This is a genomic window from Thermostilla marina (assembly GCF_054657455.1).
The window spans coordinates 1,266,522-1,324,192 of the sequence record NZ_BAAHYR010000001.1; the positions used below are offsets into that span (position 1 = coordinate 1,266,522).

The 57,671-nt window shown below is 60.7% G+C and carries 39 protein-coding genes (2 of these 39 cut by a window edge); 16 read left to right on the forward strand and 23 right to left on the reverse strand.

Features of this window, described 5'->3' with window-relative positions:
* From ACYQ2I_RS04565 to ACYQ2I_RS04585, 5 genes are all read right to left on the reverse strand, one after another.
* On the reverse strand, positions 1-1,783 hold the 5' portion of the coding sequence (locus ACYQ2I_RS04565; RefSeq protein WP_460165813.1) for an Ig-like domain-containing protein. 8,942 nt of this gene lie to the left of the window's left edge; 1,783 of the gene's 10,725 nt are visible here — the first part of the coding sequence; its start codon is at positions 1,781-1,783; the stop codon falls past the left edge of the window.
* Positions 1,784-2,235: 452 nt separating this feature from the next.
* The gene (locus tag ACYQ2I_RS04570) at positions 2,236-3,690 is read right to left on the reverse strand and encodes an arylsulfatase (protein ID WP_460165814.1); all 1,455 of its coding nucleotides are present in this window, start codon (positions 3,688-3,690) and stop codon (positions 2,236-2,238) included.
* 143 nt (positions 3,691-3,833) lie between these two features.
* Complete coding sequence (locus tag ACYQ2I_RS04575) at positions 3,834-7,160, reverse strand: discoidin domain-containing protein (protein WP_460165815.1); 3,327 nt, start codon at positions 7,158-7,160, stop codon at positions 3,834-3,836.
* A gap of 191 nt (positions 7,161-7,351) precedes the next feature.
* Positions 7,352-8,758 carry a sugar porter family MFS transporter gene (locus ACYQ2I_RS04580; protein WP_460165816.1) on the reverse strand — a complete coding sequence of 469 codons (1,407 nt, stop codon included), beginning with the start codon at positions 8,756-8,758 and terminating at the stop codon, positions 7,352-7,354.
* A gap of 35 nt (positions 8,759-8,793) precedes the next feature.
* A complete protein-coding gene (locus ACYQ2I_RS04585) occupies positions 8,794-12,087 on the reverse strand; it encodes a tetratricopeptide repeat protein (protein WP_460165817.1) in 3,294 nt (1,097 codons plus the stop codon).
* Between the two features lie 581 nt (positions 12,088-12,668).
* Here ACYQ2I_RS04585 and ACYQ2I_RS04590 point away from each other — a divergent pair.
* The 3 genes from ACYQ2I_RS04590 to ACYQ2I_RS04600 all read left to right on the forward strand — a co-directional run bounded on the left by ACYQ2I_RS04590 (position 12,669) and on the right by ACYQ2I_RS04600 (position 17,778).
* The gene (locus ACYQ2I_RS04590) at positions 12,669-13,901 is read left to right on the forward strand and encodes a XylR family transcriptional regulator (protein ID WP_460165818.1); all 1,233 of its coding nucleotides are present in this window, start codon (positions 12,669-12,671) and stop codon (positions 13,899-13,901) included.
* A gap of 45 nt (positions 13,902-13,946) precedes the next feature.
* Positions 13,947-14,960 (forward strand): magnesium transporter, encoded by a 1,014-nt coding sequence (locus ACYQ2I_RS04595; protein ID WP_460165819.1) that lies wholly within the window; start codon positions 13,947-13,949, stop codon positions 14,958-14,960.
* 262 nt (positions 14,961-15,222) lie between these two features.
* Positions 15,223-17,778, forward strand: a complete 2,556-nt coding sequence (locus tag ACYQ2I_RS04600; RefSeq protein ID WP_460165820.1) for a beta-mannosidase — start codon at positions 15,223-15,225, stop codon at positions 17,776-17,778.
* 24 nt (positions 17,779-17,802) lie between these two features.
* Here ACYQ2I_RS04600 and ACYQ2I_RS04605 read toward each other — a convergent pair whose 3' ends face one another.
* The 4 genes from ACYQ2I_RS04605 to ACYQ2I_RS04620 form a co-directional block, all read right to left on the reverse strand.
* Positions 17,803-18,633: an ABC transporter substrate-binding protein gene (locus tag ACYQ2I_RS04605; RefSeq protein WP_460165821.1), complete on the reverse strand. Its 831-nt coding sequence runs from the start codon at positions 18,631-18,633 to the stop codon at positions 17,803-17,805.
* 33 nt (positions 18,634-18,666) lie between these two features.
* The gene (locus ACYQ2I_RS04610; protein WP_460165822.1) at positions 18,667-19,395 is read right to left on the reverse strand and encodes a phosphate ABC transporter ATP-binding protein; all 729 of its coding nucleotides are present in this window, start codon (positions 19,393-19,395) and stop codon (positions 18,667-18,669) included.
* Positions 19,392-20,048 (reverse strand): ABC transporter permease, encoded by a 657-nt coding sequence (locus tag ACYQ2I_RS04615; protein WP_460165823.1) that lies wholly within the window; start codon positions 20,046-20,048, stop codon positions 19,392-19,394. The genes ACYQ2I_RS04610 and ACYQ2I_RS04615 overlap by 4 nt, the downstream gene beginning before the upstream one ends.
* Before the next feature lie 130 nt (positions 20,049-20,178).
* A complete protein-coding gene (locus tag ACYQ2I_RS04620) occupies positions 20,179-21,639 on the reverse strand; it encodes a sulfatase family protein (RefSeq protein WP_460165824.1) in 1,461 nt (486 codons plus the stop codon).
* 330 nt (positions 21,640-21,969) lie between these two features.
* On the opposite strand from ACYQ2I_RS04620, the gene ACYQ2I_RS04625 reads away from it, so the two are divergent.
* Positions 21,970-22,461: a GAF domain-containing protein gene (locus ACYQ2I_RS04625; protein ID WP_460165825.1), complete on the forward strand. Its 492-nt coding sequence runs from the start codon at positions 21,970-21,972 to the stop codon at positions 22,459-22,461.
* Positions 22,462-22,485: 24 nt separating this feature from the next.
* Here ACYQ2I_RS04625 and ACYQ2I_RS04630 read toward each other — a convergent pair whose 3' ends face one another.
* Complete coding sequence (locus ACYQ2I_RS04630; RefSeq protein WP_460165826.1) at positions 22,486-24,012, reverse strand: DUF4832 domain-containing protein; 1,527 nt, start codon at positions 24,010-24,012, stop codon at positions 22,486-22,488.
* 268 nt (positions 24,013-24,280) lie between these two features.
* Here ACYQ2I_RS04630 and ACYQ2I_RS04635 point away from each other — a divergent pair, with 268 nt between their 5' ends.
* The gene (locus ACYQ2I_RS04635; RefSeq protein WP_460165827.1) at positions 24,281-25,450 is read left to right on the forward strand and encodes a uroporphyrinogen decarboxylase family protein; all 1,170 of its coding nucleotides are present in this window, start codon (positions 24,281-24,283) and stop codon (positions 25,448-25,450) included.
* 503 nt (positions 25,451-25,953) lie between these two features.
* On the opposite strand, the gene ACYQ2I_RS04640 is transcribed toward ACYQ2I_RS04635, so the two are convergent.
* Positions 25,954-26,373, reverse strand: a complete 420-nt coding sequence (locus tag ACYQ2I_RS04640) for a type 1 glutamine amidotransferase (RefSeq protein ID WP_460165828.1) — start codon at positions 26,371-26,373, stop codon at positions 25,954-25,956.
* Positions 26,374-26,542: 169 nt separating this feature from the next.
* Here ACYQ2I_RS04640 and ACYQ2I_RS04645 point away from each other — a divergent pair, with 169 nt between their 5' ends.
* From ACYQ2I_RS04645 to ACYQ2I_RS04660, 4 genes are all read left to right on the forward strand, one after another.
* The gene (locus ACYQ2I_RS04645) at positions 26,543-27,070 is read left to right on the forward strand and encodes an FmdB family zinc ribbon protein (protein WP_460165829.1); all 528 of its coding nucleotides are present in this window, start codon (positions 26,543-26,545) and stop codon (positions 27,068-27,070) included.
* 182 nt (positions 27,071-27,252) lie between these two features.
* Positions 27,253-28,350 (forward strand): hypothetical protein, encoded by a 1,098-nt coding sequence (locus ACYQ2I_RS04650; RefSeq protein ID WP_460165830.1) that lies wholly within the window; start codon positions 27,253-27,255, stop codon positions 28,348-28,350.
* Between the two features lie 7 nt (positions 28,351-28,357).
* On the forward strand, positions 28,358-29,155 hold the full coding sequence (locus tag ACYQ2I_RS04655) for a sirohydrochlorin chelatase (protein ID WP_460165831.1): 798 nt from the start codon (positions 28,358-28,360) through the stop codon (positions 29,153-29,155).
* A gap of 280 nt (positions 29,156-29,435) precedes the next feature.
* Positions 29,436-31,496, forward strand: a complete 2,061-nt coding sequence (locus ACYQ2I_RS04660) for a carboxy terminal-processing peptidase (RefSeq protein ID WP_460165832.1) — start codon at positions 29,436-29,438, stop codon at positions 31,494-31,496.
* Positions 31,497-31,829: 333 nt separating this feature from the next.
* On the opposite strand, the gene ACYQ2I_RS04665 is transcribed toward ACYQ2I_RS04660, so the two are convergent.
* Positions 31,830-34,664, reverse strand: a complete 2,835-nt coding sequence (locus ACYQ2I_RS04665; RefSeq protein ID WP_460165833.1) for a hypothetical protein — start codon at positions 34,662-34,664, stop codon at positions 31,830-31,832.
* A 281-nt stretch (positions 34,665-34,945) separates the two neighbouring features.
* Here ACYQ2I_RS04665 and modB point away from each other — a divergent pair, with 281 nt between their 5' ends.
* The 5 genes from modB (at position 34,946) to ACYQ2I_RS04690 (ending at position 39,593) form a co-directional block, all read left to right on the forward strand.
* A complete protein-coding gene (modB, locus tag ACYQ2I_RS04670) occupies positions 34,946-35,629 on the forward strand; it encodes a molybdate ABC transporter permease subunit (protein ID WP_460165834.1) in 684 nt (227 codons plus the stop codon).
* A gap of 1 nt (position 35,630) precedes the next feature.
* Entirely contained in the window at positions 35,631-36,701 is a 1,071-nt protein-coding gene (modC, locus tag ACYQ2I_RS04675) for a molybdenum ABC transporter ATP-binding protein (RefSeq protein WP_460165835.1), read from the forward strand.
* Between the two features lie 236 nt (positions 36,702-36,937).
* On the forward strand, positions 36,938-37,174 hold the full coding sequence (locus ACYQ2I_RS04680) for a hypothetical protein (protein ID WP_460165836.1): 237 nt from the start codon (positions 36,938-36,940) through the stop codon (positions 37,172-37,174).
* Positions 37,175-37,362: 188 nt separating this feature from the next.
* A complete protein-coding gene (locus ACYQ2I_RS04685; RefSeq protein ID WP_460165837.1) occupies positions 37,363-38,175 on the forward strand; it encodes a sugar phosphate isomerase/epimerase family protein in 813 nt (270 codons plus the stop codon).
* Between the two features lie 281 nt (positions 38,176-38,456).
* Positions 38,457-39,593: an Lpg1974 family pore-forming outer membrane protein gene (locus tag ACYQ2I_RS04690; RefSeq protein WP_460165838.1), complete on the forward strand. Its 1,137-nt coding sequence runs from the start codon at positions 38,457-38,459 to the stop codon at positions 39,591-39,593.
* 139 nt (positions 39,594-39,732) lie between these two features.
* Here the strand turns inward: ACYQ2I_RS04690 and ACYQ2I_RS04695 are convergent, their stop codons facing one another.
* Positions 39,733-40,881, reverse strand: coding sequence for an HD domain-containing phosphohydrolase (locus ACYQ2I_RS04695; protein ID WP_460165839.1), 1,149 nt, complete (start codon positions 40,879-40,881; stop codon positions 39,733-39,735).
* A 412-nt stretch (positions 40,882-41,293) separates the two neighbouring features.
* Here ACYQ2I_RS04695 and ACYQ2I_RS04700 point away from each other — a divergent pair, with 412 nt between their 5' ends.
* Positions 41,294-42,025, forward strand: a complete 732-nt coding sequence (locus ACYQ2I_RS04700) for an RraA family protein (RefSeq protein ID WP_460165840.1) — start codon at positions 41,294-41,296, stop codon at positions 42,023-42,025.
* A 52-nt stretch (positions 42,026-42,077) separates the two neighbouring features.
* Here ACYQ2I_RS04700 and ACYQ2I_RS04705 read toward each other — a convergent pair whose 3' ends face one another.
* The 7 genes from ACYQ2I_RS04705 to ACYQ2I_RS04735 form a co-directional block, all read right to left on the reverse strand.
* Entirely contained in the window at positions 42,078-43,523 is a 1,446-nt protein-coding gene (locus ACYQ2I_RS04705; protein ID WP_460165841.1) for an alpha-L-fucosidase, read from the reverse strand.
* Between the two features lie 40 nt (positions 43,524-43,563).
* Positions 43,564-45,297: a hypothetical protein gene (locus ACYQ2I_RS04710; protein WP_460165842.1), complete on the reverse strand. Its 1,734-nt coding sequence runs from the start codon at positions 45,295-45,297 to the stop codon at positions 43,564-43,566.
* Positions 45,298-45,409: 112 nt separating this feature from the next.
* A complete protein-coding gene (locus tag ACYQ2I_RS04715) occupies positions 45,410-46,855 on the reverse strand; it encodes an MBOAT family O-acyltransferase (RefSeq protein WP_460165843.1) in 1,446 nt (481 codons plus the stop codon).
* Positions 46,816-47,898 carry a hypothetical protein gene (locus ACYQ2I_RS04720; RefSeq protein ID WP_460165844.1) on the reverse strand — a complete coding sequence of 361 codons (1,083 nt, stop codon included), beginning with the start codon at positions 47,896-47,898 and terminating at the stop codon, positions 46,816-46,818. Before ACYQ2I_RS04720 ends, ACYQ2I_RS04715 begins: the two co-directional genes overlap by 40 nt.
* A 281-nt stretch (positions 47,899-48,179) precedes the next feature.
* Positions 48,180-49,820 (reverse strand): Rne/Rng family ribonuclease, encoded by a 1,641-nt coding sequence (locus ACYQ2I_RS04725; protein WP_460165845.1) that lies wholly within the window; start codon positions 49,818-49,820, stop codon positions 48,180-48,182.
* A gap of 84 nt (positions 49,821-49,904) precedes the next feature.
* The gene (locus ACYQ2I_RS04730; protein WP_460165846.1) at positions 49,905-50,534 is read right to left on the reverse strand and encodes a TIGR03936 family radical SAM-associated protein; all 630 of its coding nucleotides are present in this window, start codon (positions 50,532-50,534) and stop codon (positions 49,905-49,907) included.
* A 448-nt stretch (positions 50,535-50,982) separates the two neighbouring features.
* Positions 50,983-52,218 (reverse strand): Gfo/Idh/MocA family protein, encoded by a 1,236-nt coding sequence (locus tag ACYQ2I_RS04735; protein WP_460165847.1) that lies wholly within the window; start codon positions 52,216-52,218, stop codon positions 50,983-50,985.
* 272 nt (positions 52,219-52,490) lie between these two features.
* Here ACYQ2I_RS04735 and ACYQ2I_RS04740 point away from each other — a divergent pair, with 272 nt between their 5' ends.
* Entirely contained in the window at positions 52,491-53,621 is a 1,131-nt protein-coding gene (locus ACYQ2I_RS04740; RefSeq protein WP_460165848.1) for an FAD:protein FMN transferase, read from the forward strand.
* A gap of 45 nt (positions 53,622-53,666) precedes the next feature.
* Here the strand turns inward: ACYQ2I_RS04740 and ACYQ2I_RS04745 are convergent, their stop codons facing one another.
* The 3 genes from ACYQ2I_RS04745 to dnaG form a co-directional block, all read right to left on the reverse strand.
* Entirely contained in the window at positions 53,667-54,440 is a 774-nt protein-coding gene (locus ACYQ2I_RS04745) for a zinc ribbon domain-containing protein (RefSeq protein WP_460165849.1), read from the reverse strand.
* A gap of 264 nt (positions 54,441-54,704) precedes the next feature.
* Complete coding sequence (locus ACYQ2I_RS04750; RefSeq protein WP_460165850.1) at positions 54,705-56,342, reverse strand: sigma-70 family RNA polymerase sigma factor; 1,638 nt, start codon at positions 56,340-56,342, stop codon at positions 54,705-54,707.
* A gap of 131 nt (positions 56,343-56,473) precedes the next feature.
* Positions 56,474-57,671, reverse strand: the 3' portion of a protein-coding gene (dnaG, locus tag ACYQ2I_RS04755; RefSeq protein WP_460165851.1) for a DNA primase. The gene runs 710 nt beyond the window's last position; the window shows 1,198 of its 1,908 coding nt (coding positions 711-1,908); its start codon lies off the right edge, out of view — the gene reads right to left on this strand; its stop codon occupies positions 56,474-56,476.

The following is a 57,671-nucleotide window of genomic DNA, read 5'->3' on the forward strand; positions in this document are numbered from 1 at the left end:
TTCGGCTCACGAAGCCGTAGTCGTTGAACTCCAGGACGTCGCGCTGCGAGGTGCCGCCGGGATCACCGCCGTGGACCAGGAAAGCAGTCAGCGGAAAGACGCTGTCGGCCCCAAGGTCATTCGTCACATTGACGACGACCCGGTCGACGCCGTCATCTCCCAACACGACCGTGTTGCCGCTCAAGCCGTCGCCGTTGAGCCACACGGTGTGGGCGTCGTCGCCGTTGCCGGCATGGATGACCGTATTGGCAGCGGTCGTGGCCTGCACGTCGATCGTGTTGCCGCCCGCGGGACCGTAGATCGTGAGTCCTTCGAGTTGGTCGACGCCGACCGTATAAGTGTACTGGATTTGCCCCTCGGCGAATCCCTCGAGTATGGTCGCGTGAGCAAGGCCGAGACTCTCATCTCTGATCCATGCGTCCGGCAAACTGTTGAGGTCGCCGGAGGCGTCCACCGTGAGGGTGTCGACGCCCTCGCCGGGCTCGATTGACAGGTTTCCGTCGATGGCGGCAAGGGATCCCACTCCGGTTCCGGCGGTTCCCGAAGTAGCACCGACGGTGAACGTGTCGTTACCCGCCCCGCCCGAAACGATGTAATCGACGCTGGAGAACGTCGAGAGAATATCGATCGTGTCGTCACCCGAGGTGGCTCGATAGTCAAGTAACTCGACCGTCGCAAAATACAATGCGATGTCACCTTCCGCGGCGCCTGTGATCGTATTGCCGGTGATCGTCACGTTGTCGCCGGTCGGATCCGCGGTGTCGTGAAGGCGCACGATCGACGAGCCGAACTGGCCGTGTAATTCGAGGCGGCTGCGGATCGCGTCAAGGTAGTTGGTCGCAGCGTTCGTGATCAGCTCCGAGCCGTTTTGACCGTACACGCGGGTGGCGATCAAACCCGGGGCCGTCGCCAACGGCTCAATCGTTTCCCCCTGGGCATCGTCGGGGATGATTGCGCCGCCGGTCAGCTCGCTCCCGTAGATATCCAGGTATTGCAACCCCGGATTCTCGGCCGAGAAATTGATGATGACGCGATCGGCCCCGTCCATTCCGTTGACGGTCGTTCGCGTTTTGTTGGCAAAGGCGATGCTTTCGAACAAACCGCCGGTCTCTCGAACCTCGGTCGTTTGGACGCCGAACACCCCAGGCCCGTCGACGATTTCGATCGTATCGGCGGCGGACGTGCCGAAGATATCCAGTTGGTCCGCGGGTACGGTATCGAATACCGGCGAAAGGCCGGAAAACATGATGATCATCTCGTCGCCGTCGGCCACTCCGCCCCCGGGACCCATGTTGTCGTTGGGATCGTAAACAAGCAGCCCGGCCCCGGACCCCATCGGCCCATACGACACGCGCCCGATGGGCGCACCCGGATTGCCGGTCACGTACAACACGTCGCCCGTCGGGCCGCTATTGACGCCCAATGCTTCGCCATCGAAATCGATGTTGCTCACGTCGATCAAACCGCCCGAGACATCGATCATCAACGTGTCGTCGTCGGAAGAACCTTGGACGGTGATCGAGTCGATCGTGCTGTACTCGACTGCCGAATCGAGCACACCGTCGATATAGATTTCGAGATTGGCTCCGTTGCGAACGAGCCGGAAGGTGTCGGCCGTGCCGTCGTTGGGATTGGTTGCGGCGATGGAAACAGCACTCAACAGGTGCCGGTGTTCCAGCGGTTCAACTCGCAGTTGTCGCGATTTGATCCGTTTTTCTTTCCGCCCCAGTTTTGCAAACGCCCCGATGTTGCCTCTTCGATTGAAAATGGATCGAAACCGCATGAGCAGATCTCCGCTTCTCTCGCTCCCGCAGGCGTTACGACCGGCCCAAACGCCGCGACTCGCAGCCGGTGCGGGCAAACGCTGATAGTCCTGCCGACGACGTCCCTGTCGATGAAGCGGATCCGTCCTACCGACGAGCCGAGTGAACTCACGCAAGTTGCGCAGACCTCACCCCTCATAGTTGTGCCAGCAAAACATTCTGGTCGTGCGGGTTTTGGCTGTCAACCATTTTGGAGAAAATTGGCGAGATAGAGGGGGTGTAGTGGATGTGCGGTTTGTATTGCAAAAGAGAAAAGAAAGGAAGTTTTGACGGTCCCAAAAGCGGGGGTGTCGAAGCGAAGCGGCGTGTCGCAGGAGGAGCGGCTTCCAATGAAAAAAGCACCACCCCCAAAAAGAGGTGGTGCCGGATGGTCGTGTCGCAATCTGCGGTTCGAGCCGGTCGGTCGCTCTATTTACTTCTTGGCTTCGGCGGCTCGCTGCTGCGGCGTCTTCCAGTTCGGATGTGGTACGTGGGCTTCTTTGAACAACGCCTCGGCTTTGGCGACCAGTTCAGGATGTTCCGCCGCCAGATCGTGTTCCTCGCCGATGTCTTCGGCTAAGTTGTACAACTCGATCTTACCGATAAACATCGGTTCGCGAATCGCCTTCCAGTCGCCCCAGCGGACGGCTTGTCGAGAGCCTTGTTCGTAGAACTCGAAGTACAGGTATTCGTGTTCCTGCTGATGTTCGTCGTCACCGAACAGGGTGGGAACGAAACTGATCGAATCGCGATTGGCGGGGCAAGGGACGCCTGCCAGTTCGGCCGCCGTGGCCATCAAATCACCGAAGTAACCGACGTGATCCGACGTGGTACCCGGTCGGATGTGATCCGGCCACCAAGCGATGAAGGGAACGCGGATGCCGCCTTCGTACAATGCCCGCTTGTAACCCTTCAGCGGACCGGTTGGTCGGAATCGGGTCGGCGGATTGCCCGCCTCGTTGTGCGGGCCGTTGTCGGATGTGAACATCACCAGCGTGCGTTCGGCAATCCCCAATTCCTGGAGCAGGTCGAGGATCTTGCCGACGTCGGCGTCCATGCGGGTGATCATCGCCGCGTGTCCCTTGTCGACGTCGGGCCAGTCTTTGTCGGCGTAGATTCCGTAGTCGGGAACTTCCGATCCGTTTCCGGTTGCGCGGGTGCCTTCGTTGTTCGCGTGCGGAATCGTCAGGGCCAAATACAGGAAGAACGGGCCTTCACCGTGCTCACGCAACCATTTGATCGACTCGGCAACGAACAGATCGTGCGAGTAATCGACTCGCTTGACGGCATAGCCTCCGGTGAATCCGCCGTATGAGCGGTCTGATCGTTTGACCACGTTGCGTAGCTTTTCTTGTTCGAAGTTGCGCCACAGGAATTCGGGGTAGTAGTTGTGGGCGTGGACCTGATTGAGATAACCGTAGAAGAAGTCGAAACCTTGCTTGAGCGGATGCCCCGGCTGATCGACTTCGCCCAGGCCCCATTTCCCGATCAAGGCGGTGTGGTAGCCGGCACGCTTGACGACCTCGGCCACGGTGATGTCTTCGTCGCGGAGCGACTGGATGATCATCTCGGTGCCGGCGTTTCCGCGGACATGGCAGTGTCCCATGTGCAGGCCGGTCATCAAGACACAACGTGACGGGGCGCACACCGTATTCCCGGCGTAAAACTGCGTGAAGCGCATACCCTCGGCGGCCATGCGGTCGATTCGGGGCGTTTGAATGAGTTCCTGGCCGTAGCATCCGAGCTCACCGTAGCCCAAATCGTCGGCCATGATGAAGATGATGTTCGGCTTGGCGTCTTTCGGATGGCCGGCGGGCAAGTCGGCCGCGCACGCCGCCGTGCCGACGGCCGCGACGAGCACGACCGACGTCAGTACAGTTCGCAACATCGGTTTCTCCCTTTCTGAAAAACAATCGCCAAACGACCTGTGCTGTGAGAAGAGCGGAAAAGCACCTTCTCCCTATCCCTCAGGTTGACCGTAATCCTTGCCGAGTTTGCATGCAAGCGGGGGCGATCCCGCACGCACTCGCATCACTCGGCCAAGATCGGCTCGATTTCGGCGATTGCGGCGAAGGGATTTCCTCGGGCGGCCGAGCGGGCCTCCAGCCGCACCGCTTTGACGGTTTGCAGTTCGGAAAACCGAATCGTCTTCCAGGCGGGGCTCTCGTCCCAACGTCCGGCGGCAGCCGGGGAAGAAAAGTTCTTCCCGTCGGCACTGACGGTGACGGCGTAATCGGCAATCTTGCCGTTCGGATTGCCGTCTTGTCGCGGGAGGACACGAATGCCCGCCAGCCGAACCGGCTCGGCGAAGTTGATGGCGAACCAATGAGGCATCGGCGACGGTGACGGTTCCCACCTCGTGTGCCACATAGTGTCGACATTGCCGTCGATCGCCTTTTCCGGCTCGTAACCGGTTTGCGAAGAATCGGCCGAGACCTTCGCGCCGAGTTTCTCCAACAAGTTCGGTTCGCGGAACAGGCTGCGGACCTGCTCGACGGTCAATGCATGTTGTGGCCGGAAGGTGTCTGCGGCCATGTAATCCAACAACGAACGCCGCATTTGCCGCGCGACGACGCGCTGATCGAGGTCGGTGCTCAAATCCATCGAGCAGATCAAGAGCTTGCCGCCCGCTACGTTCGCTTCGACGACCAGGCCCAGTCGCTTCGGCTCGAACCAATCGGGAACGACCTGCACGATCGGGCGGATCTTCGGCGGCAGGGCGTCCAGTTCCAGTGTCGCAGCGGAGTGAACCAATTCCCACCATTGCCAGTTGGAATGGTATTCAGTGGGAAACTGTGCCAGCGCCGGATGCTTCGGATCGCACAGAATTCCGAGCGTCTGCGGTGCCTGACCGCCGGTCCAGGCCGTGTTCCAGAAGATCGACGAGAAGCCCAACGCGACCTTCGTATCGACCAGTTTGGGATCGGGCAAGAGGAGGACCTTGCCGCCGTCTTGCAACGCGGCGAGTGCGGCGTCGTCGAGTTCGCGGGCCACGTGGATGCCTTCGGGAACCTCGGTGGGAACCTCGGTCGGATACACCCACACGTCCCAGTCGTTTTCGTACTTCGTCCCGTCAACTCCCACGATCAATTGCAACTTCGAGGGGGCGGGGGCTTCGCGCAAAGGCACCTCGATGCGGCCGAGGGGCGTGAGTTTGCCGGTCGAGATTTCTTCCGGTGTGAATCGGCCTTCGGCGATCCGCGTTTCGTCTTCGGCGACGATTTTCCAGGTCACGAGCGGTTGTTCGAGGTCACGTGGTCCGAAATGCGCGACCTCGATCGTCGCGGTCAACGTATCGGCTTGGGTGAAGATGCGTTTCGGCATCCGCGCCAGCGGAACAGTAGTGTTGCAGAACCGCGAGTAGATTTCGGCCGAAACGTAGGGTTTGTCGTCCCAGAAGGCGTCGAGGACGCCCACCAAGGCCGTTCCTTGGCCGGGAAAATCGTGCAAATCGAGGAGTTGGAATCCGCCGAAGCCGGGAGTACGCAGCGCCGATTCGATCTCTTCCTTGTAGCACAGCAATTGCAGTTTGCCCGAGGCCATCAAGAAATCGTGAGCCTGGTCGAGCATGTGGGCGTTTTCGAGCAGGTCGCGGAAGATCTCGAAGTTCTTTGCCTTGAGCGTGCCGGTGTACTTCGGGATTTCGTCGAAGTTCGGGTACACGCACCACTGGCCGATTTCATGGGAGACGACCGGTTGGTCGGGATATTGCGCGATGAAGTCGCGGTAGTCGGTCGTCGTTTCGGGCGGTCGGGCATTGATGCGGCTGTTGAGGCCGGATCCCCACGCCTGAATGCGAGGTCTCGGGGTTACGTGATAGTCGTTTTCGGGGATCGACGGCCAGCCGCTGCCGGAACTCACCAGATGTCGCGGGTCGAGCTTTTGGAAATGGGGTACCCATTTTTCGAGATAGCGTGCCCCGCCGCCGGGACCGGCCGGTTCGTTTCCCGCCACCAACAGCAAGAACGATGGATGGTTGCCGTATTCCCGCACGATTCGTTCGCCTTCGCGGTATAGCCAGGCGTCGGTCGGCGTGCCGTTACCCACCGAGGCGCCGGAGTTCGGCCACGTGCTGCATTCGACTTGAAAATAAAAGCCCAGCTCGTCGGCGGCCTCGAAAGCGGCCTCCGGCGGACACCACGAATGGAAACGAATGTGATTCAGACCGTATGCTTTGGCGCGGCTGATCACGTGCCGCCACGCGTCGACATCGGTGGGTGGATAGCCCGTCTTCGGGAAGATGCAGCATTCCAGCGTGCCCCGCAGGAAAATGGGACGGCCGTTGATCGTGATTTGCGTGCCCCGCGTCGCCGCTTCCCGCATCGCAAACGTGGTATGCGATGTTTCCTCACCGACGGGCGACCGAAAACGAACATCCAAGCGGTACCGGTTCGGAGCGAATTCGTCCCACAACAAGACCGGTTTGGGCAACGCGATCGTTGCGGTATGCGTACCGCCCCCTTGGGGTACGACGATATGCAGCGTCGCCGAAAGCGGTTCGGGCGTCTCGCCGTCGTATGACGAGCAGGGCAGGGGGGTAATCGTCAGGTCGACGGTAGCCGGGACGGAGCGATCGGCATGATTCTCCAACTCGAAAGCCAGTTTTGCAGTGCCCGCAGCGATCTGTGGATAGACCTGCACCTTGGCCGCGCGAACGGTCGGGACCGCACACAATTCGATATCTCCTACGATGCCGTGCCACGCCGATTGCGTGTGGTCGCTGACGCTGTGCGAATTGCGTCCCACATTGATTTCGCGTAGCGAATTGTCGATGCGGAGGGTGAGACGATGGCGCCCCGGTTCGCAGGCATCGGTCAAGGCGAACTCGTGGGGAACGCTCAGCGCGTCGCACTTGCCGATCTGTTGGTCGTCGAGCCACACGGTCGTGATCCAGTGCGGCCGTTCCAGGCGAAGTAGAACGCGCTTGCCCGCCCAGGCTTTGGGGAACTCGATCGTGCGTTGGTACCACGCCGTGCCGACGTAGTGCAAATTCGGTTGAAGCCAGAACGGCATCTTGAAGTTTTCGGGCGACCGGTACGGCGCGTATTGAGGCTTTTCCCATTCCGAATAGCGGATGCTGCCGATCCACGTCGTGTCGAGATTCACCGGCAGGCCGATTCCGCTTTCCCGAAGCGCCCCGGGTAAGCGAACACAGGCCTCTCCCGGCAACTCGCGGGCGAACCACGCTCCGTCGATGCCGACGTCCTCTTGGTCGAGGGCCGTTCGCCACTCACCCGACAAATCGACGCTTTCCGGCACGGCAGCGTCTAGTGAACTGCCGCCGCACAGGGCGGCCGCAGTGAGGACGATCGCCGCCGAACGCAGCAAGGCGCTCGTCCGGGCTTGGGTACGTGACAAAAACGCGAATCGTTTTTGTTGCCGGTGAATCGGTGCATACGGGTTCATCGTTTCGTCCCCCACGTTGCGGAAGAAAAGGTCAGGAATACGGACTTGCGGTTCGGATTTCGGTAGCGGGAAGGCTTTCGAGATGCACCCGCGATTGCCGTAGGGTGATCTCTCGGTGCGGAACAGGCCGACGGTTTTCGGATTCAGTCCACCAGTTCGTGTTCGATTTGTTCCAATGATTTTCCCTTGGTTTCGGGAAGTTTGCGCCACAATACGAAGAAGGTTGTCGCGCAGAAAGCCGCGTACAACCAGAATGTTCCGTGCGCATCGAGCGAGCGGAGCAAGGACGGGAACGTAAGCGTCAGCGTGGTACAGCCGATCCACAAGAAGAAGACGGCGATCGACATCGCCGCCCCGCGGATCCGGTTGGGGAAGATTTCGGACAGGACCACCCACGTCACGGGGGCCAAGGTCGTGGCGTAGGTGCCGATGGCGATCATCACCAACACGAGCATGGGAACGCCCGTCCAGCCCTGGAAGTAGCCGAGGCCCATCAGCACATAGATGCTTGCCAAAGCACCGAAACCCGCCAGCATCAGCGGGCGGCGACCGAGACGGTCCACCAGGAACAACGCGGGAATCGTGAATACCAGGTTCGTCACGCCGGTCAGTACGATACTCAACAACGTCGCGTCGATCGAAAAGCCGGCGTTGGTGAAGACTTCTTGGGCGTAGTTGAAAATGACGTTGATGCCGCACCACTGTTGTGCAACGGCCAAGAACGATCCGAAGACGAGAATGCCTGCGATCTTCGGTTCGAGCAGGTCGCTCCAACGAACGCGGCCGATCTCTTCTTGACTGAGCGTCGTGCGGATCTCGTCCAGGGTGGCCGCTGCGTAGGCCTCTCCGCCGATGCGGTCGAGAATGCCGCGGGCCTTGTCGTCGCGTCCTGCCTTGACGAGCCAACGAGGACTTTCCGGAACGAACAACATGAGTACGAAGAATGCCGCGGCGGGGACCGTTTCGGCGCCGAACATCCATCGCCAACCGTACATCCCGTTCCACGAGGCGCGAATCGCCTCGGCGGTTTCTTCCGTGACCGGCTGGGCGATCCACAGGTTGACCAGTTGGGCCGCCAAGATTCCGATGACGATCGTCAATTGGTTGATCGATACGAACACGCCGCGAATCTTGGCCGGGGAGATTTCGGCGATGTACATGGGCGACATGTTCGAGGCCAACCCGATACCGACGCCGCCGATGATGCGGGCGATGTTGAACGTCACGTAATCGGTCGACAGGGCCGTCCATACCGCCGAAACGGTGAACAGCAATCCGGCGAGGATCAGCAACGGACGCCGCCCGGTCTTGTCGGCCAAGGCCCCGGAGGTCAGCGCCCCCACCAGGCAGCCCACCAAGGCGCTCGATTGGGCGAATCCCCGCAGCCACGGCGTATCGTCGCCGATGTGCAGGAAAGGTTCGTAGAAGGGCTTCGCCCCGCCGATGACCACCCAATCGTAGCCGAACAGCAGGCCGCCCATCGCGGCCACCAGGCAAATCAACCAAAGATACCCGTAGTTGAACGAGTGGTTTTCCGACGTCGTGTTCATTTGGGGAAAGCCTCGATACCGTTTCACGGAAGCGATCAGCCGCGGTTCGAGAGGATGGGTTCCGGTTCGACCGCGCGGTGCACGGCCGCGCCGACGTGAGCCGGATCCTCGCTCAAGACCTGTTCGAACAAATTCCGGGCGATATCCGTCTTGCCGAGTCCTTGGTAGCCCAATGCGGCGACGTAGCGGCAGTGAATGCGATTTCGCTGTGCGAGGTCGACATCGAACACCAAGAAGTCGGGCAACGAGACGGCGAAAAAGTCGATGACCGGCCGATCATGTTCGTGTTGCTTGCCGTAGTCCACCATGTTTTGAAACACGCGCTGTGCTTCGTCTCGGCGTCCGAGGGCGGCCAGGGCCAAGCCTCGATAGTATACGAGTTCGGGGGGCTCGTCATTGTAATACATCGCGTCGGCCGGTTCATCCGATCCGCACGCCGCTTCTTCGAAAAGGGCGACCGCCGCCGACTCGTCGCCGGTGCGACGCTTCGCTTTGCCCAACAGGTAGAGCACGTCGTTTTCGCGATGATTGGGCAACTTGGCTTCCCCCAAGTTCTCGGGACGCAGTCGCGCTTGCTCCAACAGACGACAGGCACGTTCGGCGTCGCCTTCGTGCAGGGCGCGACGGGCCGTTTCCCGCAGGGCGATCACGTATTGACCGGCCACCTTTCCTTCGCCGCCCTCCCATGGATGGAAGTTGCGGGCCTGAATGACCGTCAATGCCGCTTCGTGTTGTCCCAGCACGTTCATTAACGTGGCCTTTTCGAGTACCAAATCGTCCCGCTTGGCGACGACCTCGGAATAAGCCTCGAGACGAGCCAGACGTTCTTCGGCAGGATGTCCCAATCGCTTTGCCAATTGATCCAACTCGAAGAGGATACGGGCATCGTGCGGCGCCAGACGAAAGGCCTCTTCGTAGGCGTTCCAGGCGGCCTCAGCGTCGTGTCGCTTGTTGAAATAGGCCAAGCCCAGATTTCGCCACACGCGGGCGAACTGCGGATCACGATCGCGGGCCTGTTCCCAGCAGAAAACGGCCCTGTCGTGTTGCCGCTTGTCGTACCACAAGCATCCCAGGTAATAGGGCGCACGAGCGTCGTGTGCGTTGTGTGCGGTCGCAAATTCGAGTACCGCGATGTCTTCCAGACGATTGGGAAAGCACAGGTAGGAATCGGCTTCGGCGGCCTTGCGGTAGTACGCTGCCGACGTTTCGGCGTCTCCCCGCCGGCGAAACGTGTCGGCGAGGTAATACCAAACCAACGGCGAGATCGCTTCGTCCCGTGCCGACACTCGCTGCACGTACAGCTCCAACAGCGAAACGGCCCGATCGTACAAACCGGCGGCGCGATAGTCGCGGGCGAGGTCGAGATAATTGACGTCTTTGTCGTCCGCCGCCGACGTGAACGATTCCGCGCGATCGGGATGGGCCTGCATTTGCTCGAACAGCACGCCTAAATGGAAAGGATCGTCGGCCAGCGATTCGGCGACGAAGGCGTCGGCTTCCGACGTGCGACCGGTCCGATACAACACGGCGACCAGCAAGTGAATCGCCTGCCTGTGTGAGCGGTTGCGGGCCAAGCAGCGGCGAAGGTGTTCTTCGGCTTGAACTAGGCGCCCGGCTGCCAGGTCGAGCCTTGCCAGTTGGAAGTAGGCGATGTCGGCCTGCGCGGCGTTCCAGGTCGCTTTGTAGAACACTTCGTAGGCTTCATCGTTTCGTTCTTGGTAGGCCAGCGCCGAGCCCAGGTCGTAGAGCGCCTCGCCGTCCCGCGGATTGGGATTGTGGCGCGTGCTGCGTTCGACGGCGCGTCGCAGGTGGGATTCGGCTTCGGCAAAACAACCACGACGCAGCAACAAAAGCCCCATGGCATGATTGTTTCGCAGGTCGCCGGGATCGCGTCGCAACGCTTCGCGGTAGTAGTCGGCCGGTTCGCGGGTGGCGTGGCGATACTGTTCGAGGTGAACGCCTGCCAGGTAGAGAGATTCCGTCGAATCGAGCTTTTCGGGAACGTCGATCGGTTTGGCCGGTTCGGGCAAAGTCGAATCACGGACGACATCAGCCGGGCTGAACGCAACAAGGGTGTTGCCGTCGGCGTCCTCGACGCGGCAGGTTATCGAGCGTTCGTCGATTTCCGTCGGAAGGTCGAGCGTCGTTTCGAAATACCCCGCCGGGTTGCCGTCGAAGCGGGTTTCAGCGATCAGTCGATCGCCGTGAACGACGACACGGGCGTTCGGATACGAAGCGGTCGTGTGCACGCGGACGTGCGCCTTGCCGTCGACCAGGTCGAATCCCAACGCCGCGTGCTGCGTGGCGTTGTCGATGCGTCCGACGCCGTGATACGGCATGAAATATTGAACGAACCGCTTTTCTTCGCCGGGGAACAGCCACGAGAAGTCGGGCTGGTTGTCGGTGTACACGCCGCACATGAGTTCGACGTAGGGGCCGTCTTCGTCGGTCAGGTGCCGGTCCCAGCGATGGCCGAAGTCGCCGTTGCCCCAGGTCCACTGCTTCTTGCCGGGGGACACATGCCGGTTGCACACGTGCAGTAGGCCGGCCTTGCGGCGGTGGTCGTACGATGCCACGAAATCGAAACGGCTGCGGTAGGCCATGTACGAGGTGGGCACCGGAATGTTCTTGTATCGGCTGATGTCGGTGCCCGGCGAATAATCGATCTTGTAATAGGTGCCGTGGGCGATCGGAAAATCACTCACGTCGCGTTTGCCGTGATCCATGACGGCGGTCACGTCGGGCGGAAAGATCGACTGATGGAATTCGTCGACATGTACCGCCGGATTCGCCCACCACAAGAATGTCTGCGGGAGATCGGTTCGGTTGTACAGGCGGACGTCCAGTTCCAGGTACGCGCGACCGGGACGCAAACGGAAGCCGCAAACCATTTCGGTCCCGTGCATGCGGTCGATTTCGTGGCACCAGGCGACGGCGGAGCCGTCCGGTTCTCGCTCCAAGCGGCATTCGACCGGCAAGAAAGTACTCGGCCGATGGTGTTGCGGCCAGTTGAATTCGATGCCTCCGGAGATCCACGGGCCGGCCAGCCCGACCAACGCCGGTTTGATGACCCGGTTGTAGTAGACGAAGTGGTAGTCGATCGTCTTGTCGCGGGCCATTTGCACGCGACCGCCCAATTGGGGCAGCAGCATGATCTCCAGAAACTCGTTTTCGAGAAAGACCGCCCGATACGTTTGCGGGTGTTTTTCATCTTCGATGCGGTCGATGACGGGAAACGGATACACCGCTCCGCTGGATCCTTGGTAGACGCGCTTTTCCAGGAACATCGGGTTCGGATCGGGGGACCCGATTCCGTACGTCGGAATCACGACCTCCTCGAAGCGCGCGCAGACCGAGCCATCCGACATCAAAAGTGCCCTCCACGGTTAGGTTGCAAGTCGACCGGGCGACCCCGGCGTATTTCATGCAGCGAGGGGGAGCCGGCTCGGGGATGGGAAAGAGTTCCGCGACGGGAAGCCGGAATCGTGGGACGGGTTGTGTACTGTCGACGCGCCGCAGACAAGGCGGCACGGCGGGGGGAGAAAAAGGATGCATCGGGCGGCCGCACCAACCCGCGCGGACCAATTGCCGAGTGTCCCCCCGAACCGTCGACATCTGCCGAGCTTGGGCCGACACGACCGACACCGATGCATTCCTGTGGTCGGTTGTTCTCGCTTTCGCGAGGTCGCCAACCGATCGTGTCATTAATTAAACCGCAATAGTTCGCTGTTGTCATTGTTTGATTTGGTAAAAAAATTGACATTTTTCTTCATTCGCGTACGTTGGAAAGAAAGTTGAATTCCCCGTGTGGGGCTGCCGACAGTCGCCTTTTTCGGGATTGGTGACCTCGGCATCCGGATGGCCGCGCTAGAAATAACCGCAGAAAATCACTCATGGGAGACAGCCCGCGATGTCCGTCCGTCAGGTGTTGTTATGGATCGAGTCCTCGCGCGCCTACGGCCGTGATTGCCTGTTGGGGATCGGCGCCTTTGCCCGCAACAAGGGTGATTGGCGGTTGATTCACATCGAACGAAGCCTCGACGAGCGCATTGTGCGGATACCCGTCGGCCAACAGATCGACGGAATCATCTCCCGGTTGGATAGTCCGCGCGACGCGGCGACGGCCAGCCGGTTTCGGTGTCCGATCGTCGATCTGCGGGGCGTCTATCCGCCCGAGGACGGCGTCGTGCTCGACACCGATTCGCCGGCGGTGGCGCGAATGGCCGCCGATCACCTGCTGGAACGCGGGTTTCGGCATTTTGGTTACTGCGGCTATCGCGGCGTCGATTTCTCCGACATCCGCGAAGAGGTGTTTTGTGAATACCTCCACAAGCGCGGCTATTCGGTAAACGTGTTCGAGCCGGGGAAACGTAAACGACGATTACAGGGAACCGCCGAAGTCGAGGCGCAAGGCGAGTTCGAGTTGGACGACCTGGGCCGCTGGCTGCTCGAGGTTCCCAAGCCGATCGCTGTGTTTGCTTGCAACGATGTGCGCGGTCGCCAGGTGGTCGAGGCTTGCCGCCGAGTGAATTTGGGCGTGCCCGACCGGGTGGCCGTGTTGGGGGTCGACAACGACCGGGTCGTGTGCGACTTGACCAATCCGACGCTCAGCAGTATCGAGCCCGATGCACGGCGAGTCGGATTCGAGGGGGCGGCAGCGCTCGACGTCTTGATGAACGGTGGACACGTGCCGAAAAAACGGGTGTTGATTCCGCCGCGTCGGGTGGTCACGCGGCTTTCCACGGATATCTTGGCCGTCGATTGTCCGATCGTCGGCGAGGCCCTACGATTCATCCACGAAAACGCCGCCAAGGGATTGAGCGTCGGTCAGGTGGCCAAGGCGGTGGACGTCAGTCGCAGCACGCTCGATCGCCGCTTTCACGAAGTGCTCGGCCGCAGCGCCAAGAGTGAGATCGATCGCGTGCGGGTTCGTCGCGCCCGTGAGCTATTGTTGGAGACCGAGTTCAATCTCGACACGATCGCCCGTTTGGTCGGGTATCATTCCGCGGCCCAGTTTGTCAACGCTTTTCGACGGTTGACGGGCATGACGCCGGGGGCCGTCCGCCGGTGGCAATCGACCGGCAGCAAGGAAGACGATCGCATGGACGACCAGGCCGAGGGGTCCGGTGCGTTCGGCGCGTAACGTGTTCACCCCGAACAGGTTCTTGAAGAAAATCGAGACGTATTCATGCGTGAGACCCAACCCAAACGCGGCGATCAAGAGCGATTTGCGCGAAATGTCATGGAGTTCGCCCATCGGGACTATCCCCGGTTGAGGGCGGGGGAGACGATCGACGAATCGCTTCAGCGACTGCGTAAGGCCGCGTTTCGCGGACAAGCGGTCTACTTTTATGTAACCGATGAAGACGACCGCCTGGTCGGCGTGGTTTCGGCCCGCTCGCTGTTGTTGAGTCCGCCGGATCGTCGTCTGGAATCGTTGATGCAGTCGCGGGTCGTGTCGCTGCCCGAAACGGCGACCCTCGAAGACGCTTGCGAGATGTTCATTCTTCATCGCCTGTTGGCCTTGCCCATCGTCGACGAGCAGGGGCGGATGGTCGGTGTTCTCGAAGCGGGTGTGTATACCGACGAAGTCGTCCGTCGGGTCGAGGATTCGGAGCGTGAGCACAGTGCCGACGTTTTCCAGTTGATCGGGCTGCACCTCGAAGAAATTCGCGGCGCGAGTACATGGTATCTGGTGCGGCACAGACTGGCCTGGCTGGGCTGCAATTTTGCCGGGGGATTACTGTGTGCCGGGATGGCCTGGCTGTTCGACGATTTTCTCGCCGAGTGGATCGTCTTCGCGCTCTTCTTGCCGGTGGTGTTGGCGATTTCGGAAAGCGTAAGCGTTCAAACGCTGACGACGTTGCTCGAACGACACCATCACGGGACGACGTCGTTCAAGAGGATCGTGCGACTGTTTCGCCGCGAGTTGCTCATCGGAGGGAATCTGGCTATTTGCTTGGGCACGGCCCTCGGTTTGATTGTATGGGCCTGGAGCGGACGGGCGGCGGTCGGGATGTCGATGGGCCTGAGTTTGGTGCTCGGTGTTTTCGGGGCGACGGTGTTGGGCTTCATGGTGCCCGCGGTACTGCTTTCGATGCGCCGGGATCCGAAGGTCGCCTCGGGGCCGATCGTGCTGGCGGCGACGGACCTCACGGCGCTGTCGGCATACCTGGGGTTGGGTTGCCTGCTGCTGGGATAGGGCGATACCGTTCGAGGCTTGCCGTTCCGATACGCTGTGCGAAGGTGGCTCAGCGGTCTTTCTACTCCTAGAAAGCAAAATACGGGGTTATTTGATGTTGGATTTTATCAAAAATGTGTCGATTGTGGATTATCGTCAACAGCTTGATGGTTCTCGGTTAATCTGGAGCAACCGCCGATGGTCCCCCGGCGGCCGACACAGCAAACCATTGGGAACCATTGTTTGAGACAAGGTGTTGTGCCCCAGCAGGGAGCGAGGAGTCATGAGCCATTTGAAACGCGCTTCACATTCGGCAAAGCGGTTTGTCGTTCCGCTATTGGTCGCGCTGGCGACGGGAATTGCGATTTCACCCTGCGAGGCCCAACCCGGGGCCGATGCGCCCCAGGGGTGGGGCCGCTTGACGCAGGAACTCAGCGGTTACCGGTGGAAGCTGAAGCAGATGCGACCCGGGCAAGGGGTTCGCGAAGGATTGCACCAGCTTCCGCCGGGCGACATCGAGACGCACGTGTGGCTGCCTGCCCGCGTTCCCGGCGACGTGTACACCGACCTGTGGAAGGCCGGCGTGATCGAGGACCCGTACTTCGGCCGGAACAGCGTCAAAGCGCAATGGGTTGCCCTCGACGAATGGTGGTACAGCCTTCAATTCGACGTCTATGAAAACGTCGAGGATCGCGTCGTCCGGTTGGAGTTCGACGGCGTCGACTATGCGTGCGACGTGTGGCTGAACGGGCATTACCTGGGGCGACACGAGGGGGCCTTTTCGCCGTTTTCTTTCGATGTGACGGACATCGTGCGGACCGACAAGGACTGGCGCAAGGCGCGAAATCTCTTGATGGTCAAGTTGGATCCGCCGCCGCAGGTGAACAGCAAGGTCGCGGGCTTGAAGACGCCCTGGTTCGGCGACTACTGGCGAGACCTGATCCCGTTCGGCATTTGGCGATCGGTGCGGTTGGTTTCCAGCGGCAAAGTGCGCGTCGATGACGCGTACTTTCATTCGACGCTCCGTGATGACGGTTCGGCCGACGTGCACGTCGAAGTCACCTTGGAAAACCACGACGGCAAGACGCGATCGGTCGAAGTAGGCATCACGCTTACCGGCGAGAATTTTGCGTGCGAGGCGATCACGCATCGCGTGAAGGTCGACGCGGTTCCGGGAAAGTCGACCGTTGACACCGTAGTTCACGTCGACCGGCCGCGACTGTGGTGGCCGTGGGATTTGGGGGAACCGAACTTGTACCGCGGACGTGTCGATGTGATCGACGACGGCCGCTTGCTCGACCGAAACGAGAGCGTTTTCGGTATCCGCGAGATTCGCATGGGCTGGAATCCCGGTTTCACGCGGGACGAAGTAAGTTTTCCGCGGACGGTTTTCATCAACGGAAAGCGACACTTTATTCGGTCGGCTTGTTGGGGCGGCCCGCCGGATATCTTCGTGGGCCGCACGACGCCTGAAAAATATCGTCGCCTGATTGAAATGGCCAAGGCGGCGAACATGAACAATATCCGCATTTTCGGTTGGCATCCGCCCGAGGTGCCCGAGTTCTACGAGCAGTGCGACCGGCTCGGTTTGACCGTGTGGCAAGACGTGATTCCCTTGGGGACGGCGAACATTCCACAAGACGAGGCCACGATCGAACGCATCTACCAAGAGGCCGAGGCGGTCGTCCGCGAGCGACGAAACCATCCGTGCCTGATCTTGCTGGAGGGCGGCGAAGAGGCGTTCCTGCGGGCGGAAGATCCGCCGTTCACCAAGCGATTCCTCGAAGAATTGGGCGTACGCATTCGGCGACTGCTCGATTTGCCTTACGTGCCCGACTCGCCGTTGACGTGCGTCAATTCGCTGTCGGTCGGCTTCAAGCCGAAGGAAGCCGATCACGCGAATGCCTACTTCTATTCGATGGGGCGATGGCTGATGGAGGATTGGATCAAGACGATCGATTTCCCCATCATCCCCGAGTTGGCGATCACGTCGGTGCCGTCGGTCGAAAGCCTGCGCAAGTTCATCCCTGAAAACGAACTATGGCCGCCGGGACCGAGTTGGGGACACCACTGGGCCGACCTCGATCGGCTGCGGACGCAGAACTTCGACACCTTCGGCGATGAACGCACCGAATCGCTGGAAGCCTTCGTCGAGGCCACGCAAATCGCTCAAGGGACGATCTTCCAACTGGCCGTGGAGCACGTCCGCCGCGCCAAACCGCGCACCTCGGGCATCTCGCTGTGTCACTACATCACGTACTGGCCCGATATGAAATGGGGAATCGTCGATAATTATTGCGAGCCCAAACGATCGTACGAATTCGTGCGTCGGGCCTATCAGCCGTTGTTGGTGAGCCTTGAATTTCCCAAGCGACGTTGGAAGACCGGCGAAACGTTCTCCGGGAAACTGTGGATCGTCAACGACACCTACGACACCTTCGAGGCACGCACGATCACGCTGCGTGTGACCGATGAAGACGGCAACTCGCTGAGCACGCAAGAGGTCGCCGTCGAGGCGGTGCCCCCCGATAGTTCCCGGCCGGTGGGCGATGTCCAATGGCCCGTGAGCGTACCGATGGGCGAGTCGTTCTTTGTCGAGATCGCGTTACGCGACGGCAAAGGGAAAGTATTGTCGGAAAACCGGTACATGTTCCTCGCCGCCGACCAAGAGGCCGCTCGGCAGCACATGCGCGAGTTGGGAAAGCGGTTGGTCGAACGCCAGCGAGCGTATAACTACGGCAATTACTATCGCTTTTTCCCGCAGTTGATCGACGCCGAAGATCCGGCCGATACCGATCCGGTTCCGCGAGCGGACGGTTTCGGCGGCCGGCCGGAGTGAGCCGACGTCCGCCCGTAAACGTGCTCAGCGCTCTCGGGCGTGTAACGGAAAGAACAGCGGTTGACCGAATCGGTCGATCCCGAATTCGGCAATGATCCGTTGTGTTTGCGGAGACGTGAGGAACTCGGCAAACCGGCGAGCCGCTTGCTCGTGCACGCCCGGGTGCTTGCGGGCATCGACGACGATCACCGAGTACGGATTACGCAGTGATTCGTCGCCCTCGACGAGAATTGCCAGTTGCAGACCTTCGCGCTGCGCGAGAAACGTTCCCCGGTCGGACAGCGTGTACGCGCGTTTTTCCGAGGCGACACGCAACGTCTGCGCCATACCGGCGCCTACCTCGATGTACCAGTCGCCTTCGGGAGCGAGTCCGGCTTCCTGCCACAGGGAACGCTCTTTCATGTGCGTGCCCGATTCGTCTCCGCGGGAAACGAATCGGGATTGAGTTTCGGCGATGCGCCGAAGTGCCTCGGTGATCGGTTTCTCATGTTCGACGCCCGCCGGATTCGATGCCGGGCCCACCAAGACAAAATCGTTGTACATCACCGGGTAGCGCAGGCATCCGTGGCCTTCGTCCATGAATTGTTTTTCGGCTTGCGGTGCATGGGTAAGGAGGACGTCGGCATCCCCCCGTCGTCCCATTTCGATCGCCTGGCCGCTTCCGACGGCGATCATTTTAACCGTGATGCCCGTCTCCGATTCGAACCGAGGCAAGAGGATGTCCAGAAGCCCACTGTCGCGGGTGCTGGTGGTGGTCGCCAACGTCAGCGAGCAGTCCTGGGCGGCCCGGTCGCGGCAGCCGGTCAGCAAGGCGACGAAGCAAAACGCTGCGCAAACGAAATGGATGCGGCTCATCGGTCGATTCTTGATGTCACATGCGGCGGTCGGTCAGTAGATGATACGTCCGCGAAGGAAATCGGCGGCTCGCGGATCGGCAGGCGATTCGAAGAAGGTCGACGTGCGCGATTCTTCGATCAGTTCCCCGTTCCACAAAAGTGCGGTTCGGGTCGAGACACGGCGGGCCTGAAACAAATTGTGCGTTGCCCACACGATCGTGACGTTGTGACGTTTGCGATGCTCGGCAATCACGTGTTCCACCAGTTCGACGTGGTTCGGATCGAGATGGGCGGTCGGTTCGTCGAGCAACAAAACTTCGGTATTCAAAACCAAGGCGCGGGCTAGGGCAACCAATTGGGTTTGACCGCCCGACAACGTGTGGGCCGGTTTTGCCGCCGCCTCGATTCCCAGTCGGCGGAGGATCTCCATCGCCTTTGCGCGGCGGTCGGGAATGCCGCGCACGCGCAGCCCGTATTCGACGTTGTCCAGAACGGACCGCGACAAGAGAAGCGGATGTTGGGGAACCATCGCGATACGCCGTCGAACGTCCAACGGCATCCGCTGATGGACGGGGATTTCTCCGTCGAATCGAATCTCGCCGGCCGCGGGAGTGAGTAGGCCTGCCAGCATGCTCAACAACGTGCTCTTGCCGGCGCCGGTCGGACCCAGCAAGGCGAGAACGTCCCCTCGAGCGATCGTCAATCGCTTGATTCGCAGGTGAAACGATTCGCCCCGCGGGTGTTCGATACCGTTGAGTTGGAAATGGGCGGTACGATTCACCGGAGGCGTCCGTTTCCCTGAAGCCGAACGATCACCAAGTTCGCCGCCAATGCCAAACACAAAAGTACGGCTCCCAGTACCAACGCAAAATGAAAATTTCCTTTGCCGGTTTCCAGCACGATCGCCGTGGTCAATACCCGCGTGTGACCGCGAATGTTTCCTCCCACGATAAGCACGGCACCGACCTCCGAGATGCTTCGGCCGAACGCCGCTGCCACGGCCAAGACGATGCCGCGACGGGCTTCATGCAACACGGCCAGACGGCACTGGCGGTCGTCGGCCCCCAATGCCTTGAGCTGTTGCGCAAGCTCGACGGGTACGGCGGCGGTCGCCGACATGGTAATGCCCACCACAAACGGCAATGCCAAGATCGTTTGGGCGATAATCATTGCGGCCGGGGTGAACAAGAGTTCGAGACCGGCCAACGGTCCGCTGCGGGAAAACAGGATATACAACAGCAATCCCACAACGACCGGCGGCAGAGCCATACCGGTGTGGACGATTGCTGAAATCCACCGCATCCGCCGGTGCCGGATCATTCCCAGCCACACACCGACGGGAATCCCGAGGCACGCGCTGATCAGCACCGCCGTCCCGGAGACTTGAAGCGACAACAAGAGGATCGGCCAGGTTTCGTAGCAGGTGTGAAGCATGAGGCGATCGTCGGCGCTGAAATGGACCAGTGTGCGAAGTGCGCTTCGATCGACTCAGTATACGGACGCTGACCGACCCTCTGTAGGGGAGTCGAGAATCATGACCTGTCGGCGCGGACGTTCCCTGCGACTATTTCGCTTTGGCCTTTTTCTTTTTCTGCGTACGATTGTCGCCGGGGAGCGGGCCGGGACCGTGCTTCAGCAGCATGTCTTCCCACTCCGCGAGTTTCGCTTCCCATTCTTCCAGGCTGCGGGTGGGGTAGGTAGCCGGCCAGCCGCCGTGCCGAAATTCTTCCGTGACGCCTTCGTCGCCGACCATTTCACGCCATTCATCCAGCGCACGGCGGAGTCGCGCTTTCACGTCGGCGTAGGCGGGGTCGTCCGCTAGGTTCTTCGTTTCGTAGGGATCGTTTTGCAGGTCGTAGAGTTCTTCGACCGGCTTCGAGGGTTGCATGAAGCGGTCTTGGACGGGATCGAGTTCGCCTTTCAGGTGCATCACATTCAGCAATGCCAAGATCGGGTATTGCCGCTCTTTGTACTCGTTGTATTGGCAATAGGCCCGCTCGGGCATGAGGTTGAGGATGTACCGGTACCGGGCGTCGCGAACCGCGCGCATTGCGTCGTGGGTGTCGTCCATTTTGTCGCGGGCGGTGAAGATATATCGTCGCTTCGGCACGGTCGGGTCGAGCAGATCCCGTCCGTGCATCCAGTCGGGAACAGTGCCGGTAGCGGCGGCGACGACCGTAGCCGTGACGTCGATCGACAACACGAGATCGTCCCTCACGGTGCCCGGTTCGATGTGGCCCGGCCACCGCATGATCAGCGGCACGTGGGTGCCCTGTTCGTACAAGAATTGTTTGCCGCGCACCTGGCAGCGGCCGTTGTCGCCCATGAAGATGACGAGGGTATTGTCGGTCAAGCCTTCTCGGTCCAAGCGATCCAGGATTTCGCCGACCAGGGTGTCCATGTGCTGGATTTCTTCCAGGCCGTTGGCGATGTCGCGGCGCACCAGCGGCGTATCGGGGTAATACGGCGGTACCTCGACCTTCGCCGGATCGACCGGATTGTCGGGATAGTGGTGCCAGGCTCGATGCGTGTTCGCAAACGTCATCTGGACGAAGAAGGGACGATCACCGGCCTCGCTCCAATCGCCGCCGGGGAACAGCTCCTTCACATTGCATTGGAAATTCAAGTCGGTCTTCGTGCCGGGCATCAAGCCGGTGAAATAGCCCGCCTTCTGCAAAAGCAGCGGAAACGGAACGACCGGCGCCGGCAGCGGCTTCTTGTCGGCCGTGCGATGCTGGTGGCATCCGATGGCGTTTTGGTACATGCCGGTCATCATTGCGCTGCGGGCGGTCGAACATACCGGGGCCGTCGTGTGGGCGTTGTTGAAGCGAACACCCTGTGCCGCAAGGCGGTCGAGGTTGGGCGTCTTCACGTAATCGAGGCCGTAGCAACCCAAATCGGGGCCCATGTCTTCGGCGAAAATCCACACGATGTTCGGCGGCCGCTGCGGCGATTCGGCTGCCGAAACAACGGAGAACGCGAGAAAACAAGCCATAACCGGCGACATCGACAGAACACGCAACATGGTCATCTCCCCCGATTGGAAAGGCACCGATCCGCTCTGCGCGGCGATTTCGATGAACGACGTATCACCGACTTCTTCAATTGTGGTTTCGAACGTGATCGCACGCAAAAGAAGACGTCGGCGAATCGACGGCCGGTACGCAACACTCCTGTTGCCGCAACACATGTGTTGCTCGAAGGGACCGGATTGAGCCTGTCGTGGAGGCGGCTTCGGCACGGTTCTGGCAGAAATTGCCCGGCGTTGGTACCCTGAGCGGTGGGAGATCGAGCCGTGGACCGGCGTTGCATCGCCGAAGTGCGAGGTGTCGTCCGACATGCGGAAAGGGGAAGGATGTCGAAAAAGCTGTTGTACGAAAAGTTGACCGCCGAACTTCACGCCTTGCTGGGCGAGGAGACCGACGTCATCGCCAACTGTGCCAATACTGCGGCGCTGTTGGGAAGGATGCTGCCGGAGATCAACTGGGTCGGATTCTACTTTTTGCGACGCGACGTGCTGGTCGTGGGGCCGTTTTTCGGGAAGCCGGCCTGCACGCGGATCCCCGTCGGAAAAGGTGTGTGCGGCGCGGCCGTCGCGCAGCGGAAGAGCTTGGTCGTTCCCGACGTGCGTCTGTTTCCCGGGCATATTGCGTGCGATGCCGCCTCGCGCTCCGAGATCGTCGTGCCTTTGGTGCGCGAGGCAAAGATTTGGGGCGTTCTCGATGTCGACAGCCCGCGGGAAGAACGCTTCGATGAGGCCGACCGCTTCGGACTCGAGCAAATTGCCGAGGTCGTGTGTGCGCACTCGGTTTTACCCGACGGGCCGTGCATCGTGCCCGCCGGATGAGGCCCGACCGGGGCCGCCTCCCGCTCAAGGGGCTTCGATCGTCACCGTGCCGAGCGTGTAAAAGCCTTCCTCGTCGCGCGATGTCGCTTTCAACGGCAACGCCACGTCGCGTGCCGCCTCGGACGAGCGGAGTTTCCACTGCAACGCATATTTGCCGGGCGAAAGGTTGTCCGGAATCTCGAGCGAGTAGGTTTCGCGGTAGGGGCGATCTTCGGGACCGGGCAACCAGCGACGGTTTCCCGAGGCCATCCGCTGCGTATACGTGTTTGGGCCGCGTAATCGCCAGACCAGGTCGTACGCATGATAGGCTGGCGCGACGCCGCGATTTTGCCACCAGACTTGCAATGAACAGGTACGGCCCGCCGTCATGACATCCGGCGTTACCACCTTGTGGGGAAAGTACCAGTAGCCACACCGATTCAAGAGTTCGCCCGTCAATTCGGGGTGGTCGGCAAGCCAATCTCGCGCGTAGCCGTGGTAGCCGATATAGGTGGCGTGCATGATGTCGATCGCGCCGCGGAAGTAATCGGCCCCGGTGCGTCCGCCGCCGAATCGTGCAATCGACGAGCCGGGCCTTCCCTCCCAGTTGCCGTTCTTCTTGATCGATCCGTAGTGTTGCAGCTCGAGAACGGTCGGTGTGTGCCGCCAGGCGTCGGCGAAGAATTCCGGGCTGCGGACGGAGTATGTGTCGCTGTACGTGCGCACGTACCAGTCGACGAGGATGCTGTCGTCGCGATAGCCGATGCCAGCGTCGATGACGTACTTGTGCAGGCGTTCGCGGTCGTTCGGGTCGGCGACGCTGTAGACGAAGTCGTCCGAGACGATCAGTTGCGTGTGCCGAAAGTGCTTGCGGTACAAGTCGAGGTGTTTTGTGAGGACGTCATAGCCGTACTTGCGACCGCTGCCGCTGCTTGTGTGTCCTTCGCCCCAGTCACCGACGCTTCCGATATCGACGTAACGCAACCAAGGTTTGCCGTCGTAGTGTGCGGCCAAGGCTTCGAGGAAATGGTCGAGCTTTTCCAGGAATACCGGGTCGTCGAAAAAAGGCTCCCAAGGCAATTTGGGATCGGGTTCGCCGGGCGACGGTTCGACGACGATGTGTTCCGATCCTCGCCGCGCACAGAAGACGCCTTTCGCTCCTGCCTCACGAACCCAACGCGGGGTGGCGAACTGCTGTTCGATGCGATCCGTGCCCGTCTCTTTGCACGTGATGCGCAGGGCGACTCCCAACCCGTGCGCGGTCCATTTGTCGATCTGCTCGTCGAGGATTCGCCAGTTGTAGCGGCCTTCTTCCGGTTCGAGGTAGGCCCAAGCGAGTCGTAGATAGATATGGTCCATCCCGGGAAAGTCGAGAAGTTCTTCGTCTCGCTCGACCAGGTACTTGTTCACGTGGTTGTCGTAGAAGTGGTGGTACCAACCCTTGTGCGGATTCGCCAGCGGCAACGAGGCATCCCACAAGGGACGCAAGTCGATTTCGGCCGACACGAGTGTACCGGGCGGAACGAACCAGCCGACGGCAATCGTGAAAAACAAGGTGATTCGGGTAAGCATGGCGGGAGGGGTTCCAAGGAGGGTGAGAGGCAGATTCGGCAGGAAAAGCGCCAAACGCTCTTTCGACCGGATCGGGCGGGACGATTCGTCCAGTTTAATCGTCCGCCGAATCGGTTGCAAAGCGGGTGACGCGGGCGCGTTTCGGCTTCTGAGCGTGACAATCGGCGGCCGGCTTGCCACAATGATGCTCGCTGTCGCCGGATTGTGGCCGCATGTCGCGCGGCCGCATCGCATCGACACGTTCGCGAACCGGATGCAGGAGTGCGCCATGCCCAACGAAACGATGACTTCCCGACAGCGGCTCTTGGCCGCCTTGGAACATCGCGAGCCGGACCGCGTACCGATCGACCTGGGGGGCAATCAGACGGGTATCCATCGCCTTGCCTATGAGGCGTTGCTCGACTATTTGGGCATCCGCGACGACATTCGCATCATGGATGCCGTGCAGCAGCTTGCCGAGCCGTGCGAAACCTTGCTCGAACGGTTCCACGTCGATACGCGGTATATTGCCGCGGCGGCGGGCGAGGGTTATGACGGGACCATCGAGACCCGCGAAGAAGACGGACGCGTGTGGTACGACCTCACCGACGAATTCGGCGTTCGCTGGTCGATGCCCGCCGATTCGCCGCTGTACATGGACATCACGCTCCATCCGCTCGCTCAGGCGACGATCGCCGATCTAGCCGACTATCCGTGGCCCAAGGGGAACGATCCCGCACGGTTCGCCCATCTGCGACAAGAAGCCCTGCGTATCCGCAACGAAACGCCCTATGCCGTGGTGAGTCGGATTTCGGGCGTTGTCTACGAGATATGCTGGTACATGCGCGGGCTTGAACGTTGGTTTCTCGACATGATCGAGCAACCGGAGTTTTGTGAGGCCTTGCTCGATCGTACGCTCGCCTTTTGGCTCGATTGGTTCGACGGTTTCTTGAACGAGGTCGGCGACCTGGTCGATGTGATCATGATCGGGGACGACCTGGCCGGCCAGAAAGGTCCGTTGTTTCGGCCCGATTTCTATCGTCGCATCGTCAAGCCGCGGCAAAAGCAGCTCGTGCAGTTCATCCGATCACGCACCCGAGCGAAGATCTGGTATCACACCTGCGGTGCCTGCGCCGCGTACATTCCCGAGCTGCTCGACAACGGCATCGACATCCTCAATCCCGTCCAAATCAGTGCCGCGGGCATGGATCCCGAAGGCTTGAAGGCGCGGTTCGGCGATCGACTGGTGTTTTGGGGCGGCGCGATCGACAGTCAACACGTGCTGCCTTCGGCAACACCCGACGAAGTCCGCGAAGCCGTGCGGCGAAATCTCGAGGTATGGAAGCCGGGCGGCGGATACGTGTTCAACAATGTGCACAATATTCAGGCGGGCGTCCCGCCGGAGAACATCGTCGCCATGTACGATGCCGCCTACGATTTCGGCTTCTACGATCGCTAGCGTCTGGGCTGATACTTGCTCATGACAGGCTGTTGCAAATCCCTGCAACCTGCGGTCGCAAGGGCGACCTTGGCGCATTCCTACCGAATTGAGTTTTCCGCGGCGCCGGTCTCGCGCGACCCAAACTGGCGCGGCTCTTTTTTCGCTCCCCGACGATCCCCAAAACCGGCTTTTATGGAACGGGCTGTTCACGCAATCATGTCGGTCTCGACAATGTTGCCTGCCGGTAGGGCTCGACCGAAAGGGCCTCGAAATTCCGAAGTCCCTTGTTCTCAATCATTTACGGCAATTGCCAAAGAGAAAATTTTGAACCGGGGAAATTGGACGCCCAAGCGACCGCCTTCCGCCACCTAGTGAGACGATTCCAGGTCCGCGAGACAGTCTCGGCGGAATGACGCCCTCCCCTCGGCCGTCGGCGGCTCTGATTGCGATTCCCGAGCCGCCGACGTGAGCCGGCGGAGTGTCGGCGCAACCCAACGTTCTCCACCACGTTTTCCACCGGCTTACGCCGGTGGTTTTTTATGTAGTGAGCCCATCATCGTCGGGGGAGCAGTTTTGGTGTACTGAAGGAAACCAGGCAGGAGTGGGCCGGGTACGTGGCCGATGAATGGACGCGGGCCGGGCACCAGTTCATCGGCGTAATGATGCAACATGGCGCGGATCGTCGGAACGTCGTATTCCAGGTGAAACTGGAGGCCCAAGACGCGGTTGCCGTACAAAAATGCTTGGTGCGGACAGGCTTCGCTGCGGGCGAGCAGGCGGGCATCGGGCGGAAGCGTGAACATGTCGCCGTGCCAAGGAAAGGCCGTCACGGGAGAAGGGAGACCGGCCAGCGGCGTGTCTGCCGCGGCGATCGTCTCGACGGCGTATAGAGAAACCGAAGCGTACTCTGCGGCGGGCAAGCCGAAAAGGGAGCAACGCATTCGATTTCCCCGAGATCAACCGGCGCTTACTTGGTCGTCGGGATATGCCATAATTGGGATGATTCAAAGTCTCCGCCGGAACCTTTTGGGCGTTGAAGGGGTGGTGCGAAAGATCGCCCGTATGTCGTAGGGCAATCGTCGATTGAGAGCCGGGAAGGAGGTTCGTACCGTGCCCATCTACGAGTTCTACTGCAAAGATTGTCATACGATCTACAACTTCTTCGCACGCTCGATGAACACGAAGAAGCGGCCCAAGTGCCCGGTGTGTGGACGGCCTCGGCTGGAGCGTTGGGCGGCCTCCCGGTTTGCGATCGGTCGGGCGGCATCCGAGGCCGACGAGGCCGCCGAAGAGGACGGGCTGCCGCCGGGACTCGACGAAGACAAGCTCGAAGAAGCCATGCTCAAGCTCGCCGACGAAGTCGAGTCGATGGACGAAGAAGATCCCCGGCAAATGGCCGGTGTGATGCGAAAACTGGCCGAATCGACCGGGTTGGAGCTGGGGGATGCCCTCCAGGAAGCCGTGCATCGCCTCGAACAGGGTGAGGATCCCGACAAGATCGAAGAAGAAATGGGCGATTTGCTCGACGACGACAGCCAATTGTTCAAGCTGGCCACCAAGAAAGGGGTTCAAGGCGTCAAGGAAGCCCTGAAACACCTTCGTCCCCCGAAAGTCGACGAAACGCTCTACGACCTCTAATCCCCCTCACGCGAGTGGTTTTGTCGGCGGAGCGTTTGGAAACGGTTTCTTTTTTCGATCGTCGTTTGACTTTGTGACGCGGCGAAGAACAATGGACCGACATCGGAAGGCGCCCGCGCACGCCGTGGGCGAGTCCGATCGGTGTTGGTCGATTGTCGTTCTTATAGTAGGGGGATGAAACCGTGTTGCGACGTGTCACCTTTGTTTGGGCGGCGTTGTTGATCTGGGCGGTCCTTCCGCGGCTCGACGTATCCGGGCAACAGGTGCGACGGGAGCTGACGTTCCCCGATCTGCCCGGCTACGAGACGTTGGTGTGCGATTTTCACATGCATACCGTTTTCTCCGACGGTTCGGTGTGGCCGCCGGTGCGCGTCGATGAGGCATGGCGTACCGGTCTAGACGTCATTGCGATCACCGACCACATCGAGTATCAGCCGCATCGGGACGATGTGAAGACGAACTTCAATCGCTCCTACGAGTTGGCCGTCGGCGCGGCAAGGCAAAAGAACATTCTCATCACGCGGGCGGCAGAGATTACTCGCAGTACGCCCCCGGGCCATTTCAATGCGCTCTTTTTGAATGACATCGAGCCGTTGGCCGTGGAAGGGTTCCTGGACGCGATCGAGGCGGCAAACGCGCAAGGGGCTTTCGTCTTCTGGAACCATCAAGCCTGGAAGGGTGAAGAGGCCGGGGCGTGGCGGGAAGAACATCAGATCATGCTCGATAAGGGATGGCTGCACGGCATGGAGGTGTATAACGGCGAATCGTACTATCCCACGGCGCACCGTTGGTGCCTGGAAAAGAACCTGACGATGCTGGGGAATTCGGATATTCACGCCCCCGATCTGCGTACCCAGAATACCCCCTCGGATCATCGCACGGCGACGCTCGTGTTCGTCGAGGCCGGTAAACGTTCGATCGAGGGCGTGCACGAGGCACTCCGCGCGCGGCGAACGGTCGTATGGGGCGGTGAACGACTGGTCGGGCGTGAGGAATGGTTGCGTCCCTTGTTCGACGCTTCGGTGGTCGTCGATCCGCCTCATGTGCGGGACGGGAACGGCCGGGCTGTTTTCCAAGTGCACAATCATGCCCCGGTGGACGTTCAATTGACGCGGCGTTCCGGCGGCGGTCCCGCCGAGTTGAAGATTCCGGCTTGGGGAACCATTCTGGTCACCACCCGCGACGCCGAAACGCCGATGGCGTACACGGTGGCCAATTGGTGGGTAGCGCCCGACAAGGGATTGGACATCGAATGGCGCTGTCCTGCGAAGGAGGAGTGAGGACGGCGTGGCAGTCAGCGGCATCTTGATCGCCGGGCACGGCACCCGCGACGAAACGGGGCGCGAGCAGTTCTTCACCCTGGTAGATCGCATCACCGCGCGGGTAGACGTGCCGGTGCGCGCGGGTTTCCTCGAGTTGGCACAGCCCGACTTGAAGACGGCGATTGCCGAGTTGGTCGCTTGCGGCGTCGAGGAAATCCGCGTGCTGCCCGTGATGCTTTTCGCGGCAGGCCACGTGCTCGAAGACATTCCGGCGGCCGTGCGGTCGGCGCTGCGCGAAGTGCAGGCCGAGCACGTGTCGGTTCGCATCGGTCGAGCGTTGGAGACGCAGCCTGCGTTGATCGAGCTTTCCGTCCGCCGTTTTCGTGAGGCGTTGGCCGGCGGCGATCGTGTGCCGACTTTCGGAAGTGCTCGAGGGGATTCCGGTTCGTGGCGAGCCGAGGAGACGGCACTGGTTTTCGTCGGCCGCGGAAACCGGAATCTCGATGCCCAGCGGCGATTCACGGAATTCGCCGAGCGGCATTGCGCGATTTCGCAGCCGCGTCGTTTGATACCCTGCTACCTGGCAATGGCGTCGCCCCGACTGGAAGATGTGATCGACGGCGTCTTGTCGCAAGCGAGCCGGATCGTGATTCAGCCGCATCTCTTGTTCGAAGGAGCGCTCGCGCGGCGGCTGAGCACGATCGCGGCCGAGGCCGTTCGGCGGTGCGGCGGCCGGATGGTAGCGTGTCGCGTAGCACCGGTGTTGGGGCCGGACGAACTCACGGCCGAGGCCATGCTCGGGGGAAACTGCTGCCTGTTTTGAGGGCTCCTTGCGAGGGGTATGATGCCGCCGCGGTCGATCTTGTTCGGATACCCCCGGCGGAGTAGGATGTACATGGAACCTGCCTGACCCGTCTTCGGGCATCCACTTGCTCCAAGTTGACTTGTTCCACGTAGCTACCCCGCTTGCCGTTTTTGGCGGACTTGTCGGGGTTTGGGGCACCGGTCGGGTTCCGCACGCGGTGCGACTTGCGTCGATCACGCCGCTTTCCTGCCTTGCATGATTTCGGTTCTTGTACTGTTTCCAAGTGAAGGGGAAGGGAATGAATCGTTCGATGGCCCCATCCGGACGGCTTCGGATCTTGTTGTTGCTAGGGCTGTTCGTGATTTCCAGTGTCACGATTCCCGCGTGTGCCGATCCGGTCGGGCCGAGCGCCCGGGATCGCCAGATCGCCCGGACCGTGGCGTTTCTGTTGCCGCGACGGCACCTCAGCCGGCACGAGCTCGACAAAGAGATGTCGCGGCGAGCCTTCGGCCTGTTCTTGAAGTCGCTCGACCCGATGAAGCTGTATTTCACGCAGGCCGACGTCGATCGGTTTGCCCAGAAGAGGGACGAGCTTGGTGAACTGGCGAAGCAGGGGGATATTTCGCTCGCTTACGACATCTTCAGCACCTACCTCAAGCGAATCGACGAACGCGTCGACCTGGCGCTCGAGTTGCTCCATCAAAAGCATGATTTCACGATCGACGAGGAGATGATCCGCGATCCCGATCTGACGGAATACGCGAAAAGCGATGCCGAGATTCGTGATCGTTGGCGAAAGCGGATCAAGTTCGACATCTTGCGATTGAAGGCCGACAAAGAGGCCCTGGAAGGGAAAGATGCCATCGAAAAGCTCGAGCGGCGCTATACCAGCTATCGTACGCGGATGCACCAGACCGATGCCGACGAGCTGTTGGAGATGTATTTGACGGCCATCTGCGAGGCGTACGATCCGCACACCAGTTACATGTCGCCCGAGACGCTCGAGAACTTCGAGATCACCATGCGGCTGGAACTGGAAGGTATCGGGGCGTCGCTGCAATCGGAAGACGGCTACACGGTCGTGCGGAACATCATTCCCGGCGGTGCCGCCGATAAGGACGGACGCCTGAAAGAAGGCGACAAGATCGTCGGGGTCGGCCAAGGGTCCGACGGCGAAATCGAAGACGTCGTCAACATGAAACTGTCGGATGTCGTTGCCAAGATTCGCGGAAAGCGAGGGACGATCGTTCGCTTGGAGGTCATTCCGGCCGACGGCGGGCCGAAGAAGATCATCGACATCACCCGCGAGAAGATCGAGCTGAGCGACAGCGATGCCGACGGGGAGGTCTTCGAGGTAGGTACGAAAAACGACGGCACGCCGTACAAGATCGGCGTGATCGATTTGCCCAGCTTCTATCTCGACATGGCCGGTGCCCGCATGGGCGTGCCCGATTATCGCAGCACGACGCGCGACGTCAAACGGATCTTGGAAGACTTCAAGGCCGACGGCGTCGACGTCGTGGTGGTTGATCTTCGCCGCAACGGGGGCGGCTCGCTGCAAGAGGCGATCAGCGTGACGGGGCTGTTCATCGATCGCGGGCCGGTCGTCCAAGTCAAGGATTCCGACGGGCACGTCATGGTCTACGAGGATCAGGATCCCGAGGTCGTTTGGGACGGCCCGATGATCACCGTCATCAGCAAGTTCAGCGCCAGTGCGAGTGAAATCTTCGCGGGGGCGATCCAAGACTACCGGCGAGGTTTGATCGTCGGCGACGAAACGACCCACGGCAAGGGGACCGTGCAAAGCCTGATGGATTTGGGACAAGAGCTGTTCCGGATTCCGAACGCACCGAAGATGGGAGCGCTGAAGGTCACGATCCAGCAGTTCTATCGGCCGGACGGCGACAGCACGCAGAATCGCGGCGTGCTGGCCGATATCCAGTTGCCGTCGCTGTCGTCGCACTTGGAAAACATCTCCGAGGCCGACCTCGACTACGCGCTTTCGTTCGACCGCGTCGATCCGGCACCGTATCGACCGCTGGGCGATGTCGACCAGGCGATGATCGAATACTTGAAAAAACGATCGGCTGAACGCGTTCAGGCGTCGAGCGACTTCCAGCGGGTGATGCGCGAGATCAAGACGTATCTTGTCCAACGGGCAAAGAAGACTATCACCCTCAACGAGGAGAAATTCCTCGCCCAAATGAAGGAACTGAACGCCGACGAGAAGGAAGAGGAGCAGCTTGAAGAGGTGGCCGGTCAAGGCAACGACGGAATCGAACGCGATTACTACCTCGACGAGGTGCTCGCCATCGCCGTCGACATGTTGAACTACCGCTTGCTGGCCCAGGCGCGGTAGCACCCCGTCGATTTGATGACAAGCTCTCTACCCGGAAGCCGCCTTGCCCATCGCAAGCGGCTTCCGGCTTTTTCTTGCGAGACCGTTATAGGGTGTTCGCCCTATTAACAGGTGGAAGTGCGGGAAACGACGATCCCGATGATTCCCGGCGGACGGTAACGCAGCAAACGGCGGGTGAATTGACCGTCTTCCCCGTCCCGAATGCCGGGAACGAAAGGTTCTCGGTACCGCGTCCCGACTCACGTGCCGTCGTTTTGGACGGTGGGACGTCGGCTTCTCGCGTCGCGTGTCTGAGGTGGTCCGGGGGGCCGGATGCCGAAACCAAGCACCAATTTACTCGGCAGGCGGAACGTACAACGCCCGCAGTTCGAATGGATCGAGCCGAAGCGGTACATTGTCGGCCGCCGCGGCGATCTCTCGGCCCGATGCCGCATCGAGCACCTGCCCGGCCGCGGGAAGCGTTATCGCCGTTTCTTGCGGACGATACGTCGTGTTCACGACTGCGTAGTACGTGCCGTGCTTCGGTGTTGCGATTTCGCGGACGACGATTCCCGCCGGGGCGCCGGTGTCGTGCAAGGGGCGGCTCGGTAACGCGGGCAAAGCCAGAAAAGCCGCATTGAAACGCCGCACGTACTGCGGAAAGCCGCGATTGTAGTTCGAGCCGGTCAGGTAAGCCAGGTAGGTCGGATCGCCGTTCGCCACGGCCATGGCTTCGGGCATCATGCAGTAGGGGCCCGCGTATTCGATGTCGGCGACGACATAATCGAGTTTGGATTTTCCTTCGGCGTCGAACATCATGTCCTCATTCAGCGGATAATGGCGGACGACCGCCAAGCCGGACGGTCCGCGGAAGGTTTCGAACGTCTTCGGTGATGCCGACATGTAATACCGTCCGATACAGTGTGTCATCAGCACGCCGGGGGTGTCGCGGTACCGTTGGGGATCGGGCGGAGGATTCGCGTGACCGACTTCCCAACCGCCCCAGTCGAGCGGCGGGGAGAGCAAGGCGTCGAGGTACAGGTCTTCGCGGACGACGCGCTCGATGGAAACCGGCACGATCTCCTTGCCCAGGTTGACCGCGGGATCCGCCGACAGCTTCGTCCATGTGGTTACGTCGTCGACGACGATCCGTTTTTCCCAAGTCGGGAACGATGCGCCGGATTCGGCGAGCAAGCTCGTGAACAGGACGATGGGGGCGTCGCACACGCCTTTTTCGGCCAGGTAATCGCGCATGGCGGCCAGAAATTCCCGCCGCTTGCCGTACCACCAGTCGTAATAGCGGGCAAGAAGTTGCGGATCGTTTCGGAGATCTTCTCGACTCACTTGTTTTCCGTCGTTCGCCTCGGCAGCGAAGCGGGCGCGGGTGGCATCGCCGAACCCGATCGGTAACTGCGCGCGCGAACGCAACCAGATCCCTGCGAACGGGGCCTTGTCGGCGAACCGTACGATCGTCGCATCGAGCATCTTTTGGAAGTCGGCGTACGTGTCGGGATCGGTGATGTCGGCGTTGGCACTTTCCACCCACGAGACGTGCGTGAAAGCGTCGTCGCGGGTAAGCGGCTTCGCGCGGCGTTGGTTGCCGAGTCCGTGCTTGCCTTTGCTGCCGGAATATTCGTAGTACGGCACGATCTCGAAGCCTTCACCGCCCATCAAGCCGACGATGCGCTCCCACAGGTCTTTGTGCCGGTAGTTGAAGTAGACCCAATCGTTTCCGCCGTAGGGTGTCGAATCCCAATGCTGGCAGGCTCCGAACTCCAGCAAGTCCTTCGTGTATGTGTTGATGCCCAGGAACTTCATGCGGAATGCCTTATGGCGATACCAATCCAGCGGATCGCGAAGTCCGCGCCGTGTTTCGTCGTCCGACTGGATCACGCCGTCGGCCATTTCTTCACGCCACGAGATGTGCCGATGAGGCAGCTCGGGCGGCGGTAATCGCAACGGACAGGCGAGCTTCTGCGGATCAGGCACTTCAAACAACCGAATGCGGGCGACGGCCGCCCCGGCCGAGGTCGGATCGTTCGGGGCCGAAAAATGCCCGATTACCAGCGTGAAGCCGTCCTCGGGGATCAGCGGACGCGGTCCTTCTCCGCGCGGAAACCCCAACGCCGGGAATCGATCGTGCAATTGAAAGACCATCGTCCATTGCTTGTACTGTCCCGAAAGCGGGAAGTTCAGCGATTCGCTGTTGTTGTTCACATAACGGGGATGCAACGCGTCGCCGGTCGTGTTGCCGGTGTGAAAACCGGTCGAGGTTTCGCATCCGCCGTTCAAGACCAGCCAAGAACGCGGTTTGTCTTCGGGGTATTCGAGGACCACGACGTATGTCGCTCCCGGCTTCAAGAGTTTCATTTCGCCCAATCGCACGGCGAAATAAGACGACTCGTCGGAAACCGGTTTCAATACGCGACAGCGTCTGCCGAGAATCGTTTCGACGTGCGACGCACCGTTCGGACTTTCTTGGAACCGATGGCCCGGATCATCGGCCGCCAGGTCGACTTCGTCGACCAGCGGTAACGCGCCGAACGGTTCGCCGAGGTCGATCAAGGGGCGATGTTTCGCTTCTTCGGCGGCCCGTTGCAAGGCGGCGCGACGCTCGGCCTCGGCCTTTTTCTGTGCAAGCAGGCGGCGGTAGCCTTCGTCGGTGTATTCGTAGAGCGCGATCTCGGCGAACTGACTACCCGGATCCAATCGGACGATCCGCAAAGCCGAGGCCTCGACGTCCATCGGGATCTCTTTCCACTGGTGGAACCGATCGGTCTCGATCGTGGCGACCTCGCGCCACGTTCCCGGTTCGCCCGCCTCGATCCGGACCGTTCCCTTGCCGAAGGTGTCGTACAGCCACAGCGACGCCAACCGGTGGGTTTCCCCCAGTCGGATCTGCGCTGCGTACGGGAAGTTCTTCCAATATTGCGAGGGAATGTTCCAGGCCGATTCCGGCGAGGACGAAGGCGGATCGCCGAGGTTTTCCTGCTCGTCGACCATTCCTTGCGGGGTTCCCACCGAGGCCTCGTTGACGATCATTTCCGGCCGCAACGGCACACGTCGCACGAGGACGGCCTCTTCGGCGCGTGCCGTATCGAGAGAAAAGACGAAACAACAAACCGCGGCGGCAAACGGTACGATGTTTCGATGGAGGTGAAAACGAGGTTGACCAATCACGGCGCGCACGATGTGTCTCCTCTGCTCCGGACGTTTCGGCGGATCGGCCCGAACGGGGCGGCGAAATGAACGGCAGCACCCCGTTTCCTCGAGTAGTGTCGATCGACGAGGAAGTTCCCGCGGTTCCCGAGCAGCACGCGGCGTGTTGCCCAGGGTGTGCGGCAATTCCCGCTTCCTGTCGGTCCACCCGTTCAGAGTATAATCGGAAAATATCCGCCGTGCGCCGTTGGGCGAAGAACCGATGTTCAACATGCCGCGCCGGTGCGCGAATTCGTGAGACGGAGAGTTTCTTGTTCGGCTGGTTGTCCCCCGAAGAATGGTCGGCGCTGCGACTGAGTGTGATCGTGGCGTTTTGTGCTGCAACGGCGACGGCACCGCTTGCCGTGGCCGTCGGATTGTGGCTTGCGCGCACGAAATCACGCGGACGCTGGCTGGTCGAGACGTTTGTCGATCTGCCGCTGGTGTTGCCGCCGGTGGTAACCGGCTATCTGCTGCTGTTGCTGTTGGCACCGAAAGGTCCGGTGGGATCGCTATTGGCCGAGGTGTTCGGAATTCGGTTGGTATTCACGTTGCCTGCGGCCGTCGTGGCGGCGGCGACGGTCGGATTTCCGTTGTGGGTTCGCGCGGCGCGGTTGGCGTTCGCCGCGGTCGACCGACGCTTAGAGGCGGCGGCGCGAAGTTGCGGGGCCGGGCCTTGGAAGACCTTTCGGACGGTGACGCTCCCCCTGGCTCGCAAGGGGCTGTTGGCCGGTTGGAGCCTGGCCTTCGCCCGCGGGCTCGGGGAATTCGGCGCCACGATCATGGTGGCGGGCAACATTCCGGGGAAGACGCAGACGATTCCGCTGGCCATCTTCAGTTTCAGTAATCGCGTCGACGGCATGACGCAGGTATGGCGCTTGGTCGTGCTTTCGATCGTCATTGCCGTCGTCGCGTTGGTCGTCAGCGGTCGGATGGAAAGACGCAAAGGGGATTAGCGTGCGTTTGGAGTTTGCCGCGCAACACGTCTTTCCGACCGGCTTCCGCTTGGATGCCGAGTTCGAGACCGCGCTGCGCGAGCACCGCGTAACCGTCTTGTTCGGGCCGTCGGGGAGCGGTAAGTCGACGATCCTGAGCATCATTGCGGGACTGTTGCGCCCGCAACAGGGGCGGGTACGCATCGGTGATCGCGTCTTGGGCGATACGCGCGCAAACATCTGGCTTCCGCCGGAGAAACGACGGTTGGGCGTCGTTTTTCAAGATCATCGTTTGTTTCCGCATTTGACCGTCGCCGGCAACTTGCGCTACGGGATGGATCGAAAGCGGAGCGATGCCGCCCGATTCGACGAGGTCGTCGCGGTCTTGGAAATCGGCCCATTGTTGGAGCGTCGGCCCAGCGAACTTTCCGGGGGCGAGTGTCAACGCGTGGCGATCGGAAGGGCCCTGCTGTGCGCACCGCAGTTGCTGCTGTTCGACGAACCGCTTTCGGCGGTCGATCGGCCGTTGCGACGTCGAATCATGCAGTATTTGGTGCGCGTGATCGAACGGTTTGCGATTCCCACTTTGTACGTGACGCACTCGCAGGCCGAGGCCCGGCGACTGGGCGATTGGATGGTGCTGATCGACAAAGGGCGTATCCTCCGCGCGGGAAGGCCCGATGAAGTTCTCGTCGATCAGGATACCACCGGATGGCCGAACGCGTCGGGACCGATCAACGTGGTGCGATTGGACGGTTGGGAGGTCGTGGGAAACGTTGCCAAAGGTCGAATCGGGGAAAACACGGTCAGCCTGCCGTTGCCCGAAGCCGACGTCGCGCAGCCCGCGTTCGTCCAATTCAGTCCCAGCGAGGTCGTGTTGGCCGCCAGTGATCTGCCGGGCGTCAGCGCGCGGAATCATCTCAAAGGCACGGTCTGCCGCATCGTCACGACACCGGAAGCCGTTTTTTTGGCAATCGACGTGGGCCAGCTCGTCTGGGCCGAGATCACTCACGAAGCACTGCGAGAGCTCGAACTATCGGCCGGAAGCGAGGTCCATTGCTTGATCAAGACGCACGCCTTCGCTTGGGTGTAGCATTTTGCCTCGTGATTGTCGCCTTTTGCCTTCATGGCATGTGGCCGCTGGTGTCTTTCGGCAACATGGTTCGGCGATCGGAGGGCGAAAGCTGGACGCAGAAGCGGTGTCTTGCCCTTTAGAGGGGCGATTTCCGGCTTTGGTATGCCGTTCGCATGGGATTACCCCTTGAGAAGCCGACCGCAGCGGTCCGGCAAGCCGAACCTTGCAACACCAGAGGACGAAGGAGGCAAGGCATGCGACGCTGGGGAATTCGCATTTTGGATCCGGTCGGGGAATCGCACCACCTGGAATGGCTGGTCCTTTCCTGCAAGGATTGTCCCGACGAGGCCACCGAGCGAGAGGTCATTCGCCGCTATTTTCGGCCTCCGCACGAAGCCTGGGCTCCGGAGATGGCCTTCGTGGCGCCTGTCGAGGTGCGTCGCACCCGCAAACACGTTCTCTTCCTTCAGCGGGTCGGTCTGCGGGTCTAGTCTCCCAAAGGGCGAAGTCGATCGGATGCCCGGAAGGAATCCTTTATTTGCTCCCTCTGGATAGGGGGTAATGGGCCGGGGGAGCAGAAGCAGGAAAATATCTCGAGTCGCAAGGGCTTGGTAAGCGGCGAAAGATGGTATACTTGCGAAGTACCTGCGTGTCGTCCGATTTGGTGAGGTGAACCACCATGGGCCGGTTGTTAGTGAGCATCGGGAATCAGACTGCGTTCAGCGCCTCGTCGCCGAGCGAACCGTTCCATTTCGCGGTCGAGAACCGTTTCGATGCCTTCGAATGGTTCAACGACAAACGATACGGTTGGGGCTGGGCGCAGGAAGACGTACCGTTCGAAGATCGCTTGTCGCTGCGCGAAACCGGCGAACAGCGTCGGATTCGATTCAGCGTGCATGCCCGGTGCCAAGCCAACGTGTGCGAGCCGGTCGATCGGGACGAAATCCTACGCAGCATCGAATTTGCCCGGGACATCGGCGCCATGCTGGTGAACATCTATTATCACGGCGATCGCGGCGTAGCGGGGTTTGCCGAGGCGCTGCGTCCCGTGCTCGAACGGGCGGCGGAATGCGGCATCTTCGTGAGCGTCGAAAACACCGTGTTCAGCGGTCCGAATGCCTTCAACCGGCTGTTTGAATTGTTGCAAGGCTTGTCCGACATTCCGCAAGGTGTGGCGGGCATGTGTTTCGACATGGGACACGCCAACTTGTGCGCCGCTACCCGCAACAACTACGTCGGGTTCCTCGAACAGCTCGAAGACCATGTCCCCATCATTCACGTCCATGCCCATGAGAACTGGGGCGACGGCGACAGCCATCTGCCGCTGTTCACCGGCCCGGCTGGGGAAGACGACACCGGCTTGCGCCGGATGCTTTTGTTGTTGAAGGCGAGGAATTACGAAGGCTCGATCATCTTCGAGCAGTGGCCGTCGCCGCCCGAATTGCTCGTGAACGCACGACGACGGTTGCTGGACCTCATCCGCCAGCTCTGATCGGCAGGCCCTTGATATCGCGCATGGCTCTGCTCGCTTCGGGGCCTTCTCGCGATGCCCTGGGTGCGCGCTTCACGGGATTTGGCTCTCGTGAGGGGATCTCGTCTCGCGCGGACCGGAAGAATGGGTGTTTTGGGTAAACTTTTCGGGCCGTAGCGGTTCTTGTGACGCTTTCGGGCTACCCGTGCCGATACAGCCGACATCATGTGAAAATCCGGCTAATCTCCTAGAAGCGGTGAGATCGGCAGTTACCCGAAACGCTCGATAGATCGAGGGGTGCCATGAAGGCGTACATTTCGCTAAGCGGGGTTTTGCTTACGGGATTGATGGCGGCAGCCGCTTGGGGGCAGTGGGGACCGGCGGTCTATCAGGCACCCCAGGCGCCTTATTACGGAATGCCGGTAGGGTATTTGCAAGAGGGCGAGCCGCAACCGTTGACGCCCTCGGTCGATCCGGCGACCTCGCTGCCCGATGAAACGGTCGGCACGACGACCGACGCTTGTCTGCCGGCTTGCGAGTCGGCGTGTCCTGCCGTGTGGCAGGCGTGGGGCGAATACCTTTACTTGCGTCCTCGGGATGCCGAGGTACCGTGGGGCGTGGCCATCGACGGTCGGATCACCGACGGTTCCGTGCCGATTCAGGTCAGTCCGGTGGCGACGGCCGACATCCAGTATCAATCCGGTTTTCGGGTCGGCTTCGGGCGTGCGATCGACAACTGCGCGAGTATCGGCGTCAGCTACACCTATTTCTCAAGCCATGAAGACGACTCCATCCGCACCGCCAGCCCGTATGTGATTCGGTCGCTGGTCTCGCATCCGTCGTCGCAGAGTGCCGCCACCGATTACCTGTCGGGTTGGGCCAGCAACGACGTCGATTTCGAGACGATCGATCTCGATTACCGCTGCCTGCTGCGGTCGACTTGCGATTCGTCGATCAACTGGTTGATCGGCGTCCGCTATGCCGAACTCGAGCAGGACTTCTTGGCCAGCTTCTACAACGGCGGTCAGGAAGATGTCTCGTCGACGGTCAACTTCAGCGGGGCGGGGCTGCGGGTCGGCCTGGAAGGTGAACGACACTCGCTTCGCACGGGGCTGTTGGTGTACGGTCGCAGTGCCGCCAGCTTCGTCGCCGGTGATACCCGGGCGTATTATCACCAAGGGCAAACCTACGATACGACCGTCGTCGACACGGCGTGGAAGGCCGGTCGGATCGTGTCCATCCTCGATTTGGAACTGGGCATCGGTTGGACGAGCAAGAACAATTGCGTGTTGCTTTCGACCGGTTATGCCGTCAGCGCGTGGTTCAACGCCGTCGACAATGCCGAGTTCATCCACGGCGTGCAAACGAACAATTTCGTCGGTCTGGGTGATGCCGTTACCTTCGACGGCTTGGTGGCCCGAGCCGAGATTCGCTTCTGACCAAGCCCCGATGATTCTCGCAGGCGGCGGCAAAGCCGGCCGCCGGCCTGAAACGGACAAACGGGAATCGAAGACGGAGACTGCTGCGTCGGCGGCGGTCTCCGTTTCTGTTTTCAAACCTGAAAAGCCCCGACGCCGATCAGGTGACCAGAATCTCTTCGGTGGGAGCGTCTTCGGGCGTTTTGTCTTCCGGCTTATTTGCCAAGACTTCGTGGATTTCGACGATCTCGGCCCAACGATCCAGGAACGCCTTGGCGATTGCCGGGTCGAAGTGCTTGCCCGCTTCGGTTTCGATGAGCTTCTTGGCCTTGTCCAAGTCCCAGGCAGGTTTATAGATGCGGTAGCTGGTCAGGGCGTCGAAGACGTCGGCCACGGCAACAATCCGGGCGGGCAGTGGGATGTCTTCCCCCGACAGACCGTCGGGATAGCCCCGGCCGTCCCATTTCTCATGGTGGGAACGCGCGATGTCGGCCGCCATTTGCAGGAAGGTTCCCATTTGATTGCGGCTCATCGTTTCGGTCAACGCCCGGTGACCGATGACCGTGTGTGTCTTCATGACCTCGAATTCTTCCTTGGTCAGTCGGCCCGGTTTGAGCAGGATCGAGTCGGGGATACCCACCTTGCCGATGTCGTGCAGCGGCGACGAACGATAAAGGTTCTCGATGAACCGTTCGTCGATTTGCTCGACGTAGGGACCGCGACGCATCAATTCATCGGCGACGATACGCGAATAATGGCGAATGCGTTCGAGGTGGTCGCCCGTCTCCGGATCGCGAGAGTCGGCCAATTGGGCCAGCGAGAAGATCAACAGGTCGCGGGTGGCGATGATTTCGGCCGTGCGGGCCTGCACGAGCTGTTCGAGATGTTCGTTGAACGTGCGAATCTGTGCGTTGGCTTTCCAAAGCTTTTCGACGGCTTCGCGCAATCGCAACTGAACGGCCAGCTTGGCGAGCAGTTCGTCGTGGTCGAAAGGTTTGACGATGTAATCGTCGGCCCCGGCTTCGTAACCTTGCAGGCGTTCTTCGGTGCTGCCTTTGCCGCTGACCAAGATGACTTGCGTAAACGGTCCCAGGGGGCCTGCCTTGATGCGACGACAGGTTTCGTAACCGTCGATGCCGGGCATCATGATGTCCAGCAACACGATGTCCGGTGCAAACGACGGCAACTGACGCAGGGCGTCTTCTCCCGATTCGGCCGTCGCCAGCTCGAATTCGTCTTCCAGCAATTCGACCAGGATATCGACGTTGACGGGACTATCGTCGACGATCAAGATGCGTCGTTTTTCCATGGGTCCGTGTGCCCTCTTGTGCGGACCGTCCCGCGACCGCCCGCTCGTGTCGGGTTCGACGGTCTATCGGCATTGCTTACGCTGGTTTTCCGGAATGTTCCGATGACGCTCTCGGGGGGACGATTCATGCTTTCTACCCGCCGTGGTTGCATTGCTCGTTGAATCATTGGTAGTTGCAAACTGAATCGAAATGCTGCCCCTGACCGTACGTTGGCCTGTTGTGATTGGCTTTGTCGGCAAAGACAACTGTCAATCGAAAGCAGGGCATTATTACCGTAGCTTGAGGAAAAAACCCATTGCGTGTGTTTTCGGGGGATGTGTGCCGTCGATGTTCGGCGAGGCGTGCTCGATTCGGTACAATCGGTACATTGCCGAATACCCGAATGCACGATGACATACCGTTGGGGGGAGTATGGTTTCCGACGAAACGCTCCTACGTCTGGCCGATTTCGATACACCCACCATCTGCAATGTGATCGAGTTGTTCGACGTGCGACCGCGGGACGGCGGCTTTCTCGATCACCGGATTCGGGCGTTGTTTCCCGGTCTGCGGCCGATGGTCGGTTTTGCGGCGACGGCTTCGTTTCGAAGTGCGGGCGAACCGCCGCCGGGAGGCGGTTACGCCGACTTGGTCGAACAAGTCGAGCGATTCGAGACACTGCCCGGTCCGCCGGTGGTTGTGTTTCAGGATCTCGACGATCCGCCCGTCGGCGCGACCTTCGGCGAGATCATGTGCTCGGTGTACCAAGCGCATCGCGCGGTAGGGCTGATCACCAGCGGTGGGGGCCGCGATCTGGAACAGGTGGCGAGACTCGAATTTCCCGTGTTCGCCGGTAGCGTCATATGCTCCCACGGTTATTGCCGTATCCTGCACTTGGGAGAGCCCGTTCACGTGGGCGGGGTGACGATTCGTGAGGGCGACCTGCTCCACGGCGACGCGAACGGTGTGACGACGATTCCGCCGGAGATCGCTTCGGAAGTGGCGGAGGTTGCCGCAGAGTTCGTCGCCGCCGAGCGTATCTTGATCGACTATGCGCAGGGCCCCTCACCCAAGAGCATCGCCGGGTTGCGGGCGGCACATCGTGACTTTCAAGACGCCGTCGAGCGGCTGCGGCGAACGATTCGGTCGCGGCGTTCGGCTTGAAGCCCCGCTTGACCGGCGGACGAGCGCGCCCCGGCCGGAGTGCCGGTATTGCTTATTGCTGCTGAGAATCAAGAGCCTCGAAGGCGGCGAACCGGCGCAGGTGAGGTGTCGCCACCCAGTCGGTGATCTGCAAGCGGAGCGACGACACGCTTCGCGGTTCGAAACGAAGGATTCGCTTGTGGCCGATCGATTCGCCGCGCGCGAGTTCTCTCGGGGTTCCGTCCGAACCGAACGAATGCACCACGAATCCTCGGATACGCTCGCCTTGGGCGATCTCTTCTTGAATGATGATGTGATCGATCGTCCGGCTTTCGTCGAAGCTGAGAACAAATTCGTGGCCGCTGCCGTTTGTTTCGGCGGTTGCGGGACGATCGAAGCGCCGCCGGATTTCCCGCCCGAATTCGGCAAGACGTTTCGCATCGGCCTCGGGCACGAGTCCTTCCGGCGACACGACGGCCCCGATGACGAAGTTGCAGTTGCGCCCGACCGATTGGTAGTACATCGTCAACAGCCGGTCGAGCGGTTCGATGCCGCGTTCGTGGTCGGGGGCCCAAAACCAGTCGTGGATGCCGTCGTATCCGCGAAGCGGCACGTCGACCATGCCGGGGGACCACACCGCGCCGTCGGGGGTGCCGGAGGCCAGTAGCGGACGCCATGCGTCGGCATTGTGTGAGATTTCGCGGCCTCCGGGCATCGTCGCCCAACACGGATCAGCGGCATAGCCTTTTTCGTTGCCGATCCACCGGTGATCGGAGCGGTCCTTGTTGTGATAGAAGATCGAGTCGGGTTGATTGCGTTCGAAGATGGGAAGGACATCGGGGCCGCCCTCGGCGGGCGTCTTGACGCCGGCATCGAACCAGATTTGGCAGAGCGGTCCGTAGCGAGAAGTCAACTCGTCGGTCATCGCCTCGGCGATTCGATTGAAACGCGCCTGCTCGGCCGTCCCTTTGCCCTTTCCCCAGTCGACGTAGTGTCCCCAGACTGTGTGATAGGCGTTGCGGTGCGTGCTCAAATAGATGCCGGGGGCAAGGCCCGCTTTGCGGCACGAGCGGACGAAATCGGCGACCACGTCGCCTTTACCGTTTCGCCACGCCGCCTGCTTGACGCCGTAGGGATACAGGTCGCTTTGCCACTGCATGAAACCGTTGAAGTGCGTGGCGGTGAATACGGCGTATCGGGCACCGGCCGCCTTGGCAACTTCGGCCCATTGATCGGTGTCCAGCTTCACGGGGTTGTAGAGCTGCGGATCGAAGGTTTGTTTCGTGGCGTTGTTCGGCGCCGCGGCGCGGGCGGCGATCGGCATGTCGAAATGGAAGATGACGCCGACTTCGTAATCTTGCCACCGCAACTGGGCGGGCGTGGGAAGCGGCAATTTTGTTGCCGCACTTGCGGTTGTCGCCGCGCTCGTGACGGTCGCCATACCGTGAAGTCCGATCGGCGCGGCAGCGGCGGCCGAGATCGCTTTCAGAAAACGCCTGCGAGTACTGCGTCGATGCATCCCCAATTCCTCGATATGGTGCGAATGCAATATCGGATGTTTACGGGTTTACCGAAGCGGGAGGTTGAGTAACCAAGTCCCCGAACTCGTCCAACAGGTCGTATTTGTTCTGCCAGGTCGTGTACATGATGCCGACGGCCTTCGGCGTGCGGTTCAAGACGTCGAGCCAATTGCGAGGATTTTCGAGAGTGTCTCCGTCATAGTACGCTCCGGCCAATGTGCGGAAGCCCAATTTCGAGAAGTGGGCCAGGCTTTCTTCCCGCTTGGCGTAGTACCAGCACACGATGACGAGATCACGCGGGATGTGGTTCCACGAACCGGTGAAGTCGCCTTCGACCAGGTAATAATCGCCGTGGGCGTTATGGTTCGGGTCGAGCATGTCGGACCAGATGAAAACCTCGCAGTCGGGGAACTGTTCCCGCAGGATTGCCGTTTGTTTCGTGATGCAATCGCCCAGGATTTCTCCCATCGAAAGGCGGCGACGGCGGCAGGCTTCGCATGAACCGCCTTGGCGGATTTCGTCCATGCTCAGCAAGAATCGTTTGGCGGGAACATGTTCTTTCAATAGCCGTGCCTCTTCCCGAAACACGTCGTACAGGGCCGGCTCCGACATGCACACGGTCACTTGTCCGTGATTGATCGAGAAGGCGTGGTAGGCATCGATTACCAGGTCGGCGCCATCGGGGATGCGAGAGTTTTCGGTCAGCACGATCGGGGGGGCCGGGTGATCGAACCGAAAGTTCAGTCGCGGATCGGACCACGGAAGAAAGTCGCGGCCTTCTTCGTACAGCGTGCCGTCGGAGGCGTTCCGTACCGTGACGGGCGTGCCCTCCCGCCGAATCAGGTTGACCGGACCGACTTCTTCGATTTGCAGACCGTCGACCCAGAACTTGCCGCCGGTCGCCCCCCACACGCCTGCATACACACGGACCTTGTCGAACGACCAGCTGTTGAACCCGACGACGACTTTCCTCCAATCGGATGTCGAGGGTATGCGCGGATCCTGCGGCGACAGGGGCCGATTGTCGGCCAGGATATGAACACGAAAGCATCCTTCGGGTTGAAGTCCTTCAGTCTTGACGAAACACGTGACGCGATAGGCGTGATACGGTTTGACGGGCACCTCGAACATCACGCGGCCGTGTCCGTGTTCGTAACGCTCCATGTTCTCGAACCGCAACGAATGGGCGCCTTCGGCAAACACCGTGTCGTCGACGAAACTCACGTCGCCGGGGCGATCGTGAAAGCGGGCGCCGTTCACGCGGTCGCCGTCGAACGACTCGAAATCACCGCCGTCGATTACGACATGACCGTCGGGGACGAACTCGGCCTGGTTGCCGGTCACGTGGTAACGGATCCCGCGCAACGGAATGCCCGCCGCCAGGTTCCGATCGTGCGCCAACACGCTGCCGCCGTAACCGACCGAAAAAAGTTGCGGAATCAATTCGACGTTGTTTTCGCGGCAGATCGCAAGAATGCGGTCCAGTCGTCCGAAGTATTCCGGCGGTTGCTTGCACAAGCGATCCAGGCCGGCTGAAAGAACCATGCCGTTGAGCCCGTGCTGTGAGGCCGTCTCGACGATACGGCGGATGTCTTCCACGTCCTGGTCGCTGCGGAGCGAACGCGAGACGAACACCCAACGCAGCGGTAAGGGTTCGGCGGCGCGGACGGCCGTCTCCGTGTGAAACGAAATGCTGAGCGTTGCGGCGAGCAGTGCCGCGGGCAGGATCACGCAACGGGGGAATACCGCAAGAGCAGGCAGGGTGCGATTCATGGTCGGTCTCCTGAACCGAAAGGGACGTCGTCGGCACCGACCATTTTCTTTTGCCGCGCATGCAGCTGCAAGAAATTCCCGCCGAGAACGTCGTGCTGCGGGCGGTTCCCACTCAAAACTGGAAGTAGATGAACGGTGCCTCGGCCAGCGGCCAGAAGAAGAACAACGAAGCACCGATCAGAACGCAAACCGGTGCTGCCAGCCATAGCGGCGCGCGGGCCAAGCGGCGATCCAACCCGCCCGAGCGCTCCGACCAACCATGCAGCAGAAAGAAGACGAACAAGAACAGCAGCGTGGAGAAGACCGAAAGTGCGCCGAGCCCCAGTGAAGCGACGTTGAAATCGGCATCGAACAAGACGAACTTTCGCAGTGCCGTGAGCATGGCCGAGGTGTCGGATACACGAAACACCAGCCACGTGAGAAGGACCCAGTATTGCAAAGCCGCCCAACTGCCCAGATGGTACAATCCGGCGATCGGTTTTTTCGCCAGGTACGGTTCGAGATGGGGACGCACGTGGGCACGCCATTGCCGATGCACGATCAATGCCAGACCGTGCAGAAATCCCCACAACACGAAGTTCCAACTGGCACCGTGCCACAGGCCGCCCAGGAGCATCGTGATCATCAGGTTGCGACGCGTCTTCGCCGGGCCGTGCCGGTTTCCGCCAAGGGGGATGTACAGGTAGTCACGCAGCCAGGTCGAAAGGCTGATATGCCAGCGACGCCAGAACTCGCTGGGTGACGTCGAGAAGTAAGGTCGCCGAAAGTTCTCGGGAAGGCGGAATCCCAGCACTCTCGCCAAGGCGATCGCCATATCGCTGTATCCGGAGAAGTCGCAGTAGATTTGCACGTAGAAGCACACCGTCGCCAACCAAATGACCAGGCTCGGCCATGCACCGGGATTGCTGAACACGGCATCGGCCAGGTGTGCGACATTGTCGGCAATCAAAACTTTTTTGATCAACCCGCGAGCGAACAAGAAAAAGGCGTAACGGTCGAATCGCAACGGCCGAAAACGATTGATCTGCGGGAGAAAGTCGCTGGCGCGCACGATCGGCCCGGCCACCAGTTGCGGAAAGAAGGCGACGAACAACGCGAAGTCGAGCGGATCACGACAGGCCTTGAGCTGGCCTCGATACACGTCGATCGTGTAGCTGAGAGTTTGAAACGTGTAAAACGAGATGCCGACCGGCAGAATGATGTTCAACTCGGACCAGCCGGCCTGATAACCGAACAGTCGCAACAGGCCGTACATGTTTGCGGCGAAGAAGTTCGCGTACTTGAAGATGCCCAGCAAGCCCAGATTGGCCGTCAGGCTGAGGATCAGCAAGAGCTTGCGGCGAGCAGGACGGCTTTCACGTTCCAACCGGCGCCCGACGAAAAAATCGACCGCTGTCGAAAAAACGATCAAAAGGATGAATGCCGGGTTCCACCACATGTAGAAGATGTAGCTGGCCGCCAGAAGCAGGAGCTTCTGCGGACGCCGCCGTCGCCAAATCGCCAGGCAGGCGAACAGGATCAGCGTAAAGATGAGGAACTGGGGTGTGTAGAAGAGCATACCGCGATGTCCTTCAAATCGCCGGCGATGGCTTGCGACAGGATCGCCGCACCGATGTCGTCCGGGTGTGAGCCGTCGACGAACCGCTCGGCGGGTAGGGTGTCCAGTGTATTGACGACCGTAATGCCGTGTTCGATCTGGAGACGCGCCAAGTACTCGGCCAGTCCGTGCTTGAAGTCTTCTCCCAGCGCTTTCTGGGAATATTCGGGGTGGCGCGGCAAGATCCACAATACGAATCGCACGCCGCGACGCCGATACGATTCGGCTAGTTCGACAAGCAAGGCTTCTGTTTGCGGGTCGGGATGAAATTCGCCCGGCGGATGGCCCGCGATGTACTTTGCCAATTGGTGTTCCAGGACCGAATCGGGAATCTTGCGTGTGTAGGCACGCGGATAGTACAGGTCCGTCTGCGCGCGATCGACGGTCAAGTCGGAACGCAATGTCGAGCGCACACACGTGTTGAACCAGCCGGAAAGCATCCAGCGGGCATCGAACCGATGACGCAGCGGCGAGGCGAAGAAATAATCGCGGCTCGACGCTTCCAGGTAAGACTTCGCCCAGCGATTGGTTTGCTCGTTGGGCCGAAACCCGTACATGACCAAGGCATTGTATTTGTTCGGTGGAATGCTCGGCGGCTCTTCCAGCGTGTTGGCAAACACACCCTGCACGACCACGCGAACGGAATCGGGAAGGTCTTGTTGAAGCAAGATGCTTTCCCAAAGCTGTTGCCCCGTGCTGCTGAGATTCCAGATTTCGGGGTGTTCGGGGAGGGCCTCCGAAAGTCGCTTGGCGTCCAGCCCGTTCATGACGACGCTGTTGCCGAAAAAGCATATTTCGGGCTCGCCCGCGGGAGCGTGCACGACCTCGAGGATGTGCGAAGATCGCGAAAGATCGGTCGGCAGCCGCTTGGCCAAGAACGGCATGGCGAAAAACGCCATGACGGCACCCGACAGCGTACAACCGGCCATGATCAGCAGATTTCGACGCAGCGTGCGTCGGGCTGTCGCTAAATCGGGCGTAGAAGATCGTGGTATGTGAAGCACGGCCTTGTGCTCCATGGCGGCTGTCGACGGATTGTACGTAAGGGCAGGGATACTAGCTGGACGGCGTACGTTTCGTCAAGGGGAAACGGTGTGCGCAAAGTCGGCCGCATTCACGGACAGGGAACACGGGCAGGCATATGCCTTCAGGTTGCGCACATTGCCTAGGCGCTGCAGATTTGCTCGGTGCCCGGGAAAAGAGTTCGCTGCGCCGAGGGCGCACAAAAACCGGCGGCCGCAAGCGGCGACCGCCGTCGGTTTTTCGTTACGATGCGTTGCCGAGTTCAGTCGAGGTCGACCGGGACGGCACGTCCTTGCGCATCGCGCACCTCGATAGCCAAGTGCTCTGGTGAAACATGCTTCTCACCGATGACTCGGAGGTGCAGATTGTTCTTTTCTTCCAATTCGTTGAGTTGTCGTCGCTTCTTGTTATTCAGATAGGCGGCGACCTCGTCGGCGACGGTGATCGAGATTTCGGCCGCCGATTTCGTTTGCGCCACGAGGATGAGCTTGCGAAGAGTCTCGATGGCCATCGTTTCGGCCGTTTTGACCAGTCCGGCGCCATGGCACAGGGGACAGTCTTGGTACAACGTCCGTTTCAGACTCGGCCGGATACGTTGTCGGGTCATTTCGATCAGGCCGAAGGGGCTGGTGCGAAGGATTTTCGTTCGTGCACGGTCGCGTCGAACGGCATTGCGCAGCGCCCGCTCGACGCCGCGGCGATGGCGCTCCTTCCGCATGTCGATGAAGTCGTTGACGATCACGCCGCCCAGGTCGCGGAGTCGGATCTGGCGGGCGATTTCCTTGGCGGCCATCAGGTTGATTTGGTAAGCGGTTTCCTCGGCCGAATCGTCCGCCCGAAAATTGCCGCTGTTCACGTCGATGGCGACCAGCGCCTCGGTCTGGTCGATGACGATCGATCCGCCTTCGGGCAAGGGAACCTTGCGCTGGTGGATCATGGCGATCTCTTTTTCGATGCCGTAGCGATCGAACAGCGGCTCCTTGCCCTCGTACAATTGCAGACAATCGACGCGGCGCGGCATCACCATGTGCAGAAATTCTTTTGCCCGCTCGTAGGCCGTGGGCTCGTCGATCACGATCGTGCCGACGTCCGAGGAGAAGATGTCTCGAATCGTGCGGATGATCATGTCGCTTTCTTGGTAGATGTCGACCGGCCCGGGAAGCGTCTTGATCCGCTTGGCGATTACCTTCCACAGCCGCAACAGGTAAGCCAGATCGCGGGAGAGTTCTTTCCGCGTGCGGTCGGCACCGGCGGTACGAACGATGAAGCCCAAGCCTTTCGGCGGGTGGAGTTCCACCATGATGTCCCGCAAACGGCGACGTGTCGCTTCGTCTTCGATCTTGCGGGAGATGCCGACCCGTCCCAAAGCGGGCATCAACACGAGGTATCGGCCCGGTATGCTGATGTAGGTCGATAGGGTCGGCCCTTTCGAGCCGATGCCCTCTTTGATTACTTGGACGATGACTTCGTCGCCGCGGCGGAAGATACTTTGAATCGGAGGTTTCACCCGCGGACGATTCGCGTTGCGGTACCGATTGTTGCGCCGATTGGACGCTCGGGAAGAACTATTTCCGCCGTTTGTTTCGTTGCCGTTGCGGGCACCTACCAGGGCCTCGGCCGGCGCGTTGACGTCGAAAATCTTTTCGGGATCGTATCCGCCTTGCCGGAAATAATTCGGCTCGACATCGCTGATGTGCAGGAACCCGTTGCGTCCGACGCCGAAGTCGACGAACGCCGCCTGGATGCTGGGTTCCAGGTTGACGACGACACCCTTGTAGATGTTGCCGACGTAACTGTCTTGCGTGGTGCGCTCGATGTAGAGCTCTTCCAGGCGGCCGTCTTCAACGATGGCAATCCGGCATTCTTCCGGTTGCGCGACGTTGATCAGCATTTCCTGTTTCATGTTCTCGCCTTTTTTTGCGGCACCCGAGGCGAGTACGTTGCGAGGCGTAAGCAGGAGGAATCGAATTGCAGATGCAACGCGACATCACGAGACCAGCTCCACTTTGCTGCGGGTAAGGATCGCTCCCCGGGATTCCAGGTCGGCGAGGTCCAGTTCTTCGAGGATTTCACGGGGGCCGATACTTCCCCGTTCACCGATTCGGAGACGCATGACCAGTTCGTCTCCGTCGAGTTCCAGGTCGTCGATCAAAGGTCGGACGTCGACCGTCTTTCCTTTATGGCGTCGAAGAACCGGATAAGAGGTGGAAGCCAGAATCGCGGCGACCTCTTGTTGTACGGCCGCCTTGCGCTGCGGCGGGACGGCGATCCGGTAGACCATACCGCCGGCGCGGGCCTTGCGTGATCCGGCAGGCATCAACTCGGCGGAATGAAAAACCAAGCCTTCTTCGGCTTGGCTGTTCAGTCGTTCCAAGAGTTCGTCGACGGGCATCGAGTCGGCCAATTCGACTTCCATGACCTCGTCGCGGCCCTCGATCCCCACCGCCAACGCTGCGGGGAAGGCCAAACGGGGTTTGGGATGGTACCCCTCGCTCAGGGCCGCCCGCACGCCCGCCCGGCGAAAAAGGCGTTCCACCAAGCGAACGAAATCGTGATGTCCCAGAAATCGCAAGTTTCCCTGCTTACTGAATCGAATACGCACTCGTTGTCGAACCATTGGTTCGATCATCCCGGCCGTTGCCGTTTGGGCCGGGACCTCAAAGGTTGTGACATGGTGTATCAAACGACGTTCCGAACGGTGCCGAGACGGAGACCCTCCGGCCGGCCGTAGCGCGGCGGTCCGACGCGTGGGGCAGCCTCTCGGCGGGGCGGCCTGCGGTGCATGTTCGGCGGCCGCCCGACGAATTGTGTGTATGCATCGATGGTCGACCGATGAGCGATCACGTTCTCATTTCCGGACGATCGGCCGTCGACGGTCCGGCGAGAACGTCGTCATCGTCGCAAAAGGAGGAGATCGGTGTCGTCTGTATGTGACCGCTACGGCGAAGTCCCCGCCGAGGGTAGCCGAACACCGCCTCAACCTGTGTGAACATACCAGACGCCGCCGATTTTTGCCAGCTCTCTTGATCCCGTAGATTGTGCGGTATACCTCGAAAGTGGGGGTGTCATTCTTTGAGGCCCCGAAGGTCGGGAACTGCACGCTCTTCGTCGGCGAGCAGCTCGTCCCAGGTCATTTCGCCACCCCGACGACCGGCATAGGACCCCATCAAACAGGTTAGATTGGCGTCCACAGCCGTGGGGACGGTGGCATTGTCGAATCGTCCGTCGCGGATGCACTCGTGGAACAGTTTGATATTGTGCCTGGCCCCCCATTGGTACAAATCGGGCATTTCTCCGCCTTCGTACCGCCAGTCGCCGCTCCGCATTTTCGTGTCGCCGGCACCGGGGATGCTTGCCTTGCCGTAGTGGGTTTGCATGTAGCCGCCGTCGGCGTAGGCTTTCACGCCCGCGAACAGATCGATTTCGAAATGGTAGTTGCGGAACTGGTCACCCGAGTAGTTCATGATCACGCCGTCGGGGAACGTGTAGGTGAGCGACGCCGTGTCCATTGCCGTGTTGACGGGATTGGCTCGACTTTGCTGCACGACGCCGCACACCTTCAGCGGATGCGTGCCGATCACCGCCAGTGCCGTATCGACGGCGTGAATGCCCGCCGAAACGATGCGATCGCCGCCCAGTTCTCGGCACATGGCCCACCGCAGGCCGGTGAACAGTTCCGAGATGTCTTTTTCGACTCGGCGGTCTTCGCGGCCTTCATCGTTGTAATAGGCCCGAACGAAACGAATCTTACCCAGCTTTCCCTGTCGCAGATATTCCAGGCATTGCACGAATTGCGGCATGTAGCGCAACTGGAAGTCGACGTGGAACACGCGATCGTCGGCCGTCGAACGCCGGCCGAGTTCGGCAATCGTCTTGCAGCCGGGCACGTCGATGGCGACCGGCTTGGCTACGTACACATGGCATCCGGCCTCGACGGCGGCAGCGGCATGAATCGGGAAAAAGTATGGAGGGGTTTGCAAGGCGACGGCATCGACACCGTAATCAAGCAGGCGCTTGTACGCCGAGAGTCCGCTGAAAGCCGCCTTTTCGGGAACCTTTACCGCAGCGGCTCCCGCTTGGGCGATTTTGGGAAAGTAGTCCGCTACAGCGACGACTTCGTATCCGCCGTGTTCGGCGAACATGCGGGTAATCATGCGTCCGCGTCCGCCCTGGCCGATGACGCCCACGCGAATGCGCTCGTTTGCTTGGCTTCCCAATGCGAGCCGGGCACTCGGCAAAACGGTAGCGGCGACGGCGGTCTTGGCGGAAAGGGACAGGAAACGACGGCGTTCAGTGGGCACGGCGTCTCTCCTTTTCGGGTAGGCGAGGCAACGGGATGGGAACGATCATGCGATCGGAAAACGCTTGATCGGTGTGATAGTCGAAGCACCCGCCGAAAGCAAGCATCGGCGGCCGGCGAATCCACCGCTGCGGCAGAGGGAAAATCCGAATTCCGGCCTGCGACGACAACGCCGCATGTCGGCGGTATGATGAAACGCATGGTGAAATTGCGAGCTTGGCGGAGCAAACCGGCAACGCAGCGTGTCGACGTGAGACTGAGGGGAAGGCGTTCATGAGCGGTGGAAGTTCCCGGCGTGATTTTTTGCGCGGTCGGGCAAAACCCGATCCCGATCGGTCCGTACCCTCGTCCGGCGAGGAGGGGCAGGGCCGATCGACCGGCCGGACGGGAATTGGACCGCTCCATGGGGCGTACCAATTGGCGTTTTCCACGCGGGCGATGGCCTGCGAGTTCGAATTCCTGTTCAACTTGGGACAGTACGACCAAGCGGACCGTGCCGCCCTGGCGGCAATCGAACGCGTCGAGCCGCTGGAACAGCAAATGTCATTCTTCCGAAGCTCGAGCGAACTGAACCGCGTCAACGCGGTGGCGTCGTTCCAGTCTGTCAAAGTCGAGCCCGGATTGTTTTCGCTGTTGGAAACTTCGAAGAAGATTTGGGAAGAAACCCAAGGGGCGTTCGACATTACCGCCTCGCCGTTGTGGCGGATTTGGGGCTTCGCCGATCATCGCCCGAGAGTGCCCGACGACTCCGAGATTCGGGATACGCTGCGCGATGTCGGTTCTCAGTATCTCGAATTGGATGCGTCGTCGTGCCGTGTGCGGTTTCGTCAAGAAAACTTGGAGCTGAATCTGGGCAGCATCGGTAAAGGATATGCGCTCGATCGTTGTGCTGCCTGCTTGGACGAAGCCGAGATCGGCGATTACCTGTGTCACGCCGGTTACAGCAGCATCATCGCCCGCGGAACGCGATGGCGATCGCCCGAAACGCCCGAACCCGAAGGCGGTTGGCCGATCGGGGTGGCACATCCGCTAAAACGTGGAGAGCGGTTGGGTATCTTGCGGCTGCGGAATGCCGCGCTGGGGACAAGCGGTTCGGCGCTTCAGTTCTTTCGGCATCGGGGGAAGCGGTACGGCCACGTGATCGACCCGCGCACGGGATATCCAGCCGATCATTTCTTGTCGGTCACCGTCACGGCGCCGACGGCGACCGAGGCCGACGCGCTGGCGACCGCCTTCTTCGTGATGCGGGAAGAAGAAATCGAACGCTACTGCGAGTGCCATCCGGGCGTCGGAGCGCTACTGATCCGCCGGGGGCGTACACCGCAGACGCCCGAAATCCTCCGTGTGGGCGCAGAATTGGATTTCCACCCCTGCGAGGCGAGCGAGCAGCCTCCTTCGGCGTAGGATTTTCCCCGTTGAGGGCGTGTCGTCCCCTCGGCACATTGTGTCTCAATCGCTCGGCGAATTGCCCGTCGTTTCTTCGGGATAGAGAACCCGGCCGCAGGCGCGGCAGCACGACGTGTGACCCAGCAGCAGGTTGTTGAGCTGGTTGAGGGGGATTCGCTGATTGCAGCCGGAACAGACGCCGTTTCGCACTTCGGCCAAGGCTTGAGCTCCCATGCTGGCCAAAGCGCGGCGATACAATTGCCGCACCCCTTCGCGTTGCTCGTTCGCGCGTTCGTGCTCGGGACGCGCCGGAAGGGCTTCCTCGAGCGCGCGAATACGTTCTTCGACGCGTTGCAAGTCGGCCTCGATGGTGGGGGCTTCTTCGGCGAAGGTTTTGGCGGCCTTCTCGGCTTCGGCCTGAACGGCGGCGAGCGCCTTTTCGGCTTCTTTGACCTCTTCGGCTTTTTCTTCGGCGCGGGTCATCAGATCGATGATCTCGTCGGCCAATACGCTGTTGGCCATCTCGTCGGCGGCGATCTGGTCCTTCAGCATTTGGTACTCGCGGTTGCTCTTGGCCTCCATGAGCTGGCCCTTGCGCCGCTGGATGGTGGCAAGGTTTTGGTCGTATTGGCCTTGCTTCTCGCGGACGGCCGATTCGAGCTTGCGGTGCGCTTCGCGAACGGCTTCTAGTGCTTGCTGGGCCTCTTGGATTTTCTTCTTGAATGCAGCTTGAATCCGTGGGCCGCGACTGAGTCTTGCTCGCAATTGTTCAGCTTGTTGATGCGCAAGGTGAAGATCGCGCAAGGTTTCGTTGATGGTACGGGCCGACGACGTCATCTGAATCCTCTCTGTCGATGAGGGTGCCGATTTTCGATGAGAAAGAACAGGCGACAGGCGGCAGCAGCCCGCGGCGCAATGCCGGACGCAGCCCGTCGAGTCGCCGGAACGCATTCACGATAGTTTTCTCTGCACTCGGGATCAAGCGGTGGAGGAGGCAGGTCCTCTTTCCATTCGGCGGAGCGAAGAAGGTCCGCCGAATGAAAACGGGCCGTCTCATGGGGCGAGACGGCCCGTCGCGATGGACGGTCGGCGGTGTCGCGGTCAACCGGCAGCACGTTCCAGGAACGCGGCCAGTTGCCCCGCGCGCACGGGATGTTGCAGTTTCTCCACCGCCTTGGCTTCGATTTGTCGGACGCGTTCGCGGGTGACCTTGAAGATGCGGCCGACTTCTTCGAGCGTGTAGGTGTACCCGTCGCCGAGCCCGTACCGCAGGCGGATGATTTCCCGCTCGCGGTAGGTGAGGGTCTTGAGGAGGTTTTCGATCTTCTCGCGAAGCAGATCACGATGGGCGACGTTGTCCGGTTTTTCCTGGGATTGATCGGCGACCAATTCGCCGAAGCTGGCATCTTCGCCTTCGCCGATGGGGCGATCCAGGCTGACGGGATTGCGGCCGATGTCGAGCACGCGACGGGCTTCTTCGATCGGCACGCCCGCTTCTTCGGCAATTTCCTCTGTTGTCGGTTCTCGGCCCCATTCTTGCAAGAGCCTGCGCGAGGCGTTTCGCAGTTTCCCGAGGACGTCGATCATGTGAACGGGGATGCGGATGGTCCGTGCCTGATCGGCGATCGCGCGGGTGATCGCCTGCCGAATCCACCATGTGGCGTAGGTCGAGAACTTGAAACCGCGGCGGTATTCGTACTTGTCGACCGCCCGCATGAGCCCGGTGTTGCCTTCCTGAATCAAATCGAGGAAACTCAACCCGCGATTGCGATATTTCTTGGCGATCGAGACGACCAGGCGGAGGTTGCCGTTGGAGAGCCGCCGCTTGGCGTCTTCGAAGTCTTGGAACCGCGCCCGCATTCGTTTCACACGCAGTTCCAGGCTGCGGGGCGATTCTTGGGTGGCGATCATCAAGTCGCGCAGTTCGCGGCGCAAGCGTTCCCGTTCGCCCAGCGGCGCCGGTTGGGTCTTCAATTCGTCGAGACGACGGCGGATTTCCCGCATGCGCGCGGCCGCTTGTTCCATTTCGCTCATCATGGCCTGTACGCGTCGCGTGCGCAAGCCTAGCTCTTCGACGAGGATCAGCATCTTTCGGCGACGGCTGAGAAACCGTCGGCGGGCGCGGGCTTTGATTCCCGGCGGCGTGCGACGGTTGATCAATCGCCGGAAATCCCGCTCGTTGGCCTGCATCAGGGCCTTCAGCGTCCGCAAGTTGTGCGGCATGCGACCGCTGATCTGCTCGCGCGTCAATTGGTCGGTCAGCGAGATTTTGAGCGTTCGTTCGAAGGCCAAACGTCCTTCGTACACGCCTTCGAGGATCTGGACGGCCTTTTTCAGCACGAGATGGCAGCCCATCATCGTGCGGCGGAAACGTTTGCGGGTGACTTCGATCGTTTTTGCCAGGGCGATCTCTTCGCTGCGGGTCAGCAGCGGAATCTCCGACATCTGGCTGAGATACAGCCGGATCGGATCGCTGCTCCACTTGGGGGCGTCGTCGGGAAACAGGTTGCGCAGCGGCGCGCCGTCGAACGTCGGTTCCGGTTCCGAGTCGGGATCGTCGGCATGGCCGTATTTCAACTCGATGCCGGCGTCTTCCAGAGCGATCAACAGCCGATCGAGTTTTTCCGGGCTGAGCGATTCATCGGGCAGATAGGAGAGGACTTGGTCGTAGAACAGGTAGCCTCCTTGCTCCTTGCCCTTGGTGACCAATTGCTGCAAGTGCGGATCGTGACGGATCACGGGTCGCCTCCTTTCGCGCTTCCATGACGCGTAGGGGGATCGCAACGACGCGGCGGAATGATTCCGACGAGTTGTCGAATCAACGGCGTGCGGGAACGAGTTCGCCGCCGCGGGTCGCTAAGCCAGAGACCTCACCCTTCCGTGGGCTCGGATGTCCCTCTCTGGCGATTTCGTTGTTGTTCCACCAGCCGCCGCAACGCTTCACGCTGCGCGTCGGCGTCCAGGGAACCGGATCGCAGGGCGTTTTCCAACGCCGCACGTTCCTTGTTCGCTTGATAAGCTCGGTAGCCGGCCTCCCACTGGAGCCACACCTCGTTCGGGGAACTCATTTCCATCGACCGAACGGCTTCGTCCAGTTCGACCAGCAGGTTCTTTGTTTCGGGATCGTCGAAGGCCAACATCAAACGATCGAAGTCGACCGGCTCGCCCTGGTCGTGCAATTCGAGGGCCGCCTCGTAGATCCGCCTTGCGACGGGGGCGGTCATGTCTTCGGGACGAACGACCCCGATCGCCTTGGTGACAATGTCTGGATGGGCCAACAATAGTTCGAGGAAGTCGCGTTCCAACGGCGGCAGCGACTTGGCTTGGGGCTTCGCGGTTTGAACGGCGCGATCGGCCGGCGCGACACGCCGCCCTCGACGCAACTCTTTCAAGCGACGCCGAAGGATGGCTTCATCGATGCGTGCCTGCACGGCCAGCCGCGACAGGATTTTCCATTCGCGGGCTTGCTGCGCCGCCGTCGTCTCGCCGACCGCCCTCGGTGCTTGCGCAAGGATCGTCAACAACTGATCGACCGCCTTCGTTACCCCCGGAATGTCGTTCACCAGGTCGATTCCGCGGGTGACCTCGGCGAAGGCGTGATCGAGCGCGTCGAGTGCGTCGTTTTCCAGCGCTTGTTGAAAGGCTTCGGCCCCGTGATGCAGCAAATAATCGCACGGATCGAGGCCTTCCGGCAGCGTGAGCACCCGAATATCGACGCCGCGCGCTACGAACAGACTCAAAACCTCGTTCGTCCGCCGTCGTCCGGCCTCGTCGCCGTCGAGAATGAGGACGACGCGGTCGGCATAGCGGTTCAACAATCGAATGTGATCGTTACCCAACGCCGTGCCCAAGACCGCCACCGCGTTCGTAAAGCCGAACCGATGCGCCATGATGACGTCGGTATAGCCTTCCATGACCAGCGCGGTGCCGGTCTTGCGCATGGTCTCGCGAGCGAGATCCAGACCGAACAACAACCGGCTCTTGGCGAACAGCGGCGTTTCGGGGGAATTGACGTATTTTGCCGGACTGCCCGTGCCCAACTCGGGCAACACGCGTCCTCCGAAACCG

Bases quoted from the DNA above. Each gene is read 5' to 3' on its own strand.
- ACYQ2I_RS04570 (WP_460165814.1), bottom strand. From the start codon at position 3,690: ATGTTGCGAACTGTACTGACGTCGGTCGTGCTCGTCGCGGCCGTCGGC.
- ACYQ2I_RS04580 (WP_460165816.1), bottom strand. From the start codon at position 8,758: ATGAACACGACGTCGGAAAACCACTCGTTCAACTACGGGTATCTTTGG.
- ACYQ2I_RS04590 (WP_460165818.1), top strand. From the start codon at position 12,669: ATGTCCGTCCGTCAGGTGTTGTTATGGATCGAGTCCTCGCGCGCCTAC.
- ACYQ2I_RS04595 (WP_460165819.1), top strand. From the start codon at position 13,947: ATGCGTGAGACCCAACCCAAACGCGGCGATCAAGAGCGATTTGCGCGA.
- ACYQ2I_RS04600 (WP_460165820.1), top strand. From the start codon at position 15,223: ATGAGCCATTTGAAACGCGCTTCACATTCGGCAAAGCGGTTTGTCGTT.
- ACYQ2I_RS04605 (WP_460165821.1), bottom strand. From the start codon at position 18,633: ATGAGCCGCATCCATTTCGTTTGCGCAGCGTTTTGCTTCGTCGCCTTG.
- ACYQ2I_RS04615 (WP_460165823.1), bottom strand. From the start codon at position 20,048: ATGCTTCACACCTGCTACGAAACCTGGCCGATCCTCTTGTTGTCGCTT.
- ACYQ2I_RS04620 (WP_460165824.1), bottom strand. From the start codon at position 21,639: ATGTTGCGTGTTCTGTCGATGTCGCCGGTTATGGCTTGTTTTCTCGCG.
- ACYQ2I_RS04625 (WP_460165825.1), top strand. From the start codon at position 21,970: ATGTCGAAAAAGCTGTTGTACGAAAAGTTGACCGCCGAACTTCACGCC.
- ACYQ2I_RS04630 (WP_460165826.1), bottom strand. From the start codon at position 24,012: ATGCTTACCCGAATCACCTTGTTTTTCACGATTGCCGTCGGCTGGTTC.
- ACYQ2I_RS04635 (WP_460165827.1), top strand. From the start codon at position 24,281: ATGCCCAACGAAACGATGACTTCCCGACAGCGGCTCTTGGCCGCCTTG.
- ACYQ2I_RS04640 (WP_460165828.1), bottom strand. From the start codon at position 26,373: ATGCGTTGCTCCCTTTTCGGCTTGCCCGCCGCAGAGTACGCTTCGGTT.
- ACYQ2I_RS04660 (WP_460165832.1), top strand. From the start codon at position 29,436: ATGAATCGTTCGATGGCCCCATCCGGACGGCTTCGGATCTTGTTGTTG.
- ACYQ2I_RS04680 (WP_460165836.1), top strand. From the start codon at position 36,938: ATGCGACGCTGGGGAATTCGCATTTTGGATCCGGTCGGGGAATCGCAC.
- ACYQ2I_RS04685 (WP_460165837.1), top strand. From the start codon at position 37,363: ATGGGCCGGTTGTTAGTGAGCATCGGGAATCAGACTGCGTTCAGCGCC.
- ACYQ2I_RS04690 (WP_460165838.1), top strand. From the start codon at position 38,457: ATGAAGGCGTACATTTCGCTAAGCGGGGTTTTGCTTACGGGATTGATG.
- ACYQ2I_RS04695 (WP_460165839.1), bottom strand. From the start codon at position 40,881: ATGGAAAAACGACGCATCTTGATCGTCGACGATAGTCCCGTCAACGTC.
- ACYQ2I_RS04700 (WP_460165840.1), top strand. From the start codon at position 41,294: ATGGTTTCCGACGAAACGCTCCTACGTCTGGCCGATTTCGATACACCC.
- ACYQ2I_RS04705 (WP_460165841.1), bottom strand. From the start codon at position 43,523: ATGCATCGACGCAGTACTCGCAGGCGTTTTCTGAAAGCGATCTCGGCC.
- ACYQ2I_RS04710 (WP_460165842.1), bottom strand. From the start codon at position 45,297: ATGAATCGCACCCTGCCTGCTCTTGCGGTATTCCCCCGTTGCGTGATC.
- ACYQ2I_RS04715 (WP_460165843.1), bottom strand. From the start codon at position 46,855: ATGCTCTTCTACACACCCCAGTTCCTCATCTTTACGCTGATCCTGTTC.
- ACYQ2I_RS04725 (WP_460165845.1), bottom strand. From the start codon at position 49,820: ATGAAACAGGAAATGCTGATCAACGTCGCGCAACCGGAAGAATGCCGG.
- ACYQ2I_RS04730 (WP_460165846.1), bottom strand. From the start codon at position 50,534: ATGGTTCGACAACGAGTGCGTATTCGATTCAGTAAGCAGGGAAACTTG.
- ACYQ2I_RS04740 (WP_460165848.1), top strand. From the start codon at position 52,491: ATGAGCGGTGGAAGTTCCCGGCGTGATTTTTTGCGCGGTCGGGCAAAA.
- ACYQ2I_RS04745 (WP_460165849.1), bottom strand. From the start codon at position 54,440: ATGACGTCGTCGGCCCGTACCATCAACGAAACCTTGCGCGATCTTCAC.